The organism is Paenibacillus rhizolycopersici (genome assembly GCF_014947195.2).
GTDB classification, from domain to species: domain Bacteria; phylum Bacillota; class Bacilli; order Paenibacillales; family Paenibacillaceae; genus Fontibacillus; species Fontibacillus rhizolycopersici.
Map to the genome: position 1 here is coordinate 57,672 of NZ_JADCNN020000015.1, position 56,941 is coordinate 114,612.

Genomic DNA, 56,941 nt, shown 5'->3' on the forward strand with positions numbered 1-56,941 from the left:
GTAAAAAATAAGAGCGTGCTTTCTTTTTCCAAAGCATAAACTGATGTTGGCGTTCGGTCGGCCGGAAAGGTGAAGGAGGCATGCGAAGGTGAGAGCGGAAATTATCGCGGTCGGGACGGAGCTGTTGCTCGGCCAAATTGTAAATACCAATGCGCAGTATCTGTCGCAAGAACTTGCGGCGTTGGGGATGGACGTTTATTTTCAGACCGTGGTTGGAGATAACATGAAACGGCTGGCGGAGGCGGTGAGAACGGCCTCGGGGAGGGCCGATGTGTTGATCTTTACCGGCGGGATCGGTCCGACGCAGGACGATTTGACTAAAGAAGCACTGGCCGAGCTGTTGGGACGGACCCTCTATATCGATTCGGAAGCGATGGCGAACGTTGAGCGATTCTTCCAAGGCCGCGGAGTCCCGATGACAGAGAACAACCGTCGCCAGGCGCTGGCTATTGAAGGAGGCACACCGCTTCCGAATGAAACGGGATTAGCTGTGGGCAATGCGCTTTCTGTAGACGGAAAGTTTTATATCGTGTTACCTGGACCGCCGAAGGAAATGAAGCCAATGTTCGAGCGCCAGGCGAAGCCTTGGATTCTGGAGCATGTGCTGACCGGCGAGATGCCGATTTATTCGCGGATGCTGAAATTTGCCGGGATTGGAGAATCGGCGCTGGAGACGCGTTTGCTCGACCTCATCCAGGCTCAAAGTGATCCGACGGTTGCGCCGTATGCGAAGGAGGGCGAAGTGACCATTCGCGTATCCACCAAAGCGGCAAGCGAGTCGGATGCGACGGTAAAGCTAGATGCGATGGAGCGGGAGATTGCCTCGCGGCTGCCGGAGCATCTGTACGCTAACGTGGATGAGCCGATCGAGAAGACGATTCTCGATTTGATGGCTACTCGCGGATTAACGCTAAGTGCTGCCGAAAGCTGCACCGGCGGACTACTTATGGAAATGTTCACAGCGCTGCCGGGCAGCTCGGCTGTGTTCTCCGGCGGAATCGTGTGCTACTCCAATGAGATGAAGGAGAAGCTGCTGAACGTGCCGCATGACCTGCTGGAGGGCGACGGCGCCCCAGGCGCGGTCAGTGCGGAAACCGCCAAGGTATTGGCGGAACAGGTACGCCTCACCGTAGGCACCGACCTTGGTCTGTCGATCACCGGCGTGGCGGGTCCGGCCCATTCCGAGCGCAAGCCTGTCGGTTTGGTGTACATTGCGATCTCGCGCCGGGGTGCGGATACCTCAGTCTTTGAATTGAACCTCAAGGGTAACCGCGAGACGATCCGGCTACGTGCCGCAAAGACATTGTTGTATCGGTTGTGGAGAGCGTTGCAGGATAATGACGTCAATAGCGTATCGTCAGCTTCCCCTTGACCTTTATCCCTTTCATTCAGAAGTGAGTGAGGGGCTGGGGACGAAAGGGCTGGGCTGGGAAGCTCTTCGGCAACACGCTAGGCAAGTGAATAAGTAGGTGCTTGCACTATGGAAGATTATGACATATAATCAAGACACGGAAGAACCGTAGCAAACTGTTTCAGTTGTGCTGCGGTTCTTTTTTGTTGTTGGAGTAACTATGGGGAGGGGATGAGAGTGAGAACCAAGCAGTGACTAAGGAGGCAATTAAGTAGATAACTAATGAGAGGTAACTAAGCAAGATAAGTAAGTAGGAAGTGCCGGCTGTCGTCAGACTAGGTTGTGGTGCGAGTGGTGGGGACAAGAATCTGTTCGAAAAATCATATATAATGGTGCCCCCTGAGAACTAATTTGCTTGTTATGTATGAAAAATCGAATATAATCCTGCCCTAGTGGGACAACATCAGCAAATATATATGAAAAATCGAGTATAATCCGTAATTACAGCCAAATTCGACGAATTATATATGAAATTTCATACATATCTAGATGTAACATAACTCTATCGCCGTGGTGAGCGCATTTCCGAAGGAAACAGCGTCTATAGAGCCTTGTAAAGCGTGTCATGTGCCAAAGTCAGCGAATCCTCGGAAGGGGAGAGCGTCTAGCGAGCGCCTCAGTCCCTCCAACGTCAGTCCAGTTTGCGGAATGCCCAAGGGCAGCGGGCCCTCCCTTACGGTAAGGGAGGGTTTGGAAGGGTTGAGTCCAGGTTTGGGAGGGGGGAGATTTTTTTACGAATGTATGTTCGAAAAAACGCTTGGCAAACATACCAAAACAAGGTACAATGATATACGTGAGAAGTTACAAATGGCCATGAATTATAATGAATTTATGTTATTTAAGTATCCGATGATTTATATCTAATTTAAGGATGTGAGCTGATTGTCAGATCGTAAAGCAGCGCTGGAGATGGCGCTTCGCCAAATAGAAAAGCAATTCGGTAAAGGTTCAATCATGAAACTTGGAGAATCAACGCATATGCAGGTAGAGATCGTCCCGAGCGGATCGATCGCCTTGGATATCGCCCTGGGTACCGGAGGACTTCCTCGCGGACGGATTATCGAAGTCTATGGGCCGGAATCTTCCGGTAAAACGACGGTAGCGCTGCACGCGATCGCTGAAGTTCAGAAGATCGGTGGACAAGCTGCCTTCATCGACGCCGAGCATGCATTGGACCCGTCTTATGCCAGCAAGCTGGGCGTGAACATCGACGAACTTCTGCTGTCCCAACCGGATACGGGGGAACAAGCGTTGGAGATCGCCGAAGCGCTCGTGCGCAGCGGCGCGGTCGACGTTATCGTCATCGACTCCGTTGCGGCACTGGTGCCTAAAGCGGAGATCGAAGGCGAAATGGGGGACTCGCACGTTGGTTTGCAAGCCCGCCTTATGTCACAGGCGCTGCGGAAGCTGTCGGGGGCAATCAGCAAGTCGAAGACGATCGCGATCTTTATTAACCAGTTGCGCGAGAAAGTTGGCGTAATGTTCGGCAACCCGGAGACGACGCCAGGCGGACGCGCGCTGAAGTTCTACTCCACGGTACGTTTGGATGTGCGCCGTATTGAAACAATCAAGATGGGCAACGACATGGTGGGGAACCGGACTCGGATCAAAGTCGTGAAGAACAAGGTGGCTCCTCCTTTCAAACAGGCCGAGATCGATATCATGTACGGGGAAGGCATTTCCAAAGAAGGCAGTCTCATCGATATCGGGACGGAGCTGGATATCGTGGACAAGAGCGGTGCCTGGTATTCGTATTCCGGTGAACGCCTTGGACAAGGTCGCGAGAACGCAAAGCAGTTCTTGAAGGAACATCCGGAGATCGCGAATACGATTGAGCAGAAGATCCGCGAGTCCAGTAATTTGACTACGTCGGTAGCTCCGGCTTCGCCCAACGAAGTGGAAGCGGAGCTTGAGGAAGAGCAAGCGCTGCTTGGAGAAGAATAAGCTCGTTAAGCTGTAATGATCAAGCGCTCTGACCGTCGGTAAATCGCCGGGGCAGGGCGCTTTTGCAGTACTTGGGAAATCGATGAATAGCTTAGGCTGAACCGGAGGGATTTGATGTGAGTACGTGGGGACAATCGCGCGGAAAAGCCGCGAGTAGAAGAGGCGGATCTTCCTCCGGCCAACGTAGCGAAGAAGAAATCGTAGATATTTCCGACGAGTCGTTCTGGGAACCGCGGCCGCGAGATGTCAACCGGGATCCGGACGGGGCGGAAACGGAAGACTCCGCCGGTTTGGACGCCTTCCCCGAGGACGTCGAGCTGGTGATTACGTCCGTGATGATGCTGAAGCGGCCGAAGTATCGTTATCGAATCTCATTTGGCGTTTATTCGTTGGAGGTCCATGAGGACGTGATGATCAAATACCGCATGATTAAAGGCGCGGTATTTACCAAAGTAGACCTAGAGGAAATCGTAGCGGCTGACGAGCGCCAGCAGGGATATGCCGACGCTGTGAAGTATCTAAGCTTGAAACCGCGAACGACGTACGAGATCGCGCAACGTCTGGGGGAAAAGGGTTGGAGTGAGGAGACGATTCAGGACGTTCTTGTCCGCCTTCAGTCGGAAGGTTACGTGGATGACGCCGTATACGCTCAGGAATGGGCTTCTCAACGCGTTAAGCTGCGTGGAAAGGGAAAGCTGTGGGTCAAGCATGAACTACGTCAGAAAGGCGTCTCTAAGTCGCATATCGAGGAGGCGCTCGGCGAAGTTAGTGAAGATGACGAGTTTGAGAGCGCTCTTCAGCTAGGATTGAAGAAGTGGCAAGGGACGACGGGAGAACCGCTTGACCGCAAACGCAAAACGGGGGCTTTCCTGCAGCGCCGTGGATTTAGTGGAGGCGTTGTGTCCCGGGTTATGCGCGAACTCGGCAACCGGGAACAAATGCATGGAATGGACGATTGGGACGAAGAATAAGAGGACGGGAGGGAACTCCTGTCATTAGCTTGACAATATCTTTTGTCAAATAATAAAATGAACATGAATCCATATCGTGAGAAGCCCTTTTTTTCCTTCCAAAATTATGGGTCTGCGATAGGATTTATGTTCTCCAATCATGAAGGCAAAGTGCCGCCGCTTGAATAGCGGAAGGGTCATGCATTGCAGCATGAACTGCTGAACTGAATGGGCAAGTCATGAATTTTTTGTATGAATGATGAACCTAGAAACGAAAAGTAACTACAATTGCAAACATCCCAAGGAATGCCTTGGAGGAAACAACGGGGAGGTGAACAGATTGAACGCTGGAATCTGGATCGTTCTCGTTGCAGCCGCTTTATTCTTTGGGTTCGTGATCGGGTATTTTATTCGCAAGTCTCTTGCCGAAGCTAAAATTTCCAGTGCAGAGCACGCGGCCAGTCAAATCTTGGAGAATGCCAAGAAGGACGCAGAAGCACTGAAAAAGGAAACGGTTCTGGAAGCTAAGGACGAAGTCCATAAGCTTAGAGCCGAAGCTGATAAAGACATTCGTGAACGTCGGAATGAAATACAACGACAAGAAAGACGATTGTTGCAAAAAGAAGAGTCGCTGGATAAAAAATTAGAATCGCTTGAACGTAAAGAAGAGCAAGTGGTCAGCAAAGAGAAACGAATCGAAGAAACACAACAGCAAATCGACTTGATTTACAAGAGTCAGGTTCAGGAACTGGAGCGAATTTCCAACCTTACGATGGAAGATGCCCGTTCGATCATTTTGAACAACGTGGAGCAGGAAGTACGCCATGAAACCGCGCAGATGATTAAAGACATTGAACAGCAAGCGAAGGAAGAAGCGGATAAGAAATCCCGCGAGATTATTACGCTGGCGATTCAACGTTGCGCTGCCGATCATGTGGCGGAGACGACGGTTTCCGTCGTAACGCTGCCGAACGAAGAGATGAAGGGACGGATCATCGGCCGGGAAGGCCGGAATATCCGCGCACTCGAAACCTTGACTGGGATCGATCTCATTATCGACGATACACCGGAAGCGGTGATCTTGTCGGGCTTTGACCCAATTCGCCGTGAAATCGCTCGGACCGCCTTGGAGAAATTGGTGGCGGACGGACGGATTCATCCGGCCCGGATCGAAGAAATGGTCGAGAAATCCCGCAGGGAAGTGGACGAACGCATTCGCGAATACGGCGAACAAGCTACGTTCGAAGTGGGCGTGCATGCCCTGCATCCGGATTTGATCAAGATTTTGGGACGACTCAAGTTCCGGACAAGCTACGGTCAGAACGTACTGAAACACTCGATGGAAGTCGCTTATCTGACCGGATTGATGGCTGGAGAGTTGGGCGAAGACATCGCTCTTGCCAAACGGGCAGGATTGCTGCACGATATCGGTAAAGCGCTTGATCATGAAGTGGAAGGGTCTCATGTCGAAATCGGTGTGGAACTGGCTAAGAAGTATAAGGAACATCCGGTGGTTATTAACAGCATTGCCTCTCATCACGGCGATTGCGAAGCCACCTCTGTCATTGCCATGCTGGTTGGCGCGGCCGATGCTCTGTCGGCGGCAAGACCGGGTGCACGTCGGGAAACGCTCGAAACCTACATTCGTCGGTTGGAGAAGCTCGAGGAAATTTCCGAGTCGTTCGAAGGTGTCGAGAAATCGTTTGCCATTCAGGCGGGCCGCGAGGTACGCGTAATGGTGCAGCCGGATAAGATCGACGATGCGGAAGCATTCCGCTTGGCGCGTGACATTACCAAGACGATTGAAAGTGAACTGGATTATCCGGGACATATCAAAGTTACCGTCATCCGCGAGACGCGGGCGGTTGAATACGCCAAGTAAAGGTTATGCTGAAAAGTGGCCCCTCGCGGGCCGCTTTTTCATTGCCTGGACGACCCCAAGTCCATGCGATCTTAGGGTCATTGGTCAGAGGAGGGAACCACCATGAAAGTTCTGTTTATCGGAGACATCGTCGGAAATACGGGGAGGAAAGCACTGAAAGCCACGCTGCCCCATTTAAAATCGAAATATAACCCGCATATCATTATCGCTAACGGGGAGAACGCCGCGGCGGGCCGGGGCATTAACGCCAACATCGCCAAAGAGTTTTTCGACCAAGGCGTACACGGCCTAACGATGGGCAACCACACATGGGACAATAAAGAAATTTTCGATTTCATCGATGACGAGCCGCGCATGGTCCGGCCGGCTAATTATCCGCCAGGCACGCCGGGGCAGGGATTTACCGTGATCAAAGCAGGCGGCAAGGAACTGGCAGTGGTGAATTTGATGGGCCGTACTTTTCTGCCGGCGATCGACGATCCATTCCGGGCTGCCGATGAGATCGTCGGTCAGCTATCCAAGAAGCACAAGTGTATTCTGGTCGATTTCCATGCTGAAGCAACATCAGAAAAAATCGCCATGGGCTGGCATCTGGATGGCCGTGCCTCGCTTGTCGTGGGGACGCATACGCATGTGCAAAGCAACGACGATACGATTCTGCCGCAGGGAACAGCTTACTTGACGGACGCCGGCATGGTCGGCTCACGCGAAGGCATTCTAGGCATGGAACGCACGGCGGTGCTGCGCAAGTTCACAACCCAGCTTCCCGTCCGGTTTCAAGTCTGCGAGGGGAAATGGCATTTCCACGCCGTGATCGTCGATATCGATGAATCCACGGGGAAGGCGAAGAAAATTCAAAAAATTCGCTTGCTTGAAGACGAATGGTTGATGGATTAGGAAACCGGAAAACGATTCCACGGCGATGCGGTGAAACGCCAGGAAGTCCCTAGGAACAAGGCCTCCCGAAACTTCTCCTCCGAGAAAAAGAAGGAATATCCCGAATTCTCACGAATATCTTCTAAGTAGTGGAATCCAACGAATATTCCCAGGGAGGTACTAACCATGGAAGTATTAAAGGTTTCAGCAAAATCCAACCCCAACTCCGTTGCCGGCGCGTTGGCTGGCGTACTCAGAGAACGTGGCGCTGCTGAACTTCAGGCCATTGGGGCGGGGGCTCTAAACCAAGCCATCAAAGCCGTAGCGATCGCCCGGGGATTCGTCGCGCCAAGCGGCGTGGACTTGATTTGCATTCCAGCCTTTACCGACATCGTGATCGATGGCGAGGATCGTACCGCTATTAAATTGATCGTAGAACCGAGATAACGTTTTAATAGAGATGACGCCTGTTTACATCCGTAGACAGGCTTTTTTGTTTTTTTCGGCAAACTATACGTAACGAAGGAGGAAGGATCATGACGAGACCGATCATTGATTTTCATTGCGACGCCTTAAGCAAACTGCAGCTAGATCCTAAGCTGGATTTTTCGAAGGATCGCCGCCTCGATGTAAATCTACGCCGTTTGAAAGAGGGCGGGGTGAAGCTGCAAACGTTCGCGGTTTTTCTGTCTCAGCGGCTGGGCCCCCCGAAAATGGAACATATCCTAGAACAAATCGATGTCTATCAAGAACGCGTTCAACCTATGGGGGTGCTTCCCGTACAATCTGTGGAGGATCTGGATGCCTTGGAGCGTGGGGAGGCCATCGGAGGGCTGCTGTCGCTGGAAGGGGCGGACGGGCTGGAGGGTAACTTGCATTATGTCCGCGTATGTTTTGAGAAAGGCGTTCGCTTTCTCGGACTGACCTGGAATTATGCCAACTGGGCCGCCGACGGGGTCATGGAGCCGCGAAACGGCGGGTTTACGCCAGCCGGTCTGGAGCTGGTCAATCTCTGCCATGAGCTCGGAATCATTCTGGATGTCTCGCATTTGTCGGTCAAAGGATTTTGGGAGCTTCAGGAGCTCGCGGAGTCAGCCGGCAAGCCGTTTATCGCTTCCCATTCCAACGCGTACCAGGTTTGCCCGCATGCCCGGAATCTTCGCGACGATCAGATCAAGGCGATCATCAAGCTGGGCGGTCTAATCGGCGTGACTACCGTACCGTGGTTTGTTAAAGAGGGGCGAAGCGCGTCCAGCAAAGATTTGCTGCCACATATCGAGCGGATTTGTTCGTTAGGGGGATCGTCTAACTTAATGTTCGGGTCCGATTTCGATGGGATTGAATCGCACTTAACCGATTTCCGACATTCGGGACATTACGCCGTTTGGCAGGAAACTTTGCTCAAATATTATCCGGAAGAGCTTGTCCGCGGATGGTTGTACGACAACGCAGCCGCGTTCCTGCGCGCTTGGTTGCCTTCTCACAAGTAAGCGCTTTAATTCATCCAATTGTGAGAACGAATTGATCGAAAACTACTATATGAAAAAAGGCTAGAAAACGCTTGCTTTTTACCAGGTTGAGACATAAAATTGACATGACTCTGAAACAGAATGTTCACAAACAAGGGGTTAGAATGTGACCTCTTGCACGTTAACATTCAAACTTCATTATTATTCTATTTTTTCCATTGCGATACGATTAAAGGGGTGGGCGATCTTGATTAGTCAATTGTCTTGGAAGATCGGTGGACAGCAGGGCGAGGGCGTTGAAAGTACGGATCGGATTTTTTCGACGGCTTTGAACCGGCTGGGATATTATTTGTACGGGTATCGGCATTTCTCCTCCCGTATTAAAGGCGGTCATACGAATAACAAAATCCGGATCAGTACCAAGCCGATTCGCGCGATTTCCGACGACTTGGACATTTTAGTCGCTTTTGACCAAGAAAGTATCGATTTGAATGCACAGGAGCTGCGTAGCGGCGGGGTGATCGTGGCGGATGCCAAGTTTAACCCGACGGTACCGGAGGGCGTGGATGCTCGTTTGTTCCCGGTGCCGATTACCAGTATTGCCGAAGAACTTGGGACTTCACTGATGAAGAACATGGTAGCTTCCGGTGCATCCTGGGCGTTGCTCGGACTTCCGCTAGAAGTATTCAATAAAGCGGTGGAAGAGGAATTCGGCCGTAAAGGGCCAGCGATTGTTGAGAAGAATATCGAAGCGGTCAAACGGGGAGCGGATTTCGTACTGGAACTCGCAGGAGGTCCTCTGGAGGAATTCAAGCTTGAGCCCGCTGACGGTAAGCAAAAGCTGTTCATGATCGGCAACGATGCGATCGGCTTAGGGGCTGTAGCCGCAGGCTGCCGGATTATGAGTGCTTACCCGATTACACCGGCTTCTGAAATTATGGAATATTTGATTAAGAAATTGCCGAAATTCGGCGGAACGGTCGTACAAACGGAGGATGAAATCGCGGCGATTACGATGGCGATCGGTTCGAGTTATGCAGGTGTCCGTACAATGACGGCATCGGCGGGACCCGGTCTGTCCCTGATGATGGAGGCGATCGGCTTGGCTGGGATGACCGAGACACCGGTTGTTATCGTCGATACGCAGCGTGGCGGTCCAAGTACAGGTTTGCCGACAAAGCAGGAACAGAGCGATATCAATGCACTGATCTATGGCACGCATGGGGAAATTCCGAAGATCGTCATTGCACCAAGCTCGATCGAAGAATGCTTCTATGATACAGTGGAAGCCTTCAATCTGGCTGAAAAATACCAAGTGCCGGTGATCATAGCTACGGATTTGCAATTATCCCTTGGTAAGCAGTCGTGCGAAATGCTGGATTACAGCAAGGTTTCGATTGATCGCGGCTACCTTGTGAAGGATATTCCGGATCGCGACGATTCCAGCATGTTTAACCGTTATGCCTTTACGGAGAATGGCATCTCCCCACGGGTATTGCCAGGTGAGAAGAATGGCATTCACCATGTGACCGGGGTCGAGCATGATGAATCCGGACGTCCGTCGGAAAGTACGGTTAACCGGAAGAAAATGATGGATAAACGTCTGCGGAAGCTTGCTCAGCTTGAAGTCACTAACCCGGTTCACCTGCAAGCGCCACACGCCGAACCGGATCTGCTCATTATCGGCATGGGTTCAACGGGAGGAACGATTGATCAAGCCCGTGTACACCTGTCCGAAGACGGGGTGAAGACGAACCACATGACCGTGCGACTGATGCATCCGTTCCCAACCGAGCAGGTGTTGCCGCAAATCGCGAAGGCGAAGAAAGTGGTCGTTCTGGAGAACAATGCTACCGGCCAATTGGCGAATTTGATTAAACAAAACATCGGCTACCACGACAAGATCGTGAATGTACTGAAATATAACGGCAATCCGTTCCTTCCTTCGGAAGTCTACGAGGAATGCAAGAAGGCATCCGGGAATAAAGCGCAGGAGGAGTTGGTGAAAAATGGCAACGTTTAAAGAGTTCCGTAACAACGTTAAACCTAACTGGTGTCCGGGCTGCGGCGATTTCTCCATTCAAGCCGCTATCCAACGCGCCGCGGCGAATGTAGGTCTTGAACCGGAGAACCTCGCCGTCATTTCCGGGATTGGTTGCTCCGGTCGGATTTCTGGATATATTAATGCCTACGGTCTGCATGGGATTCATGGCCGCGCACTGCCAATTGCCCAAGGCGTAAAGCTGGCGAACCGCGATCTGACGGTTATCGCTTCCGGCGGCGACGGCGACGGCTTCGCGATCGGGATGGGCCATACGGTGCATGCGATTCGTCGTAACGTCAACATCACTTACATCGTGATGGATAACCAGATTTACGGGTTGACCAAAGGGCAAACCTCCCCGCGCAGCGGCGAAGGTTTCAAGACGAAGAGTACCCCGGAAGGCTCGGTGGAATCGACCTTGTCACCGCTTGAAATCGCCTTGGCGTCCGGCGCCACTTTCGTGGCCCAGTCGTTCTCCAGCGATTTGAAGCAGCTCACGTCGCTGATCGAGCAAGGGATCCAGCACGAAGGCTTCTCCTTGATCAACGTGTTTAGCCCATGCGTTACCTTCAACAAGGTGAACACGTACGACTGGTTCAAAGAGAACATCATCAATCTAGAGACCGTTCCGGATTATGATCCAAGCAACCGGGCGATGGCCATGGCGAAGCTGATGGAGACAAACAGCATGATTACCGGGCTGATCTATCAAAACAAAGCGAAGAAGAGCTACGAGGATCTCGTACACGGCTTCAAGGAAGAGCCGCTGGCATATCAATCGCTGGCGTTGTCCGAAAGCGAGTTTGACAATCTTGTAGCAGAATTTAAATAATGGGGTTAAAGGCGTCCATTTCCGATGGACGCCTTTTCCTTTTTTTCGTCATAAGGTGTATAATGAGTAGCGATGTGAATCGTCATCGATATAGAGAATTTACGAGGAGTGTTTGTAGACATGAGCAAAACTGTACCTGTCGGCGTATCCGCGCGTCATATTCACTTGACGCAGGAGCATATTGAAATTTTGTTTGGACAAGGCTACCAATTAACTGAATTCAAGCCTTTGTCGCAACCGGGGCAATTTGCCGCAAATGAACAAGTGGCTGTCATCGGATCGAAAGGCCAGTTCGACAAAGTCCGCATCTTGGGTCCAGCTCGTCCGGCTTCCCAATTGGAAATTTCCCGCACGGATTCCTTCGCCATCGGCGTCAAAGCACCGGTGCGCGAGTCCGGTAACATTGAAGGCACACCTGGCATCAAAGTCGTAGGACCTGCTGGTGAAATCGAACTGGAACAAGGCGTAATCGTCGCAGCGCGCCATATTCACTTCCACACTTCCGATGCGGAGAAATGGGGCATCAAAGACAAGCAGCTCCTGAAGGTTCGCTTGGGCGGCGAACGCGGTTTGGTGCTTGAGAACGTCATCGCCCGCGTGTCCGACAACTTTGCACTTGATATGCACATCGACACGGACGAAGCGAATGCGGCCGGTGCCAAGACAGGCGATACGGCTGAAATCGTCGACTGAACGGATAAGGTGAACGAATAAACAAAGGGCTTGACCTAGGCTACTTAAGCCAGGGTCAAGCCCTTTTTGGCGTGAAGCTTACGCCTCAATGGATACCGCATGGGCAATACAAGGAATGCTCTCCCCTTGTTGAAAGGAAAGGGGAGATAGCAACGCGCCGGTAGCCACAACGAGGATTCGTTTTAACTCACCACGCTTGACCCGGTTCAGCAAATGCCCGTAAGTGACGACCGCGGAGCAGGCGCAGCCACTGGCACCGGCCTGGACTTGCTGCTTCTCGTAATCATAGATCATCATTCCACAATCCTGATAGGTGGTTTGCTTGATCGGAATGTTGTGGCGGACGAACAAGTCATTGGCGATGGCATAACCAACCTTGGACAAGTCTCCGGTGACGATCAAGTCGTAGTAGGAGGGTTCGATTTGCAGATCGCGAAAATGGGCTTGTATCGTATCGACGGCTGCCGGTGCCATCGCCGCGCCCATATTAAACGGGTCGGTGATCCCCATATCGATAACCTTGCCGATGGTGGCGGAAGTGATCGATGGCCCATCCCCTTCGGGAGACACCACCGCGGAACCCGAACCGGTAACCGTGAACTGGGCGGTTGGCGGCTTCTGTGAACCATATTCCGTCGGGTAGCGGAACTGCTTCTCCACACTGCCGTTATGGCTGCATGTCCCGGCTACAACGTATTTCGCACCGCCGGAATTGACGACATAAGCAGCCATTGCCAGCGTCTCCATCGAGGTAGAGCAGGCGCCGAACATGCCGATGTAGGGGATGCTGAGCGTCCGTGCAGCAAAGCTGTTGCTGATGATCTGGTTCATCAGATCACCGCCGAAATAGAACTGGATCTGCTCCTTGGTTAAGCCGGCATGCCTGATCGCCAGTTGGGCCGACTCCTCCAACAGCGTTTTTTCGGCTTTTTCCCAGCTGTCTTGGCCCATATAGAGGTCCGCATGAATAATATCGAAATCTTCGGCCAGCGGCCCTTGCCCTTCAAACGGTCCAACGACAGTGGCTGTGCTGATGATTTTTGGCTTGTTTTCAAATACCCAGCTTTGATGGCCCTTCAGCATGTTAGTGTCCTCCTCCGGCATACCCTGGGACAAACACGGCGTAAATCAAGCCGATGATAAAGGCGGCTACCGTCCCAAATACGATCACGGAGCCCGCTAATTGGAACATCCCCGCACCGACGCCAAGTACCAGTCCTTCCGGGCGATGCTCGATCGCCGTTGAAGCCATCGAGTTCGCAAACCCCGTAACAGGAACGGCCGTACCGGCCCCGGCCCATTGCGCGATTTTATCATAAACCCCAAAGCTAGTGAGCAGGACGGAGACGATCACAAGGATGGCGACAGTCGGATTGGCGGCTTCTTTCTCGCTCATTCCGGCAAAATGGATAAAGGCCTGTCGGATGCATTCTCCAATCAGGCAAATCAGTCCGCCGACCAAAAAGGCCCGCAGGCAATTGACGGCCACCGGACGCTTCGGCTCATGAGCATTCGCCAGCCGTTGATATTGCTGTTGCGTCGGGGTCAACTGCTTATTTTTTTTCTTGGCCATGCTCCCCATCCTCCTATTGGATTAATAACGGTTTGACTTGATCGATGACCTGCTGTAGATTGGCCGAGCAATCCTCGTACAGCTTCTTCGCCGCTTCTTCGTCCGTGGAGAGGGCGAACATTTCTAAATCGGCTTCGCACTTCTTTAACTGGGCGAGCAGGACGGCTTTTTCCTGAGGCTGCGGCACGGTAATTTGATCGTCGTACAGATCGGCGTAAAGCTGGCCATACGCGTCAACCTGCCCCAGATTGACGTTATCCAACGAAACGCCAAGCTTCTCCAGTTCGGTATTCAGCCACTTCCGGTTGAGTCCCAGCGTCGCGAGCGGCTCGTCCATGATTTTACCGTCGATAATCACCGTTTGCGGCTCAGGCTCGGGAGCAACCTTGATTCCCAATTGGGATGGTGTGAGAGGCTGGTATTCATTCTTCAACATCGCATTGATTTGTCCATCGGTCTCGATAACTGCAAATTCCACTTCAGCTACTTTGAAAATACTTTTCTTCCTTAGCTGCTCCATGAGTTCTTCGTTGGTCAGCTTCTCCTTCTTCAGGTTATCCTCCAAAATTTTGCCGTCCTTGATGAGTACCGTGCTGCTGCTGTCGAGCCAATCCCGTGTTTTCTTGCTCTTGAGCTGCAGGAATTCGATACCGAAGGAGACGAGAAACCAGACGGTAACCGCGATCAATCCGAGATACCAGTCGGTGTTAATATCCAGTGAAATATAGGCGGTGATACTCCCGATCGTGATCCCGGTAACATACTCGAAGAAGGTAAGCTGAGAAATTTGCCTTTTTCCGAGCAGACGGGTGAGAATGAACAAAACGACGATGGCCACCAGCGTTCGGACGACGACTTCCAACCACATCGGCATGGGGAATGCTCCTTTCGTAGACAATCCAAGGCGAGATAACCCAATTATGCGCGGGGGTGCGTGAATTTAGTAAGACAAAATGTGGAAGGAAGATGACGCGTATGAATCTGTTTTGGAAAGGTGAAATTATGCTTTGTTCAAAGCATCATGCAAAAATAAAGGTGGTGAAATAATGACAGTAGCAGCTCAAGTCAAAACGACCTTAGCATCCTTAAAAAGTGCACAAGCGAACCTGGAGCAATTCGCTTTAAACACGCAAAACCAACAAGCGAAAGATCTGTTTACGCAATGTGCGGAACAAACGCAACAAATCGTGACTCAAGTGGAAAGCCGCGTCTCGCAGCTGGAAAGCGAAGAACCACAATACAAGGGATTTTAAACGATGAATCGAACCAGGCCCGTCCGAGAGAACGGGCCTTTTGGCGTTTCATTTATCATTCGCAGGAATGCGTCCGGCTTAGCGGGGCGAGGGCCTTTATCTGGATATCCAAGCCCGCCCATGTTATAATTTAGTGTAATGCATTTTTAGGTATTATGATGATGCCCATAAGGAACGAAGATAGATCAGGTAAAGGAGTGAACGGGCAACATGGCTAAGGAAACGAAAGATTATTCCAAATATTTTGACTTCTCGGACGCCCGGGTCATTTCGGAGGATGAACACGGGAAGAAAATCCGAATCCGAGGCCGGGATATTCAAATTTTGTCCGAACCGAACCATCGCATGGAGAAGCAGCGGGGGAAAGAAGACGTACAGGTCCTGTACGAGAACGCGGTTCCCGACGAGCTGAAGGGGATCGGTAACGGCAAGCATTATATCGTATATACATTTGGTTGCCAGATGAACGAGCATGACACCGAAACGATTAAAGGTTTGTTGGAGCTTATGGGTTACCGGGCGACCGAAGATCGTAAAGTTGCGGATATCATTTTGCTGAATACCTGTGCCATTCGGGAGAATGCAGAGGATAAGGTGTTTGGCGAATTGGGTCATCTCAAAGGCTTGAAGACGGAGAAGCCGAATTTGCTGCTGGGCGTTTGCGGCTGTATGTCACAGGAAGAAGGCGTGGTCAAGCGCATCCTGCAGAAACACGGGTTCGTGGATCTGATCTTTGGCACGCATAATATTCACCGTTTGCCGCATCTGATACAGGAGGCATTGTTCAGCAAAGAGATGGTGGTCGAAGTCTGGTCCAAGGAAGGCGACATCATCGAGAACTTGCCGAAGAAACGGGAAGGCATGCGGGCGTGGGTGAACATCATGTACGGATGCGACAAGTTCTGTACATATTGTATCGTGCCGTTTACCCGCGGCAAGGAGCGCAGCCGTCGTCCGGAGGACGTCATTGCAGAGGTGCGAGAACTGGCGCGCCAAGGCTATAAAGAGGTGACGCTGCTCGGGCAAAATGTCAATGCGTATGGCAAGGACTTTACCGACATTAACTATACTTTTGCCCATCTGATGGACGATATCCGCCAAATCGATATTCCGCGCGTCCGGTTTATGACATCGCATCCACGCGATTTTGACGATGCGTTGATCGATGTACTGGCCAAAGGCGGTAACTTGGTGGAGCACATTCATTTGCCGGTGCAATCCGGCAGCAGTGAAGTGTTGAAGAAGATGAGTCGGAAGTATTCTCGCGAGCATTATCTCGAACTCGTGCGTAAAATCAAAGTGAAAATTCCGAATGTCGTGCTGACGACGGATATCATCGTCGGATTCCCGGGTGAAACCGAGGAGCAGTTCGAGGATACGTTGTCCCTTGTACGCGAGGTTGGATTCGATTCGGCATATACGTTCGTCTACTCTCCGCGGGAGGGGACGCCGGCTGCTGTGATGGAAGACAACGTTCAGATGGAAGAGAAAAAGGCACGGCTTGCTCGGCTGAACGATACCATTAATGAATTCAGCCGCGTCAGCAACGAGGAGCAGCGCGGACAGATCGTTGAGGTACTGGTCGAAGGCGAAAGCAAGAACAACACCAATGTGTTGTCCGGCCGTACCCGCAGCAACAAGCTTGTTCATTTCGAGGGCGGAGCGGAATTGATCGGTACATTTGTTCAAGTGGAGATCACCGATCCGATGACTTGGTACATCAAAGGCAATCTTATAGAGCAAACCGCCAAATTGGCGTAACCCAGGGGAGGTTAAAAACGGTGGAACAGCATAAAGATCAAACCGATAGCGGAATTCCAAAATTCGATTCGCGGGATCTTGTGATTCGCGAGGATATTATGAGTAAAGCTAAGGAATTGGCCGAATTGATCGGCACCAGCGAGGAAGTACAGCAGTTTCAAAAAGCGGAGAAGCTGGTTCAGCAGCATGAACGCATTCAGACGCTGATCAGTGCGATAAAGAAGAAGCAGAAAGAAATCGTCGCATTCGAGACGTTCCAGAATCAAGCGATGGTTCAAAAAATCGAACGCGAAATCGAGGAACTGCAGGACGAACTGGATGGGATTCCGATCGTAACGGAGTTCCAGCAAAGCCAAAGCGATATCAACTATTTGCTCCAGCTGGTCGTCTCCGTCATTCGCGATACGGTAGCCAGCAAAGTAAATGTCGAGTCGGGTAGCGAGCCGGCCGTCTCCTCCGGTTACGGAGAGTAAAGCGAAACAGTCGGTGCGGAGGCAATCCCTCCGCTTTTTTTATGGGGGTGGTTGTTTGAAGCACCATCTCTTCGGAATATTATAATACAGAGAGAAGCAAGGATAGGGGGGCAACACGTGAATTGGAGTGAAGAAGTACTACGTCGCGACGAGCAATCGTTCTGGGGGCTTTTGGGGCTGCGCCTCATCTCAGCCGATCAAACGCTAGTGGAGCTCGGCCTGACGGCAGAAGCAGCCCATCTCAACTCCATGGGCATTGTGCACGGCGGTGTGCTGTCGTCCATGATGGATCAAGCGATGGGGACACTGGTGGCCACGGTTAAGGGCAAGCTCGGCGTGACAACCCATTTAAATGTAAATTTCTTGAGTCCGATGCGCACAGGAGAACTCGTGGTGTCGGCATTTCCGTTGCATGAAACTTTTCGGACTATGACGTTACGCTCCGAGGTTCGCAACGAAGAAGGAACCCTTGGTTGCATATCGACGGCAACATTCCGTTTGCCGAAATGAGCGAAGGAACCGTCGGCAGGTTAATATCGCATGAATTCGCAAATGCCGGACTTATCGGTCGGCCGGCGTTATCCTAGACGATGTGGTGATACGTGATGAACGAAGAACAAAAGCAGGTAGTTAATGAGGTTAAAAAATATCGGACGCCGGACGGAATCCCGGCCGACATCGTCATGTTTACGTTGACGAGGCAGGAACGAAAGGCATCGACCAAATCGCTGCCGCACTTTGATCTGAAGGTCATGCTGATCCGCCGACGGAGCTGGCCATTTGCCGGTGCCTGGGCTTTGCCGGGCGGTTTCTCGCAGGAGGATGAATCGCTGTACGAAACGGCGCGCCGCGAACTGAAGGAAGAAACCGGCGTTGACGGCTCCCATCTGGAGTATCTAGGCGTGTACAGCAAGCCGGGGCGGGATCCACGCGGTTGGATTATCTCCCATGCCTTTTTCGCGCTGGTGGAAGAATGGGTGCTGGAGAAACGACAATCGGCAGATGATGCACAGGAAGTGGGTCTCTTTACCGTTCACGAGGCCTTGGAGGATTTGCAGCTTGCCTTCGACCACCGCGAAATTTTGCAGGACGCCTATAAACGCATCCAGCAACAAATGCTGCATACAACGATCGCCAAGCAGTTCCTGCCTCCGCATTTTACGTTAGGCGAATTGTATCAGGTGATTCAAACCGTTGTTCCGGACTTTGCCGAGCTGAATTTTATCCGTAAAATTACATCGACGCGGAGCCGTCAGGGGATACTGGAGGAAGTCCATGACGAATTGGGCAAACCGATGTTATCCAACCAGTATTCGCAGCGTCCTGCCCAGTTGTACCGGTTTACCGATTTCACACCGCAGCTGTCCATCTATACCTAATCCCAAGCAAGAACTACATAACTAGCGGCTGTCGGTGAATGGATAGTACGAAGGGAGAGTGAGATCATGAAAGCTCTGATCGTCATCGATTATACGAATGATTTTGTGGACGGCAACCTTCCGGTTGGCCAACCGGCAATCGACATCGAACCGGCAATTTGCCGGTTGACGGAGTCTTTTGCGTCGCAAGGCGATTTTGTCGTCATGGCCGTTGATCTGCACGAACGGGAAGATCAGTGGCATCCGGAGACGAAGTTATTCCCGCCCCATAATTTGAGGGATACAGAAGGGCGCGCTTTATATGGCCGTTTGGCTGAAGTATATAAGCAGAACCAGGACCGGATCTACTGGATGGACAAAACTAGATATAGCGCGTTTTGCGGGACGGACCTGGAACTGAAACTGCGAGAACGCGGGATTACGGAAGTGCATCTGATCGGCGTGTGTACAGACATTTGCGTGCTGCATACGGCGGTGGACGCCTACAACAAAGGATTCGCTATTACAGTTTATGAAGATGCGGTAGCCAGCTTCAACCCGGATGGGCATACCTGGGCGTTGGGCCATTTCCGCAACAGTTTGGGAGCCGCCATAACCAACACCCAGAGAGGATGAACAGGGATGCCAACCACGGGTTTAGCACTGCATACCGATAAATATCAGATCAATATGATCTACGCGCATTGGATGAACGGAACGCATTTGCGAAAGACGGTGTTTGAAGCCTACTTCCGCAAGCTCCCGTTCGGCAACGGGTATGCGGTGTTTGCAGGCTTGGAGCGGATCGTGGACTATATTCGGCAGCTCCGGTTTACCGAAGAGGATCTAGCTTATTTGGCCAAACAGGAGGAGCACTATAAGCCGGAATTTCTGGACCTTCTGCGCGGGTTCGAATTTAAAGGCACATTGATGTCGATGAAGGAAGGCGCACTTTGCTTCCCGAACGAGCCGTTGATTCGCGTGGAAGGGACGATCACGGAGACCCAACTGGTCGAGACGGCGCTGTTAAACTTCATGAATTTCCAGACCTTAATCGCTACCAAAGCGTCACGGGTCAAGCGGGTCGCCGAGAACGACGTGCTGCTGGAGTTCGGCACCCGACGGGCACAGGAGGCCGATGCGGCTATTTGGGGGGCACGGGCCGCCTACGTAGCCGGTTTTGACGCAACGTCCAATTTGCTGGCCGGTGAAAATTTCGGCATTCCAACCAAAGGGACGCACGCTCATTCGTGGGTGCAGATTTTCGATTCGGAGCAGGAAGCCTTCGAGTTATACGCGAAGGCGCTGCCGGATCAGGTTTCGCTGCTGGTCGATACGTTTGATACGTTGAAAAGCGGCGTTCCGCATGCGATTCATACCGGAAAAATGCTGGAAGCCGCCGGCAAGCGGCTCGGCAGCATCCGCCTAGACAGCGGCGATTTGGCTTACCTCTCCATCCAAGCCCGCAAAATGTTGGATGATGCCGGCCTGCCTTATGTCAAAATCGTCGCGTCCAACGACCTTGACGAGAATACGATTTTTAACCTGAAGGCCCAAGGGGCAAAGATCGATATTTGGGGCGTGGGGACCCAGTTGATTACGGCGGCGGACCAACCGGCACTGGGCGGGGTCTATAAGCTTGTAGAACGGGAGAAGGACGGACGGATGGAGCCAACGATCAAAATCTCGGGCAATCCGGAGAAAGTCACGACCCCGGGCAAGAAGGACGTACTGCGGATCGTTAGTAAAGACAGCGGTAAAGCGATTGCGGATTACATCTGTTTTCCGCAGGAGCAGCAAGCACGGACGGGCGGCAGCCTTCGGTTGTTCGACCCAGTACATCCTTACATCAAAAAGTCGGTGAAAAACTACGAAGCCGTAGCCATGCTGCAACCGATCTTCGTGGATGGTCGGCTCGTTTATGAGCTGCCGTCACTGGACCAAATCCGTCAGTATCACCGAGAGCAGTTGGATTTGTTCTGGCCGGAGTATCTGCGTAAGCTGAATCCGGAATTTTACCGCATCAGCTTAAGTCAGGAAGCATGGGAATTAAAGCAAAAGATGATCGAGGACTATCTGGGCCATCAAGAGGAGTAGAGCCGTTCGATACGTCCTGCAACACAAAAAGATCGCTTCTCGCCTTACCGGCGGAGCGATCTTTTTTGCTAGGAAATTATTTCTCGGGAAAGCGCAAAAAGCGCTATAAATCGGCGGTTTGGCCGCCGGATTCGACAAGTTAACGACGGGACTCATATTTCGCAAAATAGTGCGCAAACAAAATATCGATTTGCCGCTCGACGGCTTCTTTACCTGGTCGGTTCTCCAAGTGCTTAATCTGCTTCGACAACACCAGCGGGAACAACACGGCTGCATTAATTTGCATCATCATAATATATAGGATTTCCGTATCGGTTTCGCCCGTAATTTCCTCCAAAGTACCGCTGATCTTGCCGAATCCGGTCGTTTTCATAAAGCTGGTGAAATCCTGTCGAGATTCGAAGGTAATCCGGCCTTTGCCCAGAACTTCATGCAGTAATCCGGGATATCGAAGCACCAACTCAACATATTGTAGCAGAAACGCCTTCAATCGATCTTTGGGATGAAGCGAGGTGTCGTCCAGAACGGAAAAGTTCGCTTGAAAAGAAGTCAACAATAGCTTTAACGCTTCGTTGATCAAATTGTCTTTCGAGCCGAAGTAGTAATTCACCAGGGCGAGATTGACATTGGCAGCAGCGGTAATTTTACGCAAGGTGACCTGATCGGCCCCTTCCGTCTTAATGAGCTCCATTGTTGCCTGAATGATATTCTGTTTGGTCGATAGCCCCTCCGCGCAATTGCTCATCGTACCGCTCCTTTATGCCATCCATTCTTCTGCCAAGTATAACAAATGTCAAGGTAGGATTAAAAGATGTTTAAATTCAACATAATACGCTTTCACATGCGGTGTCAAGAACAAGGCGATGGGGGTGCCAACCAGAAATTGAAGGAGCTACCGGAGATCGGTGTCTTGACAAAATCGGGGCATCCGTTTAAATTTGATTTAAACATTGTTTAAAACGGTGTTTAAACTAAAGAGAAAGCTGAGTGAGAGAATGCCAAAAACTGTGGAAAGTTCGATCGAAACCAAGGAATTTTCCATCCGTTCGATTATCGCGCCCCTGATGGCCGTGATCGTCGGGATGATTATGGTGATCTTGGACAGCACGGTAGTTAACGTGGCCGTACCGAAACTGGTCGACTTCTTCGCCACCGACTTGAAGACGGTGCAATGGACGATCACCGGGTATACGTTGGCATTATCTGCCGTGATTCCCTTAGCGGGCTGGATGACCGATAAATTTGGGGAGAAACGGATTTTTCTCATGACGATCGCGTTGTTTACGGTTGGGTCCGTGTTATGCGCCATGGCGCAAACGCCAGAGCAATTAATCGTATTTCGCATCATTCAAGGCCTAGGCGGCGGGATGGTATCGCCAATTGGGTTTGCGATGGTGTTTAAATTGGCGCCACCCGAGAAGCGGGGAGCGGTGATGGGGGCACTAGGCGTTCCGATGCTGCTGGCACCTGCGCTGGGGCCGGTATTGTCCGGTTGGCTGGTGGAGAACGTAAGCTGGCACTGGATTTTTCTGATTAATCTGCCGATCGGGATCCTAGCCTTTCTCATCGGGCTCCGATTCTTGCCTAAGTCCGAACGTCGGGAAGCACCGCAGCTTGATAAACTAGGGATGATTCTGGCTCCGATCGCTTTTGCGATGTTGACCTATGGAGTCAGCGAAGGGGGGACGAGTTGGACTTCGGCGACGACAATCATCGGTCTTAGCGTCGGAGCCCTTGCCTTACTTCTTTACATTCTCGTTGAAATTAGACATAAGCAACCACTCCTGGAACTACGGGTGTTCGGTTCATCCCATTTTACCCGGGGGATCATCCTGGTCTGGTTCGCTCAAGCGGCATTGTTCGGTTCAATGATTCTTACTCCGTTATACCTGCAACAAGTGAGAGGCTACAATGCCCTGGAGACGGGGATCTTCTTACTGCCTCAAGCGCTCATGTCGGCATTGTTCATGCCGATCAGCGGACGATTGTTTGACCGGGTTGGAGCACGTCCGCTGGCTTTTATCGGCCTCGGCGTCGTATCCACGGCATTGTTCCTGCTGTCGCGAATCACGGCAGACACTTCTTTGGCGATGGTACTGGTGCCGCTGGGCTTGCTGGGCAGTGGCATGGGGTTAACGATGATGCCGCTCAATACGCATATCCTTAACTCTGCGCCACGTCATTTGGTCGCCCGGGTTACCCCGCTTATGACGGCCGCGCAACAGGTGATCGTCTCCTTTGCGGTGGCAGGCCTAACGGGTTATCTAACCTCGCAGATTACTAGTCATATGACGAAAGCAGCGCAAGGCGGAAATCCGCTGGAAGCCGCGGCATCCGGCTTTGGAGATACTTACTTCCTGGCGGCATGCATCGCGGCGGTGGGATTCCTGCTGACCTTGATGCTGTCTAAACCGAAGCAGCAACCTGAAGCCGCCAAGGACCAAGCGGTCGAAGGAGCTCAAGCAGATCCCAGCTTGATGGCGGGACATTAAATCGAAAATGAAATGCGAAAAGCACTCTTTCCATTCGGAAAGGGTGCTTTTCGTTTACCGCCATTCGTTAGCTCGTAATCATTGCGCCTCCATTGACGTGAATCGTTTGCCCGGTCACGAAGCTGGAATCGTCGGAGGCCAGGAATACGTACACAGGTGCCAGCTCAAACGGCTGTCCGGCTCGCTTCATCGGGGTTTCGAGGCCGAATGTAGAGACGTATTCCGCGGAATAGCTGGAAGGGATCAGCGGGGTCCAGATCGGTCCCGGTGCCACCGCATTGACGCGGATGCCCCGATCGACGAGCGATAGCGCCAGAGAGCGAGTGAAGGAGACGATCGCGCCCTTGGTGGAGGAATAATCGATCAGCAACGGTGCGCCGGCGTAAGCGGTGATCGAAGCCGTGCTGATGATTGTACTTCCGGACCGTAAGAAGGGAAGCGCCGCCTTGGTCATATAAAAGTGAGGGAAAATGTTGGTAGCGTAGGTTTGGTGCAGCTGTTCGGTAGTAATGGCCTCAATCCCTTGCCCCTGAGGATATTGAACGGCTTGATTGAGCACCAAGATATCGATTTTGCCGAACTGCTGAAGGGTATGATGGATAACGGCTCTGCAGAAAGCTTCTTGACGCAAATCGCCGGGGATCAGCAGACAGCGTCGGCCCAACTCTTCAACGCGCCGCTTGGTGGCTTGGGCATCCTCGTGTTCGTAGAGGTACACGATAGCCAGATCCGCCCCTTCCTTGGCGAAGGCGATAGCCGTGGCCCGTCCGATCCCGCTGTCGCCGCCGGTCAGGATGGCGACCTTGTCCTTCAGTTTGCCGCTTCCGACATATGCGGGATTCTCCGAAATGGGGGGCGGCGCCATCAACGTTTGGAGCCCCGGTTGTCTCGGTTGATGCTGTGGCGGGAAGGTGATCGGCTGCTCCTCGCATACTGTTTTCGAACTGTAATAAGGGTACTTTGGAATCATCCTTTAGGTTCCTCCTGGAAATTAGTTCTGCGCTATCCTATTCATCGCTTGACAGTGTGGTGTATTCGCCCAAACAAGAATGTCTATATGACTTTTGTTACATAAGTCACATCGCATCTATGATAAATTTTAAAATTAAGAAAGATATCTTTTTGTGTGATGTTTTGCACTTATTTACGTCGTGATGAACTCGCATTTGCGAAGAAGGGAGTCAAGCGCGTGGTACAATTACCGAAATTAAACGAGCTGGGATTTTTTGAAATCCGTTTGGAATCCATTGGGGGGCTGGGTGCGAACCTGGCTGGGAAAATGCTGGCCGAAGCCGGGGTTGAAGGAGCCGGACTGAATGGGGTCAGCTTTTCTTCTTATGGCTCGGAGAAAAAGGGATCGCCGGTAAAGGCGCATATCCGCTTCTGCGATTTAGATACGCCGATCCGCGATACGTCGCCGGTGGAACGCCCGCATATCGTGGGGATATTTCAAGAGGCGCTGGCGAAGACGGTGAACGTGATCAGCGGGATTTACGAGGATAGTACGGTGCTGGTCAATTCGCGCAAAACCCCTCAGCAACTGAAGGAGAAAATGAAGCTGATTGGCGGCACGATCGCGGTCATCGACGCTACCGGCATCGCGCTGGAAGAGAAGAATCGGGTGAACATGGCGATGCTTGGTGCGATGTTCCGGCTTTGCCCGTTCCTTGATCCGGAAACGATGAAGGACGTCATCCGCAAATCGCTGGAGAAGAAATATCCGCAAACGGTAGCTCCGGCCTTGGCGACATTTGAGCGGGGCTACAACGAAGTTGTATTTGAAACCTTCGCTTTACCGGAAGGTGTCAGCATGCCGGCCTTCGTCCGGGCGGATACGCCGGTGCTTGGATATGAAACTCAGCCGATCGGCGGGATCGTCATCAATCCGGGGAACAGCATTCTGAAGGACCTCAGCATTTCCCGTTCCGGGATGATGCCGCACTTCAAAGAAGAGACATGTATTCATTGCGCCCAATGCGACAACGTTTGCCCGGATAATTGTTTCGTCTGGGAGGAGCGTCCCGACAAGAAGGGTCGTCCGCAAATGTTCCTCAAAGGGATCGACTATCAATATTGCAAAGGTTGCTTGAAATGCATTCATGCCTGCCCGACCGATGCTTTATCCGGGGAGCGGGAAGAAGAGGGGTACGCAGACTCGCATCGCGTGCCGCATCTGTTCGATTTGGCGATTCGCTAATTAAGCGGGAAAGGTGGTATTTTGACAATGGCGATCGATTTGGAAAAAGAACGCCGCTCCGGCACGATCGAGCAGCGCGTGGTTTATGAGTCGGGGAATGAAATGGCAGCCTATGCGGCCAGCCAGATCAATTATCATATTATGGGGTATTTTCCGATTTCCCCATCTACCGAGGTAGCCCAATTCCTCGATCTGATGAAAGCGAACGGTCAGCATGACATCAAGCTGATCCCGTCGGACGGGGAGCACAGCTCGGCAGGCATTTGCTACGGCGCTTCCACCGGCGGCGGCCGGGTCTTCAATGCGACAAGCGCCCAAGGTTATTTATACATGCTGGAGCAGATGCCGGTCCAATCGGGGACACGGTTCCCGATGGTCATGAACCTGGTCTGCCGCTCGATCTCCGGGCCGCTGGATATTCACGGCGACCATTCGGACTTGTATTTTGCGCTGAACACCGGCTGGCCGATTCTGATGTGCCGCGATCCGCAAGCCGTCTACGATATGAACCTGATGGCGATTAAGCTGGCCGAGGATCCGGAAGTCCGGCTGCCGGTGCTGGTGGCCTCTGATGGATACTTTACTTCTCACCAGAAACGGCGTGTACACACCTTCGCCAATCAGGAAGATGTTCTGAAATTTGTTGGCGATCGGCCACCGGGTAATTTCCCGCATACGCTCGACCGCAACAATCCGATTACGGTTGGCCCTTACATGAATGAACCGGATTACATTAATAACTGCTACCAGCAATCTGTTGCGATGTATAATGCAGAACATGTCTTCGAACGGATCGCAGGCGAGTATGCCGAATTGACCGGACGCGAATATCAAATGCTCGATCTCTATCGGATGGAGGATGCAGAAGTCGCGGTCTTCCTGATGAACTCGGCCTCCGAGATCATCAAGGACGTTGTAGACGATTTGCGCCGCCAAGGCATCAAAGCCGGCTCGATCGCGCCAAACATGATTCGTCCGTTCCCGCAGAAGCAAATCGCCGAGGCATTGAAGAACGTCAAGGCGATTACAGTTGGCGACCGCGGTGATTCCTACGGCGCTTATGGCGGGAACATGGTCAATGAGATCAAAGCCGCTCTGTTTACCCACGGCAATCATACGACTCAGGTGATCGGCCGGATTTATGGCCTTGGCGGCAAGGAGTTTTATGCCGAGGACGGGCATCACTTGTTCCAATTGGCGATTGACGCGGCGAAAGCGGGCCGGGTGGAAATCCCGTTCGATTACTACGGCCATACGCCAGGGGATCCGGAGAAGACACCGAAACGGGTGATGAATCCGCTGAAATTCGAAGACCTGAAGACCGGCTTGATCACGGTCACCAAGAATGAAGAAACCGGGAAGCTGGGTGTACGGATTCCGCCGCTGCGCGCGTTAACAAAGAAACCGAAGCGAATTGCACCGGGACACGGCGCTTGCCCGGGCTGCGGGATTTTCTCCGGTCTGGAGCTGTTCTTCAAAGGGATCGAAGGCGATATCGTCGCTCTGTTCCATACGGGTTGCGCAATGGTGGTGACGACCGGCTATCCGTATTCGTCTCATAAAGCGACATACATTCATAACCTGTTCCAGAACGGGGCGGCCACCTTGTCCGGCGTCGTCGAAATGTTCTGGGAGAGAAAACGCCGCGGCGAGCTTGACGAGTTAGGTCTCAAAGAAGATTTCACCTTCGTCATGGTTACCGGTGACGGCGGGATGGACATCGGTATGGGGCCGGCGATCGGCGCTGCATTGCGCGGTCATAAAATGATCATTATCGAGTATGATAACGAGGGATATATGAACACTGGGGCGCAGTTGTCGTATTCGACGCCGCTCGGTCATCGCACATCCACCTCGAACATCGGCAAGGTGCAAAAGGGGAAAGCGTTCCAGCACAAAGACACACCGCAAATCATGGCCGCAACGAATATCCCTTATGTCTTTACCGGCAGTGAAGCCTATCCGCAGGATTTGGTGAAAAAAGCAGCCAAAGCCCAGTGGTACGCGCAGAACGAAGGCTTGGTTTATGGTAAAATACTGATAGCATGCCCGCTCAACTGGATTTCGCCGGACGATCAGGGCACCAATATCATCGACGCGGCCGTCAACTCCTGCTTCTTCCCGCTGTACGAGGTGGAGCATGGGCAAACGACGATTACGTACAATCCGGAAGAGAAGAACAATCGCGTTCCGCTGACGGATTGGTTGAAGACGATGGGGAAAACCCGCCACTTGACCAAGCCGGAAAACGCCGAGGCATTGGCGGAATTCGAGCAAGAAGTGGAGCGGCGTTGGAAGGTTCTCCAAGCCAAACACGAAAACCCCTATTTGTAAGGTAGTTAAAAAGTCGTCTTGTGATCACGAAGCAGGACCAAGAAGGGGATTCGACTTCGAATCTTGAATTCAGCCGGGCCAAGCGTATGCTTCCGATGTATGTTTCCTACGGAAACATTTCTGTTGCTCACGTACCTCCATGTACGCTCCGCTACTCAGTCCTAGCTTCATCCAACCTTCTAGGTGCTGAAAATCCGACTTTTTGAACCTTTATTTGAAGCTTTCAAATTCAACCCGGAAGAAGCGGCTATGGCCGCTTTTTTCGTTAAGTAGAAGATGAACGAGTTTAGGAGGATATACGAATGGATCAACCATTTCGCGCGTATCGCGTACACCAGGACGAATCCGGGTTCCGTTCGGGGGTCGAGCGGTTAGACGTTTCGGCGCTTCCCGATGCCGATGTGACGATCAAGGTACATTATTCCAGCGTCAATTATAAAGATGGCTTGGCGAGTATTCCGGAGGGAAAAATCGTGAAAACCTTTCCGTTTATCCCTGGCATCGACTTGGCCGGAGAGGTCATGGCCTCCCGCGATGCACGATTCCAGCCCGGTGACCGGGTGCTATGCACCGGCTATGGGCTGGGCGTCACGCATGAGGGCGGGTTCGCCGAGGTCGCCCGCGTACCGGGCGACTGGTTGGTGGCGCTGCCGGATGGGCTCTCGCCCCGGGAAGCGATGGCGATTGGGACGGCCGGGTTTACGGCAGCGTTGTCGGTACGGCGGCTGCTGGACAACGGATTGGCGCCCGGACAAGGTCCCGTGCTCGTCCTAGGCGCCACCGGCGGTGTTGGCAGCATGGCCGTGGCGATCCTCAGCCGGCTCGGGTTCGCCGTAACCGCGGTCACCGGAAAGCCGGAATCGCGGGAGAAGCTGGTCGCGTTTGGTGCAGCCGAAGTCCTTTCCCGCGAGGAAGCGGCTTCGGGAGCCAAAGGCGTGCTCAGCAAAGAGCGTTGGGCTGCAATTGTCGACCCGGTGGGCGGTGCGATGACCGCTGACCTGCTTAAATCGGTACGCTACGGCGGATCTGTAGCCTTGTCGGGGCTGACCGGTGGCGGTGGGATCGAAACGTCCGTGTACCCGTTTATTTTGAGGGGGATTAATCTGCTTGGCATCGATTCCGTATTTTGTCCGGAGCCGCTGCGCCACCGACTTTGGCAGCTTCTGTCCGGCGAGTGGAAGCCGGAACAGGTGCTGACCGGGGGCATTACCGAGTACTCGCTAGAGCAGTTGCCAGAAGCTCTGAATACAGTTTTGGCCGGCAAAGCCATCGGCCGTCAGGTCATTTCCTTAAACTAATCATCCATATGGTATAATTTGGGGGCTGTTGAGACAACCTAACACCATCGGCTGAAGCTGGCTTACAAGCTAAGGGTAAAGGATGGGATGCCAATGAGATGGTGGAAGGTTGGATTGGGAATGGCCGTGGCGCTGTCATTGACGACAGGATGCGGCAACCTGCAGCGGGTAGCCAAGGATGAAATGAGCAAATATAATATGCAAAGCTACCGGCAGGGGAATGAACGCCAACTAACGAGCGGCACGACGCTTAACACAGCGATGCTGCAAGCCTTGAAAGCGGAATGCGCGCAGCGGGGGATTCGATTGACGCATGAAACCTATGCCGAAGGGCTGGACGGGAATATTAGCTACAGTTATTTTATTAACGGAGATGCGCGGCATTTTATCATCGTGCATGTGTTTCCCAATGAGCAGGATCGAATTCGCGAAATCTCCGAAATATACGGAAGCGAGGATGGAAAAGGAGAGATCGCGGCCAATTCGGTATCCAATCAAGCTTCGTTGATCTCAGCCAAGGGCAACACCGCTTTAGTCTACGCGTCAAGCGCACAGAAGGACAGCCAATACCGGGAGGAAATGAAGGCAGTATTCGGACAGTTACTGGAGCAAATGAGGGATCGTCCAGAGTAAGTGCCAATGGCCTGCCTATAAAAAAACCAACCGCTCCCCTTCGTTCCGGACAGGGAAGCAGTTGGTTTTTTCGCCTTTTACTTCTTGTAGATTTCGCGCATGACATGACGCAGCTCGGGTAGAATGATGCGCTGCATCGCCAGCTTGACGGCGCCCTGCGATCCGGGCATGGAGAAGACGGCCATATCGCCGATCGTTCCAGCAATCGCCCGGCTGAGGATGGCGGCCGAACCGATATCTTCGGTAAAGCTAAGGTAGCGGAAAATTTCCCCAAACCCTGGCATCTCCTTGTTGAGCAGGCTGCGTACAGCCTCGTAGGTGGTATCCCGCGGAGCGATGCCGGTGCCGCCGCTCAGCAGAACGGCTTCAATCGCTCGGTCAGAGGCCGCTTCCCTCAGCAGTTGGCGAATGCCGTCATAATCGTCTTTGACGATAGTATAGCGGGCAACATGATACCCGTTGTCTCGAAGCAGCTCTTGAATCAGCCGACCGCTCGTATCGGTCTCTTCCGTACGGGTATCCGAGACGGTGATGACCAGACATGATACCTCGTCCGGCGCTTCCATCCGGTGTTCATCGACGGATCTCATCGTGTTCGCTTCCTTTCTTTGGATGTTATTTACATTGTATCATGTTTGACGGACTTGGGTTGTACGGGAAATGTAGTTGCATGTCCTGTAAGGTTGGTGTAAACTCGCATTCATATGCATTTATGCTTTAGATTATCAGAGATGAGGTGGGAAATAGGGTGACACCCGTTTATATATTATCCGGTTTTCTAGGAAGCGGCAAAACGACGCTGCTCCAGCGGTTGATTCGTCATTGGATGGAGCAGGGGCTTCGTCCGGCCGTGATCATGAATGAAATTGGGGAAGTGAACCTCGATGGTCTGCTCGTTTCAAGCGAAGTACCGATGGCTGAAATGCTGGGTGGATGCATCTGCTGCACCATTCGCGGCGACTTAAGTGTGCAGATGGCAGAGCTGATCGAAGGGGAGAAGCCGGACTTGATCGTGATTGAGGCGACAGGTGCGGGGAATCCGATGGAAATCTTCGATGCGGTAACCGAGGTTTCGCTTTATCTCAAATTGGATATTAAGCCGATGGTCACCGTCGTCGATGCGGCCCATCTGGCCGATTTGCACGCATCGCAGCAAGGAAAAACGTACCGGCTCATGGTGGAGCAAATCCGGTGCGGCTCCGTGCTGGTTTTGAACAAAATCGACTTGCTTGAACCGGATCGTCAGCGGGAAATGTCGGAGTTCTTGCGTCGCACGAATCCTTATGCCCGAATCATCCCGGCGGTGAAATGCGATGTGGATTTGTCGCTACTATGGAAGGCGGCAGATGGGCAAAACAACACCGACCCAACAACTCAACGCGGTGCAGCGTACATACAAAACGGCGAAGCGGCTCAGAAGTCGGATCATTATCCTCTACACAATCATCATGATCACAGCCGCGATCAGAGCCATGATCATAACGATGCTCGCTACGAGGATCACAGACATGATCATAATCACGATAACAACGATGATCATAATCATGATCCCAACCACGCACATACCCACGCGTCGCACGAGCATGTCACTGTATACACGCACTATTTTGACGGGCCGGTGGACAGCGAGGACTTCGAACGTTTTATCGCCGAATTGCCCCGGGAAGTCTATCGTGGCAAGGGCGTCTTACGATTTACGGATACGGCCAGTCGTTTCCTGTTTCAGTATGCCTACCGGGAAGCCGATTACTTAAAAGTCACCCCTCAGGGGAATGTTCCCGATGTGGCTGTATTTATCGGCGAGCATTTCGACCGGAATGTGATCGCTCAGCAGTTGAAAGAACTGGAACGGAAGCAAGCCGAACCTGAGTAAGGCCAGACCTGGACTCGAAATTCCGAATACAATCCGCTAATTCGGCGAAAAGCGTGGATTGTATTCGGTTTTTCATATAGAATTCACTGGGTTTGGCGAAAAGGGCGGATTGTATTCGGTTTTTCATATACAATTCGCTGGATTCGTCGAAAAGGGCGGATTGTATTCGGTTTTTCATATACAATTCGCTGGATTCGGCGAAAAGGGTGAATTGTATTCGGTTTTTCATATACAATTCGCTGGGTTTGGCGAAAAGTGTGAAATGTATTCGGTTTTTCATATACAATTCGCTGGATTCGTCGAAAAGTGTGGATTGTATTCGGTTTTTCATATACAATTCGCTGGGTTCGGCGAAAAGGGCGATTTGTATTCGGTTTTTCGTATACAATTTGCTGAAATCGGCGAAATGGGTGAAATGTATTCGGTTTTTCATATAAAATCCGTTGGATTCGGATCATTTACGTGCATCTCGACGAGCTTGGGAGTGTGGTTGTGACCCGTGCAACGGAACGCATACCGTTGGGGAGATTGCCGAAGTGGTCCTTGCCAAGTTTGGGGAAAGCGCCGAGCCGCTTATGCCGCGCTTGAGTAAGTTTATCGAGATCCTGGAAGCCAACGATTGGCTCATTTGGGTGGGGTATGACGCAGAAAGCCAAGTTGAAATCAAGCGTTTGCCTTTACATCAAAAAAACAACCGTTCCTAAGGATGAAGGAACGGTTGTTTTTGTCTTCCCCATGCATTTAGCTCGGATTCGCTACCGGCGAGATTGCAGGTCCGGCTCCTGGAGCGGCTGGGGCCTCGGTAGTCCCCAACTGCAGCCGGTACATTTGATAGTACCGTCCGCCCAGGGCGAGCAGTTCTTCGTGTGTGCCGCGTTCGACGATTTCGCCGCGGTGCAAGACGAGAATCTGATCGGCGCTGCGAATCGTGGAGAGGCGGTGGGCGATGATAAACGTCGTCCGGCCGCGTTTCAGTACCTCCAGCGCGGATTGAATGAGCGCTTCGGTTTCCGTGTCGATGTTGGCGGTCGCCTCATCGAGGATGAGGATCGCCGGGTCGAACGCCAGCGCCCGAGCGAAGGAGATCAGCTGACGTTCGCCGGCGGACAGCGTGCTGCCTTTTTCCACGACCCGTTCGTCCATGCCTTTTGGCAAGTGGGCTAATATCCGGTCGGCGCCAACGTCGATCAACGCTTTCTCCGCCGTCTCGCGGGCAATCCGTTCATCCCCCAGCGTCACGTTCGAAAGAATCGTCCCGGTGAACAGGTACGGATCTTGAAGCACGATCCCCATATGCTGGCGGATCCATTGCTTCGGCAGCTCCGTTACCGGCTGTCCGTCGATCGTGATCGTGCCTTTTTGCGGGTCATAAAACCGGAAGAGCAAGTTGATGATCGAGCTTTTGCCGGAGCCCGTGTGACCGACCAACGCAACGGTCTGACCTTGCTTCGCCTCGAAGGAGATATTTTTCAGCACATAGTCCTTCTTGTAGGCGAACGAGACATCCTTAAACTCTACATTTCCTTTGTAGCGCGGCATCGAACCATCAACGACATCTTCGCCCGGTTCGTCCATCAGGGCAAATACCCGTCCGGCGGATACCATCGAGGAATCGAGGGCGGCGAGCTGATTGACCATCCCGGTAATCGGCTGAAACAATCGTCCAAGTACGTCGACGAAAGCATACAGCACGCCAAGCGATATCGCGCTCGTCGCGTCAAGCTGCGCCGAGCCGAAATACCAGAGCACGGTGGCAAACGCCAGATTACGAATCACATTCACCAGGTTGTGTGAAGTGAACGCGTTTAGGTTCAACATCTTGTTTTGGTGTTTCATATAATCATTGTTCAGGTTCTCGAATTCTTCCTTGGTCTGCGACTCGCGGCGGAAAATCCGGATAATCGACATGCCCTGGATCGATTCGTTAATGATGGCATTGATCTCGCTTAGCCGCGAGCGGATGATCGTGTTGTATTTCGTCGCGAACTTGCGATAGTAAACGACCCACAGGTAAATGATCGGAACAACAAACAAGCAGATGAGTCCGAGCCGTACGTCCAGGATAAACAAAGCGACGTAAACGCCCAGCATGTTGATGATTCCGGAGAAGAAGTTCGCCAATACGGCGATAAACAATTCCTTTACCGCCTCCGTGTCGTTGGTGACGCGGGAGACGACTTTTCCGGCCGGCAGATTATCGAAAAAATGCACCGGCAGCCGCTGAATATGAGCATAGACGTCCATACGCAGCTTGCGGATGACCTGGTTGGCCGAGGATTGCAGCCAGTAGGTTTTGCCGAATTCCATCACGATGGAAATGGCCAGAAACACGAGGTACCAGATGATGAGCGACATTATGCCAGGCACTTCCGGTTTGTAAAAAGCAAACAGGCCTGCCGCGCTTAGTTTTTGCGCCGGATATTGGCTGCTTACGCCGTTCTTTCCGGTCAGGGTCAGAACGCCATTGTCGTAACTGCGGTCACCGGAGACTTCCGGGACGGACGCATCAACGAACACGAAACTTCTGCCGACCTGCAGCACACGGACTTCGGCGCCTTTGACCTCGCTACCTGCGAAACGGTCGCCCCGTTTAAAGGTACGCCCATCGTAGTCAACGGTAGATGCGTCTTGCCCCGTTGTTTCGTAGAACGGTTGCTCGATCGCCAGCATGTGATTGTCGATCATCGAGCGGGCGATAAACGGCCCCGCCAGTTCGGCAGCCACGCCGATCGCCAGCATGACGAGCGCGAGGATAAATGTTCTTTTCGCCGTTAAGGCGTATTTGAAAAGTGCTTTTCCCGTATGGGTGTGCATGGTTTTAAGACACCTCCCCGTCAGTCAGGTTGGATTCCACCTGTTGACGTTCGTATTGTTCGCGGTACCAGCCGCCTAACTGCAGCAGCGTTTCATGGGTACCTTCTTCGATGATTTTGCCTTTCTCCAAGACGACGATCCAATCCGCATGTTCGATGGCGGAGAGGCGGTGCGTGGAGATGAGCGTCGTTTTGCCGGAGCGCCCACTGCGGATGTTCTCGATGATCCGCGCCTCGGTCCGGGCATCAACGGCAGACAAGGCGTCGTCGAGGATTAAGAGCTCCGGATCGGCGATAAACGCCCGAGCCAGGGAGACCCGCTGCTTCTGGCCGCCGGAAAGGGCGACGCCTTTCTCACCGACGAGCGTATCCAGGCCGTCAGATAACGTGCCGAGATCCTGATCGAAGGCCGCCGTGCGGATCGCTTCGAGGATCTTCTCATCGGATGCGCCCGGGTAGCCGAACTGGATGTTTTGCCGCACCGTCTTAGAGAATAGGATTTGCTCTTGCGGCACATATCCGATCCAGCCGTGAAGCTGGTTCAACGCGATTTGCTGAATCGGCACGCCGGAGATGCTCAGCTCGCCGCTGCCTGCCGGATATTCGTGTAACAGCTGCTTGAGCAACGTGGATTTACCGCTGCCAGTACGCCCGACGATGCCCAGTGTTTCGCCGCGTTTAATCGTCAAATCGATCTGTTCGAGATTGTTAATGGTCGAAGTCGGATAGCGGAAGGTGACATCCTTGAACACGATCGTCTCCGGCGTTTCAACGTGAACCGGATTCGGAACGTCTTCAACATCGGGCTTCACGTTCAACGTTTCGTTGACCCGGTCCAGCGATGCGCCGCCGCGTTGCATGACGTTAATCAGCTCGCCGATTGCAAACATCGGCCAAATCATCATCCCCAGGTACATGTTGAAAGATACGAGATCGCCCAGGGTCAATTCATTATGGAATACGAGATAAATGCCGTAGGTGAGACCAATCGCATAGCTGAGCCCAACACATAAACGGATCGTTGGCTCGAAATAAGCATCCACTTTGGCGACCGCCAAATTCTTCTTATAAACGTCTTCCGTTATATCCGCAAAACGTTGTTCATCATGACGTTCCTGCACATAGGCGCGAATGACGCGAATGCCGGCTACGGATTCCAATACCTGGTCGTTCATGTCCCCAAAGGCATCCTGCGCCAGAGTGTAACGCTCGTGGATGATCTTCCCATAAATTTTCATCGCTAAGGCGATGAAAGGGAGGGGAATGATCGCAGCTAGTGTCAGCTTCCAGCTGATCAGCGTGCTCATCGCCAGAAAGATCACGGTAAGGTACGCCGTCGAGTCGGTTAGCGTCAGCATCCCGAAGCCTACGGTGGTAGCAACCGATCTTAAATCGTTGGTCGCCCGGGCCATCAGGTCGCCGGTGCGGCTCCGCTCGAAGAACGGCGGTGTCATCCGCAGCAAATGGCTCATGAACCGGGTCCGCAGCAGCCGCTCGACGAGGTTCGATCCCCCAAACAGGGAATGCATCCATATGTACGTGATGAGATAGATTAAGATCAATACGCCGATAATGAGTAAAATATATTGAGTTAACGAAGCCCAAGTGACGGTGCCGGCCACGATCTCATCGATCGCGCTGCCCAGCAGCCGCGGCGGAGCCAGCTCCACAACGCCCACAAGGATGAGCAGGAACAAGCCGATAATATAACGTCTTTTTTCGCGCTTGAAAAACCAGCCCAAATTTTTTAATACCGAAAACATGATGGGGTTTCCTCCTTTGATTCCCGATTGCGTAGCTACCCGGAAAACCTCTACAAGTGTCCTAAACCAGCAAAAAACCGCAAAAAAGGCATATCGTCCGAAAACGATATGCCTTAAAACCATAACATATGTCGCGTCCGTTACTTATAGCAAGCAACCTTCGCGTGTATGATATCGCTTATACCCTTTAAAAGATAAGGGGCGGTCAGCGCATAGATTCATCCAAGCCTGCAGGGGTTGCTCCGGTATTTAATTGTTTGATGTGATGCGCATCGCGATACGCAGGCATAAATTTAAATTTCAACACCGTGCTCACCCTTTCTCATTTGGTAATTACTTGAAAGCGATCTCGTATGTTCCCGATTTTAGCACCGCATTAAAGAAGATGTCAAACGTTATTTTTCTCAGTAACTATCCAATAATCCCTAACCACATCGAACAAAGGTTTGGCTTTTTGCCCAGTTTCGTCTACAATAAAGCTAAAAGTTTGGATGTAACGGAATGAAAAGTTCGTATTTGTCACCGAGAAGATGGGATGAATGAAGAGGAGGAAGAAGCGGATGATTAACGTGAGTAATGAAGCTGCCGCATGGTTTAAGCAGGAGCTTGGACTTGAGGCGGGGCAGGCCGTACGCTTCTTTGCACGATATAGTGCGGGCGGCAAGCTGCACCCGGGATTCTCACTGGGAATTGATGTTGATCAGCCTGTATCACCTGGGCTCAAAGCGGAAGTCGAGGGCATCACGTTCTACATGGAGAACCAGGATTTGTGGTATCTGGACGGGTACCACCTTAATGTCACTTATGATCAGCAATTGGGCGACATTGAGTATGAATACGAGGCTGCGGCCCTGAATTAGGCTGAGCCGTTGTTCAGCGGCTTCGAAGCTAACGAAAGAACAAAAAGGCCCGTCAATTACGGGCCTTTTCCTTTGTTTGATGGAGCGGGCGAGAACGGCCCATCAAGCATCAAATGATGCTGTCTTCCATCGCATATTCAAAATCGCCGATATCGTAAACCTGCACCGGCACCTCTGCTTCGATAATCCGCCGGATCAGCTCGAGCTGATCGGTCAGGATCGGCACGTTCTCTCGCTGGGCAGTTAGCACGATTTCCGTTTCGATCGGATCGAGAAACTCGCCGTACTGCTCGTTGTCTACCGCGTTGACTACGGTCCAGGTCACATGATCGCCGAACAGGATCGAAGGGCTCTTGGACCAAGGGACGGTGAGCGCTCGCTCCAGTTTCTTGCGGTTCAGCGGTTCCTCGAGATAAGCGATCAATTCGCTGATTTTCTGCTTCACGTGCATATCGTCGACGGGGTCGTTCATGAGCGGCTCCGGACTGTTTTGAAATTCATAAAGCTCCATGACGGTGGTGTAAGGTACAATATATTCCACAGGCGCACCCGGCACCAGCAATTCACCATATATCGCCACCATCACGGCTTCGATCACAAATCGGCGTGACATGGTCATCCTCCTAAAACGGCCTGTTACTCGTAGCTGCCCATGAAATGCTTGCGACAACTCAATTTATTAAGGAGTATACCACAACCATTGGATAAATTCAGCTTTGTAGCGCGAAAATCGGCTTTTATCTAAGGAGAGGGGGCAACCGGAGATGAATGAGAATCTGGTGGGAGAATTCGCTGGGCTTTCGACGAAAACGCTCCTCTGGGTGGAGGAACGAGTGGGTCCAGGGGCTAAGGTTATCTCAGGAGCGTCCCTGAAGGGCGGCATTTCATCAGCAGTTTATGGGTTGAAAATAAAACAGGGTGATCACTGCCACGAAGCGGTACTGAGGCAATTTACCAATACGGAGTGGCTGCGAGAAGAGCCGGAGCTCGCTTTGCACGAGACGGCTGCGTTGCAGGCGGCGAGCGCGGCGGGACTGTCGTCGCCGCGGTGGGTCGCCTGCGATCCGGACGGCGGCGCCTGCGGCCTGCCGTCCGTGCTGATGACCCGGCTGCCCGGCCGGGTGGTGCTGGACCCGGCGGATCTGCCGGGTTGGCTGGGCGGCCTCGCCTGGAAGCTGGCGGAGATCCACGCGGCGGAGGGTCCGCCGATCGAATGGAGCTATTTTACTTACAACGAGGTGTCCCGTTTGACTGTGCCAGAGTGGACCCGGGTTCCCGAGGCGTGGGGGAGGATCATCGACCGCGTTCAGGGATTACCCTCACCGTACCGACCGCAGTTCATTCATCGCGATTATCATCCAACGAATGTGCTCTGGCAGGAGGGGGAAGTTAGCGGCGTAGTCGATTGGGTAAATGCCTGCATGGGCCCAACCGGGATCGACACCGGTCATTGCCGATTGAATCTCGTACAAATGTACGGCGTGGAGGCGGCAGATGCCTTTTTGGAAAGCTATCTTTCCGTAGCTCGGAAGGACGGATGTAACGTAAACGATCCCTATTGGGATATGCTATGCCTGATCGAAATGCTGCCGGGTCCCCCGGAAGTATACCAAGGGTGGCCGGATTTGGGGCTAGACGCGTTAACGCCGGAGCTTCTCGCTCGTCGATTGGACGAATACGCTGAGAGTCTGGTCCGAAAGCTGGCTTCATTCGTGCAGCCCAGATAGAAACAAATAGAGGATGTGCTCATAAATTGAAACATTGGAAAGCCTATTTTACGTTCGTTAGGCCTTATACGAAATGGATCTTACTCACTTTGTTCATCGGGATGCTGAAATTCGGTATCCCGTCCTTGCTGCCGTTGGTGCAGAAATACGTCGTGGACGATATCTTGTTAAACGGCGGGATCGAGCTGGACCAGAAGGTCTCGCAACTGATGATCATCCTTGGGGCAACGCTGTTCCTATTCGTGATCGTGCGCGGTCCGGTGGAATATGCGCGGCAGTATTTTGCCCAACTGATCACGGCACGGATCTTATTCGATTTACGCAACAAGCTGTATGCCCACCTGCAGCGGTTATCGCTTCGGTATTACCAGAATACGAAGGTGGGGGAGATCATCTCCCGCTTCATCAACGATGCCGAGCAGACGAAGAACATCGTCGAAGTCGGCATGATGAATGTTTGGCTCGACATGTTTACCCTGGTGTTTGTGCTTGGCTTTATGTTTTATTTGAACCCGTGGCTGACGCTTGTGGCGATTGCGATTTTCCCATTGTACGCGATCGCAGTGAAAGTGCTGTACAAGCGCTTGAAGAAGCTGACCAAAGACCGCTCCGCGGCACTTGCCGGGATTCAGGCTTATTTGCACGAACGCATTCAGGGCATCTCGGTCATCCGCAGCTTTGCCTTGGAACGGCATGACCGGAACAAATTCGAAGGCACCAACGGCCGGTTTCTGCAAAAAGCGCTAGCCCACAGCCGCTGGAACGCCTGGACATTTGCGATCATCAACACCCTCACCGACATCGCGCCGCTGCTCGTGATCGGATACGGCGGTTATCAGGTGATTTACGGGGATTTGACGTTAGGTACGTTTGTGGCCTTTTTTGGCTATCTGGATCGGCTTTATGCCCCGTTGAGACGGTTGATCAATTCATCAACGACGTTGACACAGGCTTCGGCCTCGTGGGAACGGGTGCTGGAGTTGCTGGAGGAGCCGTATGACATGACCGATGCGCCGGATGCGGCGGTACTGCCGCAGGGTAGCCATGGCGTGATGTTCCGGGAGGTGTGGTTCAAATATCACGAAGACAGCGATTGGGTGCTCAAAGACATCTCGCTCGAAGTCAATCCCGGCCAAACGGTCGCGTTCGTCGGCATGAGCGGGGGCGGGAAATCATCGTTGGTCGGACTCATTCCACGTTTCTATGACGTTCAGCGGGGAACGCTGACGGTGGGCGGCCGGGACGTCCGCGCCTGGACGATGGAAAGCCTGCGCAGCCGGATCGGCATGGTGCTGCAGGACAATTTCCTGTTTAGCGGCAGCGTGCGCGACAACATCTTATTCGGCCGCCCGGACGCGGACGAGGCGGCGGTGATCGAGGCCGCCCGCGCGGCCAATGCGCATGAGTTCATCATGCAGCTGCCGCAGGGCTACGACACCGAAGTCGGAGAGCGTGGCGTCAAACTCTCCGGCGGACAGAAGCAGCGGATCGCCATCGCGCGCGTCTTCTTAAAGGACCCGCCGATCCTCGTCCTCGACGAGGCGACGTCCGCGCTCGACCTGGAGTCGGAGCACCTGATCCAGCAGTCGTTGCAGCAACTGTCGCACGCCCGCACGACGCTGATCGTGGCGCACCGGCTGTCGACGATCACCCACGCCGACCAGATCATCGTCCTGAAGAACGGCGAAATCGCCGAGCGCGGCACGCACGACGAGCTCATGGCGAACCCGGACGGCGTGTACGCGCAGTTATACAACATCCAGCACCTGAGCCCGGCGGAGAGCGGGGAGCTGGGGTGAGGAGAGGTTAGGGGAGTTGAGGCAAGGCAAGGCACACCTTTTCCTCCTCTCGTACAAATAAGGCCCTAAAAGGGCGTTATTTCAACCTTTTAAGCCCGGATAGGCGAAATAAGGGTAAAAAGTTCCGTTATTTCTCGGAGTTAACCCCTTGGATGCCGTTTTTTTGCCGGTTCTGAGCTGAATAAGAACATATTTTACCGCTAATGTCTCCGATTTAGCTGAATAAGGAGAAATAACGGTAATAAGTTCCGTTATTCACCAGTCGTACCTGTATTCAACCGTTACTGTAGAAACATAACGTGATCTAATCACCCTATTCCACACATTGGACGCTTCTATGAGACCTTTAGGGTGAACACATAACTCTATTACTCGGAGTTTGGGCGAAATAAAGGCGTTTGGTGTCAACTAAGGTGATCATTTCGCTCTATTTTGGCTCATAACGGGCAATGATGAGGGAATAAGGTGAAATAGTAACTCTAACTCTATATATCTTGGTGCAGCAGGGCAGGCCAGATCGTGGGCATCCTAACCAGCCCCAAAATAAAAAAAGGTTGTTCTCACCGGCATCGATTGCCGGTAGAACAACCTTTTTTTGCTCCGCTACAGCTTCCCGATCACCAGCGACAAAATGCCGGCGGCGATCAGCGGGCCAACGGGGACGCCGCGGAAGAAAGCGACGCCGAGCACCGTGCCGATCAGCAACCCGGCGACGACGGTCGGCTGATTGCCCATCAGGGTTGCGCCGCGGCCGCCAAGCCAGGCGACAAGCATGCCGACGCCGATCGCGAGCAGGGACTTCCAATGGAAGAAGGAAGCCCACAACGTCTGGATGGAGATTTTGCCGCTGGCGACGGGCGTCATTACGCCGATGGTGAGAATGACGATGCCAAGCGTCAGGCCGTATTTCTCCAGCCAAGGGAAGGTATAGTGCATATGCAGCACGCGAAGCAGCAGCAGCACGATCATCGCTACGGTAATCGGCATGTTATTGCTAAAAATACCGAGCGCAGCCATCAGCAGAAGAAGCAGGGCTGTCATATCGATTTGGTTCATGATCCACCTCCTGCGGTGAAATCCGTTAAATTCTTATTCGTTGCTTGATGCTCTCGAACCGAGAATATGCTCGGCGATTAGCTTGCCATGGCCGCGTCCGGTTTCAATGAAGACCTCGTTGGCGTTACGTCCGGATGCAATTACCCCGGCAACGTAAAGTCCAGGCACGTTCGTCTCCATGGTCTCGGGATCGAACACCGGCTTCTCCATGTCGCCGGCCATGTCGACTCCGGCGGAGAATAACAGCTTGCGGTCGGGACGGAACCCGGTTAACGCCAAGACGAAATCGTTGGCGAGCTCCGTCCGTTCGCCGTTTGCCTCTTGAATGACAACGCGTTCGGGTAGGATTTCGATCACCCGCGAGTTCAGACGCAGGGCGATTTTCCCCTTGCTCACCGCACTTTCAAACAACGGCCGCACCCAAGGCTTGATGTTATCGGACAAGTCATCCCCGCGATACACGACGGTGACTTCAGCGTTCACGCGGACTAGCTCCAGCGCGGCATCCACCGCGGAGTTGCTGCCGCCGATAATCGTGACCTTCGTACCGGTATAAGGATGCGCCTCCTGGAAATAATGCGTGACCTTGTCGGTATTTTCTCCCGGAATGCCTAAAATATTGGGGTGATCGAAATACCCCGTCGAGATAATGACATGTCTAGCTTGATACTCCGCCGGCTCGCCGCCGCGTTTCTCGGAGCGGACCACAAACGTGCCGTCCGTCTGCCGCACGACTTCATTCGCTTCTTCATAGGCCAACACGGGTACGTCATAATGATCGCTCACTTTGCGGTAGTAGGCCAGCGCCTCATGGCGGAAAGGTTTATCATTTGCCGACGCAAAAGGGACATCCCCGATTTCCAGCAGTTCGGCCGTACTAAAAAACTGCATATACGTCGGGTATGAATAGATGGAATGGACAAGGCAATGTTTCTCTAGAACAAGCACCTGCAGTCCGCGACGCTGGCATTCGATGGCTGCCGATAGACCGCACGGCCCAGCTCCGATGATGATGACATCCAGCATGGGAACCTCCTCATTTACATAAATTTCAAACGATTTTTCAAAACAATTCCATCCTACCGCAAATACCTCGGAATTGCCAACCATCCGCTGGCCTTGGCAAAGGGAGAATGATGTGGCAATCCTATGACATCTTGGATTTCGAAGGTTCAAACCCACATTTTTAGAGTACACTAATAGTGTAAGCGGTTACCTAAAATTTAAAGGAAGTTTAGGAGGTACCGAACATGCTGTCCTGGTTTAGAAAACGCAAACCTGCCCGTGTCTTGGTCCCTGAAGCCATAAAGGTTAAGCTGGACGAAGTTCGACGCGCTGTGCTTCGTTATGAAGCCGATATGCCTGACGGCATAAACCGGTTATCGCTGCTGCTGCCGGACGGAAGTCTGGATATGAAACGCCTGTCGCGTTATTTGGGCGGAATTACAGATCAACGCTTTTTCTTGTCGAGAGAAACCTATGAAATATTTGCGGAAGAAGAACGCGAGATCCCGTATTATCTGGATCTGGTGCAAGCCGCCGTGGACAACTATGTTGAGGATCAAGGCAAGCTTCCGGTGCTGGACGAATCGCGCCAGTTGGAAGTCGATTGCCGACTGTTGTTGCGGGAGCATTACTTGAAAGAGCTGCCTCCCTTCCCGCTGTATGTAACTGATCAGGAAATGATGTTGACCCATCGTCCGAAACAGGTGATATAACCGTTGAAGCGCATTCCCGGGGAGCCGGGGGTGCGCTTTTTGTTTGACAGGCTGTTTTACAATAGAGAGAGACAACTGGGGAAAGTGGGGAAAGTGGATTGCAGCTAAAAGCCGTTTTGTTTGACCTGGATAATACGTTGATGGATCGCGATTACACCTTTCGCAGCTTCGCGCTGCAACTCGTGCGAGAATGCCTGGTACCGATGGACGAGAAACGACGGGAAGAGCTGGTTGCGGAAATGATTGAGCGAGATAAAGATGGATATAGGCCGAAGGAGGGCTTTTTTCAGGAGCTGATCGATTGGCTGCCTTGGCGTAAGGAGACCACGATAGAGGAGCTGAAGGCCTATTACGACCGCCATTATATGACCCATGCCAAAGCGATGGACCATACGGAGCATACCCTGCAGGCTTGCCGAGCGAAGGGACTTCGGCTTGGAATCATCACGAACGGGTACAGTCATTTGCAGCATGCAAAAATCGATCTGCTTCACCTTCGCCGGTTTTTCGATGCGATCGTGGTGTCCGGGGACGTAGAGATCCGTAAGCCGGATCGGCGGATTTATGAGCTGGCCCTGGAGCGGTTGGGGTCCTTGCCAGGGGAGACAGTGATCGTTGGCGACCATCCCCGCAACGATATCTGGGGAGCAGCGCAGGCGGGGATCCGTGGCATTTGGCTGCGGCGCAAGCACGATTGGGACGAGACGCTCGAAGGCGGCAAGCCTTGGCGGACGATTTCGGAGCTGAATGAAATCCCAGCGCTGCTGGAACAATACGAACAGGAGCCGTGCGGGACAGGAAAGGATTGACAAAGTCCGCCGTCATCCTATATGATGTGTACAAATTCTTATGAAGGAGGCTGTTATTTATGGTGAAGGTACTTGAAGTGCGCGTAAATACGGTCTCCTTGGCGGGAAAATAAGGCGCTGCATCCGATCGAATAGCGGAAGTCTATTCGAATGCAAGCAGCGCGAAGCCGCGGGACCGTTATCACGTCCCGCGGCTTTTTTATGTCCGCCGTCCCCTTAGGGTGACGGTGGGCCGTGAACTGAAGCCGCGGGACGATGGGTCCCCGCGGCTTTTTTATATGGCTGCATGCGAGGTGCCGCAGCAGCGAGCCATGGGACCGCCAAGGAGACGAGAAAACGGAACGTCGGAAGGTCATTCATTATTGATTTGAGGCAAGCAGCCCAAGGAGGAAAAGGAATTGAATTTACAAGAACTAGGATGGAACGCGGAGCGGGAGAATGCTTTTCGCGGACTGGGGATAGAGCAAGTCTGGCCCGGGCGGATCATCGCTGATCACGGCCATAAGTATCGGATCGCTTCGGAGCGAGGAGAGGGCTGGGCGGAAATGAGCGGTCGTCTGCAATACGAGCTGGGCGAACGCAGTGAGTTCCCGGCAGTAGGGGATTGGGTCGCATTGCGCTTTCTTAGCGAATCGGACGGAGATGCCGTCATACACGGCTTGCTTCCACGAAGCAGCCGAATCTCCCGTCGGGCAGCCGGGTCGGTGCCGACGGAACAAGTCGTAGCGGCCAATGTTGACCTGCTGTTTCTCGTCGCCGCGCTGAACATGGATTTTAATCTTCGCCGATTAGAGCGTTATTTGATCATGGCCTGGAACAGCGGGGCATCACCGGTCATCGTGCTGAGCAAAGCCGATTTATGCGATGATCCGGAGCGTTACGTCGCCGAGACGGAATCGATTGCGCCCGGCGTGCCCGTTATTGCGGTCAGCGCTTTGGAGGACCTAGGCAGGGAGCAAGTAGACGTTTTGCTGAAACCCGGAGTTACGGTTGCGCTTACCGGATCATCTGGGGCCGGAAAGTCGACCATTCTAAACTGGATGGCAGGGGAGGAAGTGCAGAAAACTCAGGCTATACGTGAGGACGACAGCCGGGGACGGCATACGACGACACATCGCGAGCTGTTTGTGCTTCCGCAAGGCGCGGTCATGATTGATACGCCGGGGATGCGGGAGCTGCAGCTGTGGGACGACGAAGGCGGGTGGTCCGAGGCGTTTGGCGACATCGAGGAGCTGGCGAAGCAATGCCGTTTCGGGGATTGTCGTCACCAACGAGAAGCCGGCTGTGCGGTCAGGGAGGCCCTGCAAAGCGGACAGCTTGAGCGCAAACGGTTTGAGAACTATCTGAAAACGCAGCGGGAGCTGAAGTTTCAGGCGGAAAAGGAGCAATCCCGTCAACGCTCCGTGCGAGCCGCAACATCAAGCAAAGCTGGCCGACAGGAGACGCGCGGCAAAGGCGAGCAACGGAGACGATACGCTAGCGACTGGGAGTAGGCCAACCCGCAAGGTCAGGAACAAACAAAAATAGCCAGTCAGGGATAATTCCCGACCGGCAATTTTTTATCTTACTTCGGTTGAATCGGCAGCCATTTCAGCACGTCCTGGATTTTCGCGTCCCAATAGCCCCACTCGTGGGAGCCTGGGCCTTCCTCGTAGGTCAGCGGCAGGCCGGCACGGGTGCAAGCTTCGCGGAACGTCTGGTTATCTTCGTACAGGAAATCCTCCGTGCCGCAGCACTGATACAACCGGGGAACCAGCTTGCCGTTCTGTAAGTCTTGAGCGAGCGGGTCCAACAGCGTCAGCAGATCGTTATCTGTCCCCTGCGGCCCAGACTCGCCGAAAATGCGCTGGAACAGCGGCGACAACCCATGCTGGCTGTTCGCGATGTCGAGCGCGCCCGACAAGCTGGCCGCGGCGGCAAACGTCTCCGGCTTGCGCAGCGCCAACTTGAAGGCGCCGTAACCGCCCATTGAGAGACCGGCGACAAACGTATCCTCACGCCGCTCAGACAACGGGAAGAACGACCGGCACAATCGCGGCAGCTCCTCGCTGACGAACGTCCAGTAGCGGTTGCCGTAGGCCATATCCGAATAGAAGCTCAGATCGACCTGAGGCATAACGACAGCCAGCCCTAAACCCGAAACGTAACGCTCGATGGAGGTGCGACGCAACCAGATGGAATCGTCGTCCGACATCCCGTGCAGCAGATAGAGGGTTGGGTAAGGCCCGGCCACTCCGGGAGCGGACATCCCGATTTGCGATTGTGCGGGTTCGGGCAAAATGACGGTCATCGAGGTACTGAGGCCTAACACTTCCGAGAAAAAACGACATTGAAACAGTGCCATAACGCTCATGCTCCTTTTCACCATGCCGCCTCAGGCACACGCAAAGTAAGCGTTTACCAAAGCGATCATACGGTATGGATAATCCTATATTTACACTGTCCATTATACCGCGGAAACCTTGAAATCAGAAATCATCCGAAACGCTTGACAAGAAATCGTGCTAAAATATACATAACGGGTTGTTCCAGGGCTAGAAAGTGACAACGCTGGGGGTGGATCAAGTGAATTTCCCCTGGAAAAGAAATCTGTACGTGCTGTGGCTTGGCGTATTTTTTTGCAGCACCGCGTATTCTATGGTCATTCCATTCATGTCCTTGTTTATCGCGCACGATCTTGGGGTAACCGAGCATCTAACCCTTTGGTCGGGGGTCGCGTTCGGCATTACATTTTTGGCCGGCGCTTTGATCTCTCCGTATTGGGGGTCCCTATCGGACAAGTATGGCCGGAAGCCGATGTTGCTCCGTTCCGGGTTTGCCTTAAGTGCGGTTTACCTCCTTTACTTCTTCGTCAAAGATCCTTATCAGCTGATTGCCGTTCGCATTTTATCCGGTCTATTGGCTGGATATGTGCCTTCCGCCATCGCACTGGTAGCAACGAATACGCCGGAGAAGCATGTAGGCTATTCGCTTGGAATCATGTCGACGGCCGGGGCGGCAGGAGGCATTATCGGGCCGCTGGTCGGCGGTTCGCTCAGCAAGTTTATCGGTTATCGAGAGTCGTTTTTGGCGTCGGGCTGCGTTGTGTTGATCTCGGCGTTGATTGCCCTGATCTTCGTGAAGGAGCAGAACTTTGACCGCAACCGCGAGCGTTCGCATGTGCTGGACGATCTCAAGGAAGCATCGGCCAATCGTCCGCTGATGGGGAAGCTGTTCGTCGTCCTCATCGTAACCGCTTCGGTGATGGTACTCGAGCCGCTGCTTTCTTTGTACGTGCTAGACCTAGGAGCTTCAGCTTCCAACGCGTCGTTTAGCTCAGGCATCATCTTCTCGGCGGTGGGAATCTCCACAGTAATCGCTGCTCCACTCTGGGGCAAGATCGGGGAGCGGATCGGCTACCGCAATACGCTGATGATCGGCTTGATCGGCGGCGGAGTCGGCAATATTTTGCAGCATTTCTTTCACTCTCTCGTCGGCTTCGGGGTGTTACGCTTTGTTTACGGCTTGTTCTTTGCCGCCGTGTTCCCGGCGCTAAACGCCTTAATCGTACAGGCGACGAAACCGGAATTTCGCGGGCGCGCCTTCAGCCTGAACCAATCGGCCAGCCAACTCGGGAATATGGTTGGGCCCATTGCCGGCGGGGCGCTGGGAGGATGGATCTCCATCCCGATTGTGTTCGTATTGAACGGTTTGCTGCTGGCGATCACGGCGGCGACCCTCCGATGGAAGTCGCTGTTTGGAAGCGGCCGCTCGAAGGAACGGAAATTGTCCAACTCATGAGGATCGACGAAATGAAAAAAAGGCTCCGTGCGATTCAGCGATAAGCTGAAGCACGGAGCCTTTGCTATGGATTTGCCGCTAGATTAATAGAGAGATAGCGCAAGAGAGTCAAACTCGCTCTTGCTGTGCAAGATGGCTTCTGAACCCTCGATTTCAATGCTGATGAGGGAGTTTAGGCACTTCTGCAACGCTTGCTTGCCATTATAATATTTGTACTCGAGCGCGCTCGTCAGTAGTTTCAAAGTACGCTGCACAGGCTGCTTGCTATCGACATTGAAGTAAACCGGTACCAGGTTGTTTTGGAAGTTGATCAAGATTTTCATAAGAATCACCTCTATACAGTGGTTTCATAGTACACATTGTAGAATATAAATCTTAAAAAAAGATTAAGAAAACATTATGTTTAGATAAATGTTTGATGACAACAGGCAATTCAGGACAGAAGTCGTGGTTTGAACGCCCGATACAACTAATACGGACATTCGAATCAAAAAGTTTCATGTTCTATGAAAATTATGCTTCACCTCCTATTTTCATGGGTACAATGTAATAGATTGGCAAAAATTTCCGAGCATCGGGAAATCGAATAGTGGTATGATTACTGCGTCGAACTGCGTAAGCAAGACCCAATTTGAAGGAGGTGGACGGATGTTGATTACGGATTCTCCCCGCAAGAAAAAAGTGGTGCTTCAAGCTAGCGAATGGTTGTACTTGGCAGAGCGGCTGGGTATAAACCGATGGTTGGATCCGAACCATCCCTTTCATGTCTTTTTGCGGGAGACGCCGGACCCGGATACCGGAGACGTAAGAGAGACGCTGAGAAGCAAGGGTTATATGGCGGAATCGACGCAAGGAGATCGGTTAAGCTTACCGCAGCACGTCCTGGACGATTTGGTCGTGGCATCCGCCTCAGGCAAAGCTTGCCGCCTGACCTACACCTGCGGGAAACGGAGCTATGAGGAATATCTACATATCGCTGGCGATCAGGTGATCCGGTTGGAAAGATTGGTTGAAGAGGCATGCGGTTTATCGATCGAACGGACAAACGGGGGGAAGCCGCTTAGCGGCGCGTTGGCCGGCCGGATGAAATGGAATTCACGGACGCCGGGCGAGCTTCCCGCATTGATGATGTCCAAGAAGCAGTTTGATACGGTGAAGAACCAGACTGGAGAGCTGGATCGAAATCAGCTTGCCGCCCTCCTGGCGGACATGACGGGCGATGTGGAAGGAAGTATAGCCTTGGCGAAATGTATAAAGACCCCGTTAGCCCAAGGCGAGATCCGGTTCTATGCATACAGCGGAGAGTGTTGGGAATTGCAGCAGATGCAGTTTATGAACAATACGCATATGAACTGGCTGATTCGATATAGCGCCAAGGATGAGGAAGATTGGATGATTGCGACACCAACACCCCGTCAGCAATTTCAGGAGATTCTATTGAAATGGTTCCATCAGGCGATCGAAGCTGAATGAAGGGATCACCCGAATGATATAGAGATCGAAGGCGAGACAGCTGTCTGTTAGTGACAGCTGTTTTTTTATGAACAGGAATTGATTTTAGTGTTGATAATGTATATATTGTTTATATACACTGTTAACAAAATAACCAGTCAAGAAGGTGAAGCATGGATATTTTGCTTTCCCATTCCTCGGGTGAACCGATCTATCTGCAGATCGTTACGCAAATTCGCGATGCGATCCTGCAAGGTAAGCTGGCGCCGGGGACAGCGTTACCTTCCATTCGGCAGTTGGCTAAGGATTTGCAGATCAGCGTCATTACAACGAAGCGAGCCTACAACGATTTGGAGCAGGAAGGCTTAATCGATTCGGTCGTCGGTAAAGGGTCATTCGTTTCCGGCGGAAATCAAGAATTTATCCGGGAGCAACGACTCAGAGCGCTGGAAAGCAAGCTTCGGGAAGTTCTGGAAGAATCCAAAAGCCTTCCGATGTCAACGGATGAACTGATCGAGTGGATCAAACTATTGGATCAAGTAGGAGGAGGCGCTAAAGGATGAATGCAGTTGAGGTGGAAGGGCTCGTCAAGCATTACGGGAACTTTGCGTTGTCGGGATTAAGTTTCTCCATACCGCAAGGGTACATTACCGGGCTGATTGGGCCTAACGGAGCGGGGAAAAGCACGGTGATTAAGGCAATCATGGGGATGGTGTTGCCGGAAGAAGGGCGAATCAACGTTCTTGGTCACCCCGTTACGGGGAACGAAGGCAGTTACAAGCAACAGATCGGATACATCTCCGATGAGAATATTTATTACGAATATCTGACAATGGAGCAGATGAAGCGGATCGTCGCACCCTTTTACGAACGCTGGGATGAGGCATTGTTTACGAAGTACATGGAGCTGTTTGAACTGCCGAAACGCAAAAAAATCAAGGATTGCTCCAAAGGGATGAAAATGAAGTTTGCCATTGCATTGGCACTGGCGCACCATCCGACGCTGCTGATCATGGACGAGCCGACGGCCGGATTAGACCCCGTATTTCGCCGAGAGCTCCTCGATCTGTTGGCGGATTATATTTTGGACGAAAACAATACGATTCTGTTCTCGACCCATCTCACGACCGACCTGGATCGTGTAGCGGATTACGTGACGTTCCTGAACCGCGGCGAATTGGTGTTCTCCGACAGCAAAGACGAGGTACTGGAACGCTACGTGATCGTTAAGGGGAGCAGCGAACTCCTGGATACCGATGTAAAACGGGAATTGATCGGCGTAAGGGAAACGGCAGTAGGTTTCGAGGCGCTCGCAAAAGACCAGGAGCGGGCTCATGCCCTGTTTGGGACCCATGCATTGTTCGAGCGCCCCACGCTGGAAGAGATTATGTATTTTACGGCAAAAGGGGGGAAAGTGAATGCCTAACCTCATTCATCTTGTTCGTAAGGACTTCCTGCTGTTGCAGCGGTATCTCTGGCTTCTATTCATTTATATGGTGGTGTTCTCCGGGTTCGTGCAGTCGGATGGCTCGCCTTTGTACGGCATGCTGCCGGGGATGGTGCTGATTCTGGCGCTGAATGCCGATATGCGTCTTCCCAATCAGCAATTTCTAGTCAATTTACCCGTACGCCGGAGTTATCTCGTTTTATCCAAATACGTTTCCGCTTTTGTTTTAATGCTGATCGCTTTTGTGTTCTGCATTCTGTTAAACACCGGGGCGAACGTGGTTCATGGCCAGCCGGCAACTTTCAACTTCGGTCAAATGCTTGGGATCTTCTTGGCGCAAATCGTGTTTATGGCGATTTATATCCCGATCTACTATTGGCTGGGTTTGAAAGGTGCGCAATATTTGAATGTGGCGATGATCATCGTGGTGATGATCGGTAGCCAACTCTCGTCGAACTTGTTGAGCGACGAAGATAGCTTGCAATTGTCAGCTTCCATCTCCACCCATCCCGTTGCAACAGGTCTTCTCGGGGCTAGCGTGGGGATTCTGGCCCTCGTAGTTTCTTATCTTATCTCCCGCATGATTTTTGCCCGTCGGGATTTGTAATCGCGTCGGGTTGACTTAAAAACACCCCGAAATGGGTAATCTGGATAAAGGCAGGAAGATTATCGCCCAAGAACCCATTTTCATCTCAGGAGTGTGAAGCCATGACAAGCAATCAGACGACGAATCGCGAACGGTTCCGGGGGAAAACGGCGATCATCACCGGAGCCGGTTCCGGCATTGGTAAGGCGGCGGCGGTGAAGTTGGCCAGCGAAGGGGCGCAGGTGGCGTTGTTCGATCTGCTGGATGAGCGCACGGAGCAGGCGGCACGTGAAATCAATGCCATCCGCGAAGGGGCGGCCCAAGCGTATGACGTCGATGTGGCAGACCCGCATCGGGTTGAGCAGGCGGTTCGCGAAGCGGCCGAGCACTTCGGCGGCATCGATGTCGTATTCGCTAATGCGGGCATCAACGGCAAGCTGGCACCGGTCGAAGATTTAAGCTTCGAGGATTGGGAGAAGACGCTAAGCATCAATCTGACGGGCACGTTCTTAACCGTAAAATATACCGTCCCCTATTTAAAGCAACGGGGCGGCGGAAGCATCATCATTACCAGCTCCATCAACGGGAATGATACATTTTCCGGCTTTGGCATGTCGGCTTACAGTACAACCAAAGCGGGGCAGGTGGCTTTTGCCAAAATGTTGGCTCTGGAGCTGGCCCAATTCAAAATTCGCGTGAATGCCATCAGCCCAGGCGCCATTTCCACCAACATTGACGCTTCGACGGAGAAGAGCAAGGAGCTGCAGGAAATCGTTATCCCTGTTAAATATCCGGAGGGGTCGCAGCCCCTGGCGGACGGACCGGGCCAACCGGAACATGTCGCGGATCTCGTCGCTTTTCTGGGTTCCGATGAAGCGATCCACATCACCGGTGCCCGGATCGTGATTGATGGGGCAGAGTCGCTGTTATAGAGGATAACCGCATTGCTGTGGTCATGCCGCCGCTCTAGTATGTGTGCGGGAGCAAAGACCGACCGAGTTTGGATGCCTTAGCCCGAGACTGTCAGGAAATGACCTTCTCGGGCGTTCTTGACGTGGACGCGCACGTACAACGATACTCGATTATGAACCATGTAAGGGGGCTGGATGATGAAGCAAAACAAATAAGGTGGGGAAGGGGCAAACTGGTTTCAGGATTAGAGCGGTGAATGAACCCATTCCTTCCGAAGAAATGTTGAGAAACACTCCTGAAATGGTGGATGAATTGCGAAGACCTATGTTTTTAATGATTTCTGCTGAAAAGCCCTGAGGGGAGGAATTGGCTTGCTGTCATGGTTGGCGGAACAAAAAATTGCGGAAGCGATGGCGCGCGGGGAGTTCGACGATTTACCCGGGAAGGGGAAGCCGCTGAAAGTTGAAGATTTGTCCGGAGTTCCGGAGGACCTCAGGATGGCTTATAAGTTGATGAAAAATGCTGGGTATGTCCCCGAAGAAATCCAGTTGCAGCAGGAGATGGTCCGGCTCGCCGACCTGCTGGCCGCCTGTGAGGAGGGGCCGGAGAAGCAGGCCTTGAAGAAGCAAGTGTCGGAGCAACGTCTGCGGTTAAACCTGCTGGCTGACGAGCGCGGTCTGCTGACGAATCCGGCGTTCCGGCAGTATGAAGAGGCGATCCGCCGGAAGCTGGAGTAGGAGGGACATGGTGCTGGGGCCTGGGGCGGGCAGCTTACGACAGGGAGGTACCGGGAAGCAGTTGTCGTATCATCGTTTCGGTCAACACAAACGGTTCCCGCGATATTCGGTCCAAGTGGAAGTCGGGAATCAGGTCCTTGGCGGATACGTCTTCCGGTTGGTCAAGTAAGCCGCTGATGTAGGCGAGCCAGCCGATAACCGTTTCCGGCTTTGTGCCGGCGGCACGGAGCGCGGAGATCCCCAGATCGCCGTGACGTTTGGCCAGCCGCCGTCCGTCCTCGCCGAGAATGAGCGGGGCGTGGGCGAACGTCGGCGGCGTGAGCCCTAACGCAGCATAGAGGTGAAGCTGACGCGGAGTCGAATCCAGCAGATCGTCGCCGCGCAGGACATCGGTGATGCCCATCCGAGCATCGTCAACGGTCACCGCCAGCTGATAGGAGTACAGGTGATCGGCTCGCCGCACCACAAAATCACCGCCGCTTCCCGGCGGGAAGACCTGCGGCCCGGCGATGCCGTCGACGAAGCTGACGGCCGCAGGGTCGATCGCGAAGCGAAGCGACGGCTCTTTGTGCTGCGCCCGACGTTCCCGTTCTTCCGCGCTTAAGCTACGGCAGGTGCCGGGATAGGGCGCGCCTTCCGAGGATAATCCGTGCGGCGCACCGGCCACGGCCAGCAGCTCGGCCCGGCTGCAAAAGCACGGGTACAGCCGTCCGTCCGCGTCAAGCTTCCCGAGTGCTTCCTCATAGAGCTCGGTTCGCTGGCTTTGATAGTACGGTCCGGAAATTTCTGAAGCGCCCGGACCTTCATCCCAATCCAGTCCCAGCCAGCGAAGATCGGTGAGGATCCGTTCCGTGATCTCTGGCTTGGAGCGCTGCGTGTCGATATCTTCAATGCGCAGCACGAAGACCCCTCCGGCCGCACGCATTTGCAGCCAGGATAACAGCGCAATCTTGGCATTTCCTAAATGCATGTCGCCGGAAGGCGTAGGTGCAAAACGACCGCGTTTCATGTTGCTTCACTTCCTTGGTTTATCCTAGATTGAATTCGATTTTTCGCTTATAAAATGTAACTGACGTTAAAAATTCCGAAGTCTATTCGGTTTTTCATATAGATTCTACTCTTACGTGCTCTAATTGCGCAAATGGATATGAAATATCATATTCATTTCGAAGAAGTCGCCGATCACGTTGGATTCTATTCGATTTTTCGCATACATTCGTCCGATTGCTTCTAATGGTCCATGGCGGGAGGTACTTTACAAGCGTGCTTCGGGCTCGCGGGGTTCGCCGCTGCTCTCCGGTTTGAAGGAGCAGCCGGGGGCGGGAGGCTCCATCTTCTCGATGTCGATTTTGCGGATTCGGCTGTCTTCGCGTTCCAGTACTGTAAACTGCAAGTCCCCATAGACCAGCTGCGTTCCTACTTCAATATCAAGGTTCTGGCCATAGATCCAGCCTCCGATCGTATCCGCATCCTCTTCCTCCAACTCGGCGTCCAGCCAATCGTTGATTAACGAAACCGAAACTTTGCCGTCAACGATGAGGTGATTCGCTGCAACCTCCGTAATTTCCTGCTCTTCCTCCGCATCGAATTCATCCCGAATGTCGCCGACGATTTCCTCCAGAATGTCCTCAATCGTAACCATTCCGCTTGTTCCGCCGTATTCGTCGATCAGTACGGCTATATGCGTACGTTCCTTTTGCATCTTAGTCAGCAAAGCAGGGAGGGGAATGTTCTCCGAGACGGTCATCACCGGCCGGACCAACGAAGCCAAAGGAGCCCCCGCCTGATTGTCAGGGGCTAGAAATAACGCTTTCGTATTGATGACGCCGATAATATTGTCTTTATTTTGGCGGATAACAGGGAATCTCGTATATTGTTCTTGGCGAATGATTCGCAAATTTTCCTCGCGGGACTTGGTCGCATCCAAACAGACCATGTCGGTTCTCGGGACCATGATGTCTTTGGCGAGCAGCTCGTCGAAGGTGAAGATCCGGTTCATGAAGCTGTACTCATTCATGTTGATTTGACCGCTTTCCAGGCTTTCGCTCAGCAGTATCCGCAGTTCCTCTTCACTATGCGCGTCGCTCCATTCCGCTGCGGGTTTTAGGCCAAGAAGCGAAACGATACGGCGGGAGGAACGATTGAGCAGCCAGAGGAAGGGGGACAGCAGGGTACTCAGCCCTAACAGCGGCCAGGCTGCGGTCAAGAGGATGGCTTCTCCGCGCTGGGCGGCCAGCACCTGAGGGACCAATCCGCCAAGCACGACATGCAAGTAGGTGATCAACACGAAGGCAATCAGAAAGGAGAAGAAAGTTTCCACTGTGGTGGATAACGGAAGGTAGGCAAACGAAGGCGACAGCACGCTGCGGACAGCTGGTTGGCCAAGCCATCCCAGTGTCAACGAGTTGGCTGTGATCGCCAGTTGGCAGGTCGACAATGCCTGATCGATTCGTTCCGACAAGGCCCGGAGTGCTGCCACACCGCGACGTCCTTCCCGTTCCCAAGCCTCGATGGTTCGTGGGCGCAGGGCACGCAGGGAAGCCTCCATGATGACGAACAATGCGGTTAAGGCAATCAGTAGAAAAATGACGAGTAGCTTGAACATGATGTTTGCCCTCCAGTCCTTTAAGACCTTGCTCCATATGGTAAAATGTTTTCATAGTGTAACCCGTAAGGAGAGAATCATGACAAAGCTTCCTTTGCCTATTGATGAAGTTATACCTGAACTAAAAACGGCGCTTGGCCGTTCGGGAACTGCCGTACTGCTGGCAGAGCCCGGTGCGGGCAAGACGACGCGGGTGCCGCTGTCGCTGCTAAGCGAACCTTGGATGGAAGGACAGCGGATCCTGCTGCTGGAACCGCGTCGGTTAGCAGCTCGGGCCGCTGCTGTATATATGGCATCCCAGCTTGGTGAAGCCGTTGGTGAGACGGTCGGCTACCGGATGCGGGGAGACAGCCGGGTATCGGCGAAAACGCGGATTACGGTCGTGACTGAAGGGATATTGACACGGCTGCTGCAGCAAGATCCGGCGTTGATCGGAACCGGTTTGATTATTTTTGACGAATTTCATGAGCGTAGCTTGCATGCCGATCTCGGACTGGCATTGGCCTGGCAAAGCCGCCAGTTGCTACGCGACGATTTGCGGCTGCTGGTCATGTCGGCGACGCTAGACCCAGGGCCGATCGCGGACTTGCTGGATGGCGCGCCGGTCGTGCAAAGCCGGGGGCGGATGTTCCCGGTGGAGACGGTGTATGCGCCGGGCACACCTAAGGAGTCGCTGGAACGTACGGTGGACCGGGCCGTTCGCCGGTCCTTAACGGCGCATGACGGCAGCGTGCTGGTGTTTCTGCCAGGCGCGCGGGAGATCCGCCGCGCCGAGTCGCTGCTGGCGGGCGGCGGGTTACCCGCCGACGTCATGCTGGCGCCGCTGTACGGCGCGCTGCCGCAAGCGGAGCAGCGGCGGGCGATCGAACCCGCGCCGGCGGGGCGGCGCAAAGTCGTGCTGGCGACGTCGATCGCCGAGTCGAGCCTGACGGTGGACGGCGTGACGGTGGTGATCGACAGCGGTCTCCGCCGCACGTCGTTGTTCTCGCCGCGCACCGGCATGAGCCGGCTCGTGACGGCGCGCGCGGCCCGCGACTCCGCCGACCAGCGGCGGGGGCGTGCCGGGCGAACGGCGCCCGGCGTGTGCTACCGCCTCTGGAGCGAGGCGGAGGACCGACTGCTGGCGGCGCGGACGCCGCCGGAGATGCTCGAGGCGGACCTCGCGCCGCTCGCGCTGGAGCTGGCGGCGTGGGGCGCCGCCGCGCCGGGCGAGCTGGCGTGGCTCGACGCGCCGCCGCCGGCGCCGTACGCGCGCGCCGTCCAGCTGCTGCGCCAGCTGGACGCGCTGGATTCGGCCGGGCGCATCACCGCCCACGGCCGCCGCATGGCCGCGCTCGGGCTGCACCCGCGCCTGGCGCATATGCTCCTGCGGGCGCGCGAGCTGGGGCTCGGCTCGCCGGCTTGCGCGCTGGCCGCGCTGCTCGAAGAGCGCGA

General features: G+C 53.2%; 54 protein-coding genes and 1 pseudogene (1 of these 55 running past the window's edge). 40 read left to right on the forward strand and 15 right to left on the reverse strand.

Going from position 1 to position 56,941, the window contains the following annotated elements:
* From pgsA to pduL, 11 genes are all read left to right on the forward strand, one after another.
* Positions 1-39, forward strand: partial view of a CDP-diacylglycerol--glycerol-3-phosphate 3-phosphatidyltransferase gene (gene pgsA, locus IM700_RS15890; RefSeq protein ID WP_193415248.1) — the 3' portion only. Its footprint begins 549 nt before the window's first position; 39 of the gene's 588 nt are visible here — the last part of the coding sequence; its start codon lies beyond the left edge, outside the window; the stop codon is at positions 37-39.
* A gap of 49 nt (positions 40-88) precedes the next feature.
* Positions 89-1,372 carry a competence/damage-inducible protein A gene (locus IM700_RS15895; RefSeq protein ID WP_193415249.1) on the forward strand — a complete coding sequence of 428 codons (1,284 nt, stop codon included), beginning with the start codon at positions 89-91 and terminating at the stop codon, positions 1,370-1,372.
* A gap of 921 nt (positions 1,373-2,293) precedes the next feature.
* Complete coding sequence (gene recA / locus IM700_RS15900) at positions 2,294-3,355, forward strand: recombinase RecA (protein WP_155607992.1); 1,062 nt, start codon at positions 2,294-2,296, stop codon at positions 3,353-3,355.
* A gap of 116 nt (positions 3,356-3,471) precedes the next feature.
* A complete protein-coding gene (locus IM700_RS15905) occupies positions 3,472-4,326 on the forward strand; it encodes a RecX family transcriptional regulator (protein ID WP_193415250.1) in 855 nt (284 codons plus the stop codon).
* Between the two features lie 319 nt (positions 4,327-4,645).
* Complete coding sequence (rny, locus tag IM700_RS15910; RefSeq protein ID WP_155607991.1) at positions 4,646-6,187, forward strand: ribonuclease Y; 1,542 nt, start codon at positions 4,646-4,648, stop codon at positions 6,185-6,187.
* Positions 6,188-6,289: 102 nt separating this feature from the next.
* Entirely contained in the window at positions 6,290-7,084 is a 795-nt protein-coding gene (locus IM700_RS15915) for a TIGR00282 family metallophosphoesterase (RefSeq protein ID WP_193415251.1), read from the forward strand.
* Between the two features lie 165 nt (positions 7,085-7,249).
* Positions 7,250-7,510, forward strand: coding sequence for a stage V sporulation protein S (locus IM700_RS15920; RefSeq protein ID WP_006286829.1), 261 nt, complete (start codon positions 7,250-7,252; stop codon positions 7,508-7,510).
* Positions 7,511-7,599: 89 nt separating this feature from the next.
* Entirely contained in the window at positions 7,600-8,553 is a 954-nt protein-coding gene (locus IM700_RS15925; RefSeq protein ID WP_193415252.1) for a dipeptidase, read from the forward strand.
* 226 nt (positions 8,554-8,779) lie between these two features.
* Complete coding sequence (locus IM700_RS15930) at positions 8,780-10,555, forward strand: 2-oxoacid:acceptor oxidoreductase subunit alpha (RefSeq protein WP_193415253.1); 1,776 nt, start codon at positions 8,780-8,782, stop codon at positions 10,553-10,555.
* Positions 10,542-11,408, forward strand: a complete 867-nt coding sequence (locus tag IM700_RS15935) for a 2-oxoacid:ferredoxin oxidoreductase subunit beta (RefSeq protein ID WP_155607987.1) — start codon at positions 10,542-10,544, stop codon at positions 11,406-11,408. The genes IM700_RS15930 and IM700_RS15935 overlap by 14 nt, the downstream gene beginning before the upstream one ends.
* Positions 11,409-11,528: 120 nt before the next feature.
* Positions 11,529-12,101, forward strand: coding sequence for a phosphate propanoyltransferase (gene pduL / locus IM700_RS15940; RefSeq protein ID WP_155607986.1), 573 nt, complete (start codon positions 11,529-11,531; stop codon positions 12,099-12,101).
* A gap of 78 nt (positions 12,102-12,179) precedes the next feature.
* Here the strand turns inward: pduL and spoVAD are convergent, their stop codons facing one another.
* The 3 genes from spoVAD to IM700_RS15955 are packed head-to-tail and all read right to left on the reverse strand — an operon-like array spanning position 12,180 to position 14,548.
* The gene (spoVAD, locus tag IM700_RS15945) at positions 12,180-13,184 is read right to left on the reverse strand and encodes a stage V sporulation protein AD (RefSeq protein WP_193415254.1); all 1,005 of its coding nucleotides are present in this window, start codon (positions 13,182-13,184) and stop codon (positions 12,180-12,182) included.
* A 1-nt stretch (position 13,185) separates the two neighbouring features.
* A complete protein-coding gene (gene spoVAC / locus IM700_RS15950) occupies positions 13,186-13,674 on the reverse strand; it encodes a stage V sporulation protein AC (protein WP_193415255.1) in 489 nt (162 codons plus the stop codon).
* Positions 13,675-13,687: 13 nt separating this feature from the next.
* A complete protein-coding gene (locus IM700_RS15955) occupies positions 13,688-14,548 on the reverse strand; it encodes a DUF421 domain-containing protein (protein ID WP_193415256.1) in 861 nt (286 codons plus the stop codon).
* Positions 14,549-14,720: 172 nt separating this feature from the next.
* Here IM700_RS15955 and IM700_RS15960 point away from each other — a divergent pair, with 172 nt between their 5' ends.
* The 7 genes from IM700_RS15960 to IM700_RS15990 all read left to right on the forward strand — a co-directional run bounded on the left by IM700_RS15960 (position 14,721) and on the right by IM700_RS15990 (position 20,616).
* On the forward strand, positions 14,721-14,927 hold the full coding sequence (locus IM700_RS15960) for a DUF1657 domain-containing protein (RefSeq protein ID WP_155607982.1): 207 nt from the start codon (positions 14,721-14,723) through the stop codon (positions 14,925-14,927).
* A 210-nt stretch (positions 14,928-15,137) separates the two neighbouring features.
* Entirely contained in the window at positions 15,138-16,688 is a 1,551-nt protein-coding gene (gene miaB / locus IM700_RS15965) for a tRNA (N6-isopentenyl adenosine(37)-C2)-methylthiotransferase MiaB (RefSeq protein WP_193415257.1), read from the forward strand.
* Between the two features lie 20 nt (positions 16,689-16,708).
* Positions 16,709-17,161 carry a YlbF family regulator gene (locus IM700_RS15970; RefSeq protein WP_193415258.1) on the forward strand — a complete coding sequence of 151 codons (453 nt, stop codon included), beginning with the start codon at positions 16,709-16,711 and terminating at the stop codon, positions 17,159-17,161.
* 117 nt (positions 17,162-17,278) lie between these two features.
* Positions 17,279-17,671, forward strand: a complete 393-nt coding sequence (locus IM700_RS15975; RefSeq protein ID WP_193415259.1) for a hotdog fold thioesterase — start codon at positions 17,279-17,281, stop codon at positions 17,669-17,671.
* A gap of 95 nt (positions 17,672-17,766) precedes the next feature.
* The gene (locus tag IM700_RS15980) at positions 17,767-18,540 is read left to right on the forward strand and encodes an NUDIX domain-containing protein (protein ID WP_193415260.1); all 774 of its coding nucleotides are present in this window, start codon (positions 17,767-17,769) and stop codon (positions 18,538-18,540) included.
* Between the two features lie 66 nt (positions 18,541-18,606).
* Complete coding sequence (locus tag IM700_RS15985) at positions 18,607-19,155, forward strand: cysteine hydrolase family protein (protein WP_193415261.1); 549 nt, start codon at positions 18,607-18,609, stop codon at positions 19,153-19,155.
* A 6-nt stretch (positions 19,156-19,161) separates the two neighbouring features.
* Positions 19,162-20,616: a nicotinate phosphoribosyltransferase gene (locus tag IM700_RS15990; protein WP_193415262.1), complete on the forward strand. Its 1,455-nt coding sequence runs from the start codon at positions 19,162-19,164 to the stop codon at positions 20,614-20,616.
* Positions 20,617-20,755: 139 nt separating this feature from the next.
* Here the strand turns inward: IM700_RS15990 and IM700_RS15995 are convergent, their stop codons facing one another.
* On the reverse strand, positions 20,756-21,361 hold the full coding sequence (locus IM700_RS15995; protein ID WP_155607977.1) for a TetR/AcrR family transcriptional regulator: 606 nt from the start codon (positions 21,359-21,361) through the stop codon (positions 20,756-20,758).
* 250 nt (positions 21,362-21,611) lie between these two features.
* Between IM700_RS15995 and IM700_RS16000 the strand changes: the two genes are divergently transcribed.
* Positions 21,612-23,108: a DHA2 family efflux MFS transporter permease subunit gene (locus IM700_RS16000; RefSeq protein ID WP_155607976.1), complete on the forward strand. Its 1,497-nt coding sequence runs from the start codon at positions 21,612-21,614 to the stop codon at positions 23,106-23,108.
* A gap of 67 nt (positions 23,109-23,175) precedes the next feature.
* On the opposite strand, the gene IM700_RS16005 is transcribed toward IM700_RS16000, so the two are convergent.
* Complete coding sequence (locus IM700_RS16005; RefSeq protein ID WP_193415263.1) at positions 23,176-24,078, reverse strand: SDR family oxidoreductase; 903 nt, start codon at positions 24,076-24,078, stop codon at positions 23,176-23,178.
* A 219-nt stretch (positions 24,079-24,297) separates the two neighbouring features.
* On the opposite strand from IM700_RS16005, the gene IM700_RS16010 reads away from it, so the two are divergent.
* From IM700_RS16010 to IM700_RS16025, 4 genes are all read left to right on the forward strand, one after another.
* On the forward strand, positions 24,298-25,305 hold the full coding sequence (locus IM700_RS16010) for a 2-oxoacid:acceptor oxidoreductase family protein (protein ID WP_193415264.1): 1,008 nt from the start codon (positions 24,298-24,300) through the stop codon (positions 25,303-25,305).
* A 27-nt stretch (positions 25,306-25,332) separates the two neighbouring features.
* Positions 25,333-27,639, forward strand: a complete 2,307-nt coding sequence (locus IM700_RS16015) for a thiamine pyrophosphate-dependent enzyme (protein ID WP_193415265.1) — start codon at positions 25,333-25,335, stop codon at positions 27,637-27,639.
* Positions 27,640-27,941: 302 nt separating this feature from the next.
* Positions 27,942-28,937 (forward strand): acrylyl-CoA reductase family protein, encoded by a 996-nt coding sequence (locus IM700_RS16020; protein WP_193415266.1) that lies wholly within the window; start codon positions 27,942-27,944, stop codon positions 28,935-28,937.
* 93 nt (positions 28,938-29,030) lie between these two features.
* The gene (locus IM700_RS16025; protein WP_193415267.1) at positions 29,031-29,570 is read left to right on the forward strand and encodes a hypothetical protein; all 540 of its coding nucleotides are present in this window, start codon (positions 29,031-29,033) and stop codon (positions 29,568-29,570) included.
* Between the two features lie 77 nt (positions 29,571-29,647).
* On the opposite strand, the gene IM700_RS16030 is transcribed toward IM700_RS16025, so the two are convergent.
* Positions 29,648-30,160 (reverse strand): MogA/MoaB family molybdenum cofactor biosynthesis protein, encoded by a 513-nt coding sequence (locus IM700_RS16030; RefSeq protein WP_193415268.1) that lies wholly within the window; start codon positions 30,158-30,160, stop codon positions 29,648-29,650.
* 158 nt (positions 30,161-30,318) lie between these two features.
* Between IM700_RS16030 and IM700_RS16035 the strand changes: the two genes are divergently transcribed.
* Positions 30,319-31,443, forward strand: coding sequence for a CobW family GTP-binding protein (locus IM700_RS16035; RefSeq protein WP_336244907.1), 1,125 nt, complete (start codon positions 30,319-30,321; stop codon positions 31,441-31,443).
* A 536-nt stretch (positions 31,444-31,979) separates the two neighbouring features.
* Positions 31,980-32,147 carry a hypothetical protein gene (locus IM700_RS16040; protein ID WP_193415270.1) on the forward strand — a complete coding sequence of 56 codons (168 nt, stop codon included), beginning with the start codon at positions 31,980-31,982 and terminating at the stop codon, positions 32,145-32,147.
* 37 nt (positions 32,148-32,184) lie between these two features.
* On the opposite strand, the gene IM700_RS16045 is transcribed toward IM700_RS16040, so the two are convergent.
* Complete coding sequence (locus IM700_RS16045; RefSeq protein WP_193415271.1) at positions 32,185-34,257, reverse strand: ABC transporter ATP-binding protein; 2,073 nt, start codon at positions 34,255-34,257, stop codon at positions 32,185-32,187.
* 4 nt (positions 34,258-34,261) lie between these two features.
* The gene (locus IM700_RS16050; RefSeq protein ID WP_155608817.1) at positions 34,262-36,019 is read right to left on the reverse strand and encodes an ABC transporter ATP-binding protein; all 1,758 of its coding nucleotides are present in this window, start codon (positions 36,017-36,019) and stop codon (positions 34,262-34,264) included.
* Positions 36,020-36,579: 560 nt separating this feature from the next.
* Here IM700_RS16050 and IM700_RS16055 point away from each other — a divergent pair.
* Positions 36,580-36,879, forward strand: coding sequence for a HesB/YadR/YfhF family protein (locus IM700_RS16055; RefSeq protein WP_155608818.1), 300 nt, complete (start codon positions 36,580-36,582; stop codon positions 36,877-36,879).
* Positions 36,880-36,988: 109 nt separating this feature from the next.
* On the opposite strand, the gene IM700_RS16060 is transcribed toward IM700_RS16055, so the two are convergent.
* A complete protein-coding gene (locus tag IM700_RS16060; protein ID WP_059045177.1) occupies positions 36,989-37,492 on the reverse strand; it encodes a hypothetical protein in 504 nt (167 codons plus the stop codon).
* A gap of 151 nt (positions 37,493-37,643) precedes the next feature.
* Here IM700_RS16060 and IM700_RS16065 point away from each other — a divergent pair, with 151 nt between their 5' ends.
* Positions 37,644-38,606: an aminoglycoside phosphotransferase family protein gene (locus tag IM700_RS16065; protein WP_193415272.1), complete on the forward strand. Its 963-nt coding sequence runs from the start codon at positions 37,644-37,646 to the stop codon at positions 38,604-38,606.
* 26 nt (positions 38,607-38,632) lie between these two features.
* The gene (locus tag IM700_RS16070; protein ID WP_193415273.1) at positions 38,633-40,405 is read left to right on the forward strand and encodes an ABC transporter ATP-binding protein; all 1,773 of its coding nucleotides are present in this window, start codon (positions 38,633-38,635) and stop codon (positions 40,403-40,405) included.
* 603 nt (positions 40,406-41,008) lie between these two features.
* Here the strand turns inward: IM700_RS16070 and IM700_RS16075 are convergent.
* On the reverse strand, positions 41,009-41,461 hold the full coding sequence (locus IM700_RS16075) for a DUF441 domain-containing protein (RefSeq protein ID WP_155608821.1): 453 nt from the start codon (positions 41,459-41,461) through the stop codon (positions 41,009-41,011).
* Between the two features lie 33 nt (positions 41,462-41,494).
* Entirely contained in the window at positions 41,495-42,487 is a 993-nt protein-coding gene (locus tag IM700_RS16080; protein ID WP_193415274.1) for a YpdA family putative bacillithiol disulfide reductase, read from the reverse strand.
* Positions 42,488-42,711: 224 nt separating this feature from the next.
* Here IM700_RS16080 and IM700_RS16085 point away from each other — a divergent pair, with 224 nt between their 5' ends.
* The 3 genes from IM700_RS16085 (at position 42,712) to rsgA (ending at position 45,481) form a co-directional block, all read left to right on the forward strand.
* Positions 42,712-43,179, forward strand: a complete 468-nt coding sequence (locus IM700_RS16085) for a DUF3939 domain-containing protein (protein WP_155608823.1) — start codon at positions 42,712-42,714, stop codon at positions 43,177-43,179.
* A gap of 98 nt (positions 43,180-43,277) precedes the next feature.
* On the forward strand, positions 43,278-43,988 hold the full coding sequence (locus IM700_RS16090; protein WP_193415275.1) for an HAD family hydrolase: 711 nt from the start codon (positions 43,278-43,280) through the stop codon (positions 43,986-43,988).
* A gap of 398 nt (positions 43,989-44,386) precedes the next feature.
* A complete protein-coding gene (gene rsgA, locus IM700_RS16095) occupies positions 44,387-45,481 on the forward strand; it encodes a ribosome small subunit-dependent GTPase A (RefSeq protein WP_239483950.1) in 1,095 nt (364 codons plus the stop codon).
* A gap of 71 nt (positions 45,482-45,552) precedes the next feature.
* Here the strand turns inward: rsgA and IM700_RS16100 are convergent, their stop codons facing one another.
* Complete coding sequence (locus IM700_RS16100) at positions 45,553-46,332, reverse strand: alpha/beta hydrolase (protein WP_193415276.1); 780 nt, start codon at positions 46,330-46,332, stop codon at positions 45,553-45,555.
* 221 nt (positions 46,333-46,553) lie between these two features.
* Between IM700_RS16100 and IM700_RS16105 the strand changes: the two genes are divergently transcribed.
* Entirely contained in the window at positions 46,554-47,768 is a 1,215-nt protein-coding gene (locus tag IM700_RS16105; RefSeq protein ID WP_193415277.1) for an MFS transporter, read from the forward strand.
* 83 nt (positions 47,769-47,851) lie between these two features.
* Here the strand turns inward: IM700_RS16105 and IM700_RS16110 are convergent, their stop codons facing one another.
* Positions 47,852-48,091 (reverse strand): hypothetical protein, encoded by a 240-nt coding sequence (locus IM700_RS16110; RefSeq protein WP_155608826.1) that lies wholly within the window; start codon positions 48,089-48,091, stop codon positions 47,852-47,854.
* Positions 48,092-48,416: 325 nt separating this feature from the next.
* Between IM700_RS16110 and IM700_RS16115 the strand changes: the two genes are divergently transcribed.
* The 7 genes and pseudogenes from IM700_RS16115 (at position 48,417) to IM700_RS16140 (ending at position 52,902) form a co-directional block, all read left to right on the forward strand.
* A complete protein-coding gene (locus IM700_RS16115; RefSeq protein ID WP_193415278.1) occupies positions 48,417-49,241 on the forward strand; it encodes a hypothetical protein in 825 nt (274 codons plus the stop codon).
* A 152-nt stretch (positions 49,242-49,393) separates the two neighbouring features.
* Complete coding sequence (locus tag IM700_RS16120) at positions 49,394-49,783, forward strand: GntR family transcriptional regulator (RefSeq protein ID WP_155608828.1); 390 nt, start codon at positions 49,394-49,396, stop codon at positions 49,781-49,783.
* Positions 49,780-50,646, forward strand: coding sequence for an ABC transporter ATP-binding protein (locus IM700_RS16125; RefSeq protein WP_193415279.1), 867 nt, complete (start codon positions 49,780-49,782; stop codon positions 50,644-50,646). Before IM700_RS16120 ends, IM700_RS16125 begins: the two co-directional genes overlap by 4 nt.
* The gene (locus IM700_RS16130) at positions 50,639-51,274 is read left to right on the forward strand and encodes an ABC-2 transporter permease (RefSeq protein ID WP_193415280.1); all 636 of its coding nucleotides are present in this window, start codon (positions 50,639-50,641) and stop codon (positions 51,272-51,274) included. The genes IM700_RS16125 and IM700_RS16130 overlap by 8 nt, the downstream gene beginning before the upstream one ends.
* Before the next feature lie 101 nt (positions 51,275-51,375).
* The gene (locus IM700_RS16135; protein ID WP_155608831.1) at positions 51,376-52,185 is read left to right on the forward strand and encodes an SDR family oxidoreductase; all 810 of its coding nucleotides are present in this window, start codon (positions 51,376-51,378) and stop codon (positions 52,183-52,185) included.
* A gap of 214 nt (positions 52,186-52,399) precedes the next feature.
* A pseudogene (locus IM700_RS23260) lies at positions 52,400-52,522 on the forward strand (class I SAM-dependent methyltransferase); the annotation flags it as partial.
* An 8-nt stretch (positions 52,523-52,530) separates the two neighbouring features.
* Complete coding sequence (locus tag IM700_RS16140) at positions 52,531-52,902, forward strand: DnaJ family domain-containing protein (RefSeq protein ID WP_193415396.1); 372 nt, start codon at positions 52,531-52,533, stop codon at positions 52,900-52,902.
* A gap of 34 nt (positions 52,903-52,936) precedes the next feature.
* Here IM700_RS16140 and gluQRS read toward each other — a convergent pair whose 3' ends face one another.
* Both gluQRS and IM700_RS16150 read right to left on the reverse strand, forming a co-directional pair.
* A complete protein-coding gene (gene gluQRS / locus IM700_RS16145; protein ID WP_193415281.1) occupies positions 52,937-53,911 on the reverse strand; it encodes a tRNA glutamyl-Q(34) synthetase GluQRS in 975 nt (324 codons plus the stop codon).
* 246 nt (positions 53,912-54,157) lie between these two features.
* The gene (locus IM700_RS16150) at positions 54,158-55,507 is read right to left on the reverse strand and encodes a hemolysin family protein (protein ID WP_193415282.1); all 1,350 of its coding nucleotides are present in this window, start codon (positions 55,505-55,507) and stop codon (positions 54,158-54,160) included.
* Positions 55,508-55,586: 79 nt separating this feature from the next.
* On the opposite strand from IM700_RS16150, the gene hrpB reads away from it, so the two are divergent.
* Positions 55,587-56,941 (forward strand): ATP-dependent helicase HrpB (gene hrpB / locus IM700_RS16155; RefSeq protein ID WP_204801175.1); only part of this gene is annotated, 1,355 nt, incomplete at its 3' end.

Coding starts and splice junctions, on each gene's coding strand:
- IM700_RS15915 (WP_193415251.1), top strand. CDS start 6,290: ATGAAAGTTCTGTTTATCGGAGACATCGTCGGAAATACGGGGAGGAAA.
- IM700_RS15920 (WP_006286829.1), top strand. CDS start 7,250: ATGGAAGTATTAAAGGTTTCAGCAAAATCCAACCCCAACTCCGTTGCC.
- IM700_RS15925 (WP_193415252.1), top strand. CDS start 7,600: ATGACGAGACCGATCATTGATTTTCATTGCGACGCCTTAAGCAAACTG.
- IM700_RS15935 (WP_155607987.1), top strand. CDS start 10,542: ATGGCAACGTTTAAAGAGTTCCGTAACAACGTTAAACCTAACTGGTGT.
- pduL (WP_155607986.1), top strand. CDS start 11,529: ATGAGCAAAACTGTACCTGTCGGCGTATCCGCGCGTCATATTCACTTG.
- spoVAD (WP_193415254.1), bottom strand. CDS start 13,184: ATGCTGAAGGGCCATCAAAGCTGGGTATTTGAAAACAAGCCAAAAATC.
- spoVAC (WP_193415255.1), bottom strand. CDS start 13,674: ATGGCCAAGAAAAAAAATAAGCAGTTGACCCCGACGCAACAGCAATAT.
- IM700_RS15955 (WP_193415256.1), bottom strand. CDS start 14,548: ATGCCGATGTGGTTGGAAGTCGTCGTCCGAACGCTGGTGGCCATCGTC.
- IM700_RS15960 (WP_155607982.1), top strand. CDS start 14,721: ATGACAGTAGCAGCTCAAGTCAAAACGACCTTAGCATCCTTAAAAAGT.
- miaB (WP_193415257.1), top strand. CDS start 15,138: ATGGCTAAGGAAACGAAAGATTATTCCAAATATTTTGACTTCTCGGAC.
- IM700_RS15980 (WP_193415260.1), top strand. CDS start 17,767: ATGAACGAAGAACAAAAGCAGGTAGTTAATGAGGTTAAAAAATATCGG.
- IM700_RS15985 (WP_193415261.1), top strand. CDS start 18,607: ATGAAAGCTCTGATCGTCATCGATTATACGAATGATTTTGTGGACGGC.
- IM700_RS15990 (WP_193415262.1), top strand. CDS start 19,162: ATGCCAACCACGGGTTTAGCACTGCATACCGATAAATATCAGATCAAT.
- IM700_RS15995 (WP_155607977.1), bottom strand. CDS start 21,361: ATGAGCAATTGCGCGGAGGGGCTATCGACCAAACAGAATATCATTCAG.
- IM700_RS16000 (WP_155607976.1), top strand. CDS start 21,612: ATGCCAAAAACTGTGGAAAGTTCGATCGAAACCAAGGAATTTTCCATC.
- IM700_RS16005 (WP_193415263.1), bottom strand. CDS start 24,078: ATGATTCCAAAGTACCCTTATTACAGTTCGAAAACAGTATGCGAGGAG.
- IM700_RS16015 (WP_193415265.1), top strand. CDS start 25,333: ATGGCGATCGATTTGGAAAAAGAACGCCGCTCCGGCACGATCGAGCAG.
- IM700_RS16020 (WP_193415266.1), top strand. CDS start 27,942: ATGGATCAACCATTTCGCGCGTATCGCGTACACCAGGACGAATCCGGG.
- IM700_RS16025 (WP_193415267.1), top strand. CDS start 29,031: ATGAGATGGTGGAAGGTTGGATTGGGAATGGCCGTGGCGCTGTCATTG.
- IM700_RS16030 (WP_193415268.1), bottom strand. CDS start 30,160: ATGAGATCCGTCGATGAACACCGGATGGAAGCGCCGGACGAGGTATCA.
- IM700_RS16045 (WP_193415271.1), bottom strand. CDS start 34,257: ATGCACACCCATACGGGAAAAGCACTTTTCAAATACGCCTTAACGGCG.
- IM700_RS16050 (WP_155608817.1), bottom strand. CDS start 36,019: ATGTTTTCGGTATTAAAAAATTTGGGCTGGTTTTTCAAGCGCGAAAAA.
- IM700_RS16055 (WP_155608818.1), top strand. CDS start 36,580: ATGATTAACGTGAGTAATGAAGCTGCCGCATGGTTTAAGCAGGAGCTT.
- IM700_RS16060 (WP_059045177.1), bottom strand. CDS start 37,492: ATGTCACGCCGATTTGTGATCGAAGCCGTGATGGTGGCGATATATGGT.
- IM700_RS16065 (WP_193415272.1), top strand. CDS start 37,644: ATGAATGAGAATCTGGTGGGAGAATTCGCTGGGCTTTCGACGAAAACG.
- IM700_RS16075 (WP_155608821.1), bottom strand. CDS start 41,461: ATGAACCAAATCGATATGACAGCCCTGCTTCTTCTGCTGATGGCTGCG.
- IM700_RS16080 (WP_193415274.1), bottom strand. CDS start 42,487: ATGCTGGATGTCATCATCATCGGAGCTGGGCCGTGCGGTCTATCGGCA.
- IM700_RS16085 (WP_155608823.1), top strand. CDS start 42,712: ATGCTGTCCTGGTTTAGAAAACGCAAACCTGCCCGTGTCTTGGTCCCT.
- IM700_RS16100 (WP_193415276.1), bottom strand. CDS start 46,332: ATGGCACTGTTTCAATGTCGTTTTTTCTCGGAAGTGTTAGGCCTCAGT.
- IM700_RS16110 (WP_155608826.1), bottom strand. CDS start 48,091: ATGAAAATCTTGATCAACTTCCAAAACAACCTGGTACCGGTTTACTTC.
- IM700_RS16115 (WP_193415278.1), top strand. CDS start 48,417: ATGTTGATTACGGATTCTCCCCGCAAGAAAAAAGTGGTGCTTCAAGCT.
- IM700_RS16120 (WP_155608828.1), top strand. CDS start 49,394: ATGGATATTTTGCTTTCCCATTCCTCGGGTGAACCGATCTATCTGCAG.
- IM700_RS16125 (WP_193415279.1), top strand. CDS start 49,780: ATGAATGCAGTTGAGGTGGAAGGGCTCGTCAAGCATTACGGGAACTTT.
- IM700_RS16130 (WP_193415280.1), top strand. CDS start 50,639: ATGCCTAACCTCATTCATCTTGTTCGTAAGGACTTCCTGCTGTTGCAG.
- IM700_RS16135 (WP_155608831.1), top strand. CDS start 51,376: ATGACAAGCAATCAGACGACGAATCGCGAACGGTTCCGGGGGAAAACG.
- gluQRS (WP_193415281.1), bottom strand. CDS start 53,911: ATGAAACGCGGTCGTTTTGCACCTACGCCTTCCGGCGACATGCATTTA.
- IM700_RS16150 (WP_193415282.1), bottom strand. CDS start 55,507: ATGTTCAAGCTACTCGTCATTTTTCTACTGATTGCCTTAACCGCATTG.